42 protein-coding genes are annotated in these 53,170 nt (G+C 41.8%); all 42 read left to right on the top strand.

Going from position 1 to position 53,170, the window contains the following annotated elements; all coding sequences use genetic code 11:
- Positions 1-156 precede the first annotated feature (156 nt).
- The 42 genes from spoIID (at position 157) to KFT32_RS27735 (ending at position 52,960) form a co-directional block, all read left to right on the top strand.
- Positions 157-1,662, top strand: coding sequence for a stage II sporulation protein D (gene spoIID, locus KFT32_RS22000; protein ID WP_249436054.1), 1,506 nt, complete (start codon positions 157-159; stop codon positions 1,660-1,662).
- Positions 1,663-1,747: 85 nt separating this feature from the next.
- On the top strand, positions 1,748-2,482 hold the full coding sequence (locus KFT32_RS21995) for a M23 family metallopeptidase (protein ID WP_211749619.1): 735 nt from the start codon (positions 1,748-1,750) through the stop codon (positions 2,480-2,482).
- 206 nt (positions 2,483-2,688) lie between these two features.
- Entirely contained in the window at positions 2,689-2,976 is a 288-nt protein-coding gene (spoIIID, locus tag KFT32_RS21990; RefSeq protein WP_211749618.1) for a sporulation transcriptional regulator SpoIIID, read from the top strand.
- 219 nt (positions 2,977-3,195) lie between these two features.
- Positions 3,196-4,194 (top strand): rod shape-determining protein, encoded by a 999-nt coding sequence (gene mreB, locus KFT32_RS21985; protein ID WP_211749617.1) that lies wholly within the window; start codon positions 3,196-3,198, stop codon positions 4,192-4,194.
- 85 nt (positions 4,195-4,279) lie between these two features.
- Positions 4,280-5,164: a flagellar hook-basal body protein gene (locus tag KFT32_RS21980; RefSeq protein ID WP_211749616.1), complete on the top strand. Its 885-nt coding sequence runs from the start codon at positions 4,280-4,282 to the stop codon at positions 5,162-5,164.
- A gap of 35 nt (positions 5,165-5,199) precedes the next feature.
- On the top strand, positions 5,200-6,039 hold the full coding sequence (locus tag KFT32_RS21975) for a flagellar hook-basal body protein (protein ID WP_211749615.1): 840 nt from the start codon (positions 5,200-5,202) through the stop codon (positions 6,037-6,039).
- A gap of 9 nt (positions 6,040-6,048) precedes the next feature.
- Complete coding sequence (locus KFT32_RS21970) at positions 6,049-6,249, top strand: DNA-directed RNA polymerase subunit beta (protein ID WP_211749622.1); 201 nt, start codon at positions 6,049-6,051, stop codon at positions 6,247-6,249.
- Positions 6,250-6,573: 324 nt separating this feature from the next.
- A complete protein-coding gene (gene fabZ / locus KFT32_RS21965) occupies positions 6,574-7,005 on the top strand; it encodes a 3-hydroxyacyl-ACP dehydratase FabZ (RefSeq protein WP_211749614.1) in 432 nt (143 codons plus the stop codon).
- Between the two features lie 102 nt (positions 7,006-7,107).
- Entirely contained in the window at positions 7,108-8,817 is a 1,710-nt protein-coding gene (locus KFT32_RS21960) for a phospho-sugar mutase (protein WP_211749613.1), read from the top strand.
- A gap of 217 nt (positions 8,818-9,034) precedes the next feature.
- Positions 9,035-11,050: a DUF5693 family protein gene (locus tag KFT32_RS21955; RefSeq protein WP_211749612.1), complete on the top strand. Its 2,016-nt coding sequence runs from the start codon at positions 9,035-9,037 to the stop codon at positions 11,048-11,050.
- Positions 11,026-12,192, top strand: a complete 1,167-nt coding sequence (gene csaB, locus KFT32_RS21950) for a polysaccharide pyruvyl transferase CsaB (RefSeq protein WP_211749611.1) — start codon at positions 11,026-11,028, stop codon at positions 12,190-12,192. The genes KFT32_RS21955 and csaB overlap by 25 nt, the downstream gene beginning before the upstream one ends.
- A 7-nt stretch (positions 12,193-12,199) precedes the next feature.
- Positions 12,200-12,976, top strand: coding sequence for a WecB/TagA/CpsF family glycosyltransferase (locus KFT32_RS21945; RefSeq protein WP_481856362.1), 777 nt, complete (start codon positions 12,200-12,202; stop codon positions 12,974-12,976).
- Between the two features lie 149 nt (positions 12,977-13,125).
- Positions 13,126-14,250 (top strand): glycosyltransferase family 4 protein, encoded by a 1,125-nt coding sequence (locus KFT32_RS21940; protein ID WP_211749610.1) that lies wholly within the window; start codon positions 13,126-13,128, stop codon positions 14,248-14,250.
- A gap of 161 nt (positions 14,251-14,411) precedes the next feature.
- Positions 14,412-18,299: an S-layer homology domain-containing protein gene (locus tag KFT32_RS21935; RefSeq protein WP_211749609.1), complete on the top strand. Its 3,888-nt coding sequence runs from the start codon at positions 14,412-14,414 to the stop codon at positions 18,297-18,299.
- A gap of 145 nt (positions 18,300-18,444) precedes the next feature.
- Entirely contained in the window at positions 18,445-18,786 is a 342-nt protein-coding gene (locus tag KFT32_RS21930; protein ID WP_211749608.1) for a hypothetical protein, read from the top strand.
- A 516-nt stretch (positions 18,787-19,302) separates the two neighbouring features.
- Positions 19,303-22,308 carry an Ig-like domain-containing domain gene (locus KFT32_RS21925; protein WP_211749607.1) on the top strand — a complete coding sequence of 1,002 codons (3,006 nt, stop codon included), beginning with the start codon at positions 19,303-19,305 and terminating at the stop codon, positions 22,306-22,308.
- 126 nt (positions 22,309-22,434) lie between these two features.
- Positions 22,435-25,272, top strand: coding sequence for a DUF4352 domain-containing protein (locus tag KFT32_RS21920; protein WP_211749606.1), 2,838 nt, complete (start codon positions 22,435-22,437; stop codon positions 25,270-25,272).
- Positions 25,273-25,455: 183 nt separating this feature from the next.
- Positions 25,456-25,971, top strand: a complete 516-nt coding sequence (locus tag KFT32_RS21915; RefSeq protein WP_211749605.1) for a hypothetical protein — start codon at positions 25,456-25,458, stop codon at positions 25,969-25,971.
- Positions 25,972-26,281: 310 nt separating this feature from the next.
- Positions 26,282-26,560: an alpha/beta-type small acid-soluble spore protein gene (locus KFT32_RS21910; protein WP_211749604.1), complete on the top strand. Its 279-nt coding sequence runs from the start codon at positions 26,282-26,284 to the stop codon at positions 26,558-26,560.
- A gap of 237 nt (positions 26,561-26,797) precedes the next feature.
- Complete coding sequence (gene metK, locus KFT32_RS21905) at positions 26,798-28,000, top strand: methionine adenosyltransferase (protein ID WP_211749603.1); 1,203 nt, start codon at positions 26,798-26,800, stop codon at positions 27,998-28,000.
- Between the two features lie 272 nt (positions 28,001-28,272).
- Complete coding sequence (locus KFT32_RS21900; RefSeq protein ID WP_211749602.1) at positions 28,273-32,067, top strand: SwmB domain-containing protein; 3,795 nt, start codon at positions 28,273-28,275, stop codon at positions 32,065-32,067.
- A gap of 147 nt (positions 32,068-32,214) precedes the next feature.
- On the top strand, positions 32,215-34,923 hold the full coding sequence (locus KFT32_RS21895; protein WP_211749601.1) for a stalk domain-containing protein: 2,709 nt from the start codon (positions 32,215-32,217) through the stop codon (positions 34,921-34,923).
- A 47-nt stretch (positions 34,924-34,970) separates the two neighbouring features.
- Positions 34,971-36,131 (top strand): sensor histidine kinase, encoded by a 1,161-nt coding sequence (locus KFT32_RS21890; protein WP_211749600.1) that lies wholly within the window; start codon positions 34,971-34,973, stop codon positions 36,129-36,131.
- Between the two features lie 4 nt (positions 36,132-36,135).
- On the top strand, positions 36,136-36,858 hold the full coding sequence (locus tag KFT32_RS21885) for a response regulator transcription factor (protein WP_211749599.1): 723 nt from the start codon (positions 36,136-36,138) through the stop codon (positions 36,856-36,858).
- 308 nt (positions 36,859-37,166) lie between these two features.
- Complete coding sequence (locus tag KFT32_RS21880) at positions 37,167-37,583, top strand: hypothetical protein (RefSeq protein ID WP_211749598.1); 417 nt, start codon at positions 37,167-37,169, stop codon at positions 37,581-37,583.
- 327 nt (positions 37,584-37,910) lie between these two features.
- Complete coding sequence (locus KFT32_RS21875) at positions 37,911-39,692, top strand: ATP-dependent helicase ComFA (RefSeq protein WP_481856364.1); 1,782 nt, start codon at positions 37,911-37,913, stop codon at positions 39,690-39,692.
- Between the two features lie 2 nt (positions 39,693-39,694).
- Positions 39,695-40,588, top strand: a complete 894-nt coding sequence (locus KFT32_RS21870) for a ComF family protein (RefSeq protein ID WP_211749597.1) — start codon at positions 39,695-39,697, stop codon at positions 40,586-40,588.
- A gap of 289 nt (positions 40,589-40,877) precedes the next feature.
- On the top strand, positions 40,878-41,285 hold the full coding sequence (locus KFT32_RS21865; RefSeq protein ID WP_211749596.1) for a TIGR03826 family flagellar region protein: 408 nt from the start codon (positions 40,878-40,880) through the stop codon (positions 41,283-41,285).
- A 144-nt stretch (positions 41,286-41,429) separates the two neighbouring features.
- The gene (gene flgM, locus KFT32_RS21860; RefSeq protein ID WP_211749595.1) at positions 41,430-41,720 is read left to right on the top strand and encodes a flagellar biosynthesis anti-sigma factor FlgM; all 291 of its coding nucleotides are present in this window, start codon (positions 41,430-41,432) and stop codon (positions 41,718-41,720) included.
- Between the two features lie 9 nt (positions 41,721-41,729).
- Positions 41,730-42,230, top strand: a complete 501-nt coding sequence (locus KFT32_RS21855) for a flagellar protein FlgN (RefSeq protein WP_211749594.1) — start codon at positions 41,730-41,732, stop codon at positions 42,228-42,230.
- 16 nt (positions 42,231-42,246) lie between these two features.
- Positions 42,247-43,806, top strand: coding sequence for a flagellar hook-associated protein FlgK (gene flgK / locus KFT32_RS21850; RefSeq protein ID WP_211749593.1), 1,560 nt, complete (start codon positions 42,247-42,249; stop codon positions 43,804-43,806).
- Positions 43,807-43,831: 25 nt separating this feature from the next.
- Positions 43,832-44,740, top strand: coding sequence for a flagellar hook-associated protein FlgL (gene flgL / locus KFT32_RS21845; RefSeq protein WP_211749592.1), 909 nt, complete (start codon positions 43,832-43,834; stop codon positions 44,738-44,740).
- Positions 44,741-44,903: 163 nt separating this feature from the next.
- Entirely contained in the window at positions 44,904-45,320 is a 417-nt protein-coding gene (locus KFT32_RS21840; RefSeq protein WP_249436053.1) for a flagellar assembly protein FliW, read from the top strand.
- Complete coding sequence (gene csrA / locus KFT32_RS21835; RefSeq protein ID WP_211749590.1) at positions 45,320-45,550, top strand: carbon storage regulator CsrA; 231 nt, start codon at positions 45,320-45,322, stop codon at positions 45,548-45,550. The genes KFT32_RS21840 and csrA overlap by 1 nt, the downstream gene beginning before the upstream one ends.
- A gap of 141 nt (positions 45,551-45,691) precedes the next feature.
- Entirely contained in the window at positions 45,692-46,465 is a 774-nt protein-coding gene (locus KFT32_RS21830) for a flagellin N-terminal helical domain-containing protein (protein ID WP_211749589.1), read from the top strand.
- 150 nt (positions 46,466-46,615) lie between these two features.
- Positions 46,616-46,972, top strand: coding sequence for a flagellar protein FlaG (locus tag KFT32_RS21825; RefSeq protein WP_211749588.1), 357 nt, complete (start codon positions 46,616-46,618; stop codon positions 46,970-46,972).
- Positions 46,973-46,993: 21 nt separating this feature from the next.
- The gene (gene fliD, locus KFT32_RS21820) at positions 46,994-48,478 is read left to right on the top strand and encodes a flagellar filament capping protein FliD (protein WP_211749587.1); all 1,485 of its coding nucleotides are present in this window, start codon (positions 46,994-46,996) and stop codon (positions 48,476-48,478) included.
- Positions 48,479-48,495: 17 nt separating this feature from the next.
- Positions 48,496-48,882 (top strand): flagellar export chaperone FliS, encoded by a 387-nt coding sequence (gene fliS, locus KFT32_RS21815; protein WP_211749586.1) that lies wholly within the window; start codon positions 48,496-48,498, stop codon positions 48,880-48,882.
- A complete protein-coding gene (gene fliT / locus KFT32_RS21810) occupies positions 48,879-49,220 on the top strand; it encodes a flagellar protein FliT (protein WP_211749585.1) in 342 nt (113 codons plus the stop codon). Before fliS ends, fliT begins: the two co-directional genes overlap by 4 nt.
- A gap of 17 nt (positions 49,221-49,237) precedes the next feature.
- The gene (locus tag KFT32_RS21805) at positions 49,238-51,211 is read left to right on the top strand and encodes a glycosyltransferase family 2 protein (RefSeq protein ID WP_211749584.1); all 1,974 of its coding nucleotides are present in this window, start codon (positions 49,238-49,240) and stop codon (positions 51,209-51,211) included.
- A gap of 16 nt (positions 51,212-51,227) precedes the next feature.
- Positions 51,228-52,574: a bifunctional glycosyltransferase family 2 protein/class I SAM-dependent methyltransferase gene (locus KFT32_RS21800; protein WP_249436052.1), complete on the top strand. Its 1,347-nt coding sequence runs from the start codon at positions 51,228-51,230 to the stop codon at positions 52,572-52,574.
- Positions 52,559-52,960, top strand: coding sequence for a tetratricopeptide repeat protein (locus KFT32_RS27735; protein ID WP_481856363.1), 402 nt, complete (start codon positions 52,559-52,561; stop codon positions 52,958-52,960). The genes KFT32_RS21800 and KFT32_RS27735 overlap by 16 nt, the downstream gene beginning before the upstream one ends.
- The last annotated feature ends 210 nt before the right edge of the window (positions 52,961-53,170 follow it).

Below are 53,170 nucleotides of genomic sequence, written 5' to 3'. Positions count from 1 at the left end.
CTATTATAGTGTGGTCTTAAGACTAGCCTTCCTCTCATTTATATTCTCTTAATTTAGTTCTATCAGATGTTGGAACTCCATATGTATGACGTATAGTGTTTCTCTGTTATACCGAGCTAGAGTGAGGAAGAAATAAGATGTTGGGAGGAAATATAGATGAAAGCGACACGAGGTTCTTCAGAATTAAAGGAAGAGCTTAAGAATAGAAGATTCCGTATGAAGCGGGAAAAGGTTGTTACTGTCCCATGGCAGAAGTTAGCTCAGAAAGCATACAGTCAGGGCGATGTTTTAATAGAGCGAGATGAACAAGGAATCATAAGAGTAACGAACTCAAAACAAACAACTGCCGCCATAGTGGAAGGGAGTTCGATACCGAGTCAGGTGAGCAAGGAGAGAGAAAGACCTCTGTTGGAACACAGCCCAACAGTTCCAGCTGTAGGACCTGCTGTGCCTCCCGCAGGGCACAGCAAATCAGCGCATGCCTCTGAGATGCATGCGCCTACGGGCGGCGCTTATAAAGCCGCCCGCTCCTGGCGCCGCGGCACGGTAACGCGGCGCCCCCGGCGGCCTGGCCCAGCCGCCGCCCTCGCGGGACTAGCCATTGCGGCACTGCTGATCCCAGCAGTGCTTGCCTGGCCCCGCGAGGAAGCACCGCCCAGTAGTACGCCGGCGGTGCAAGGGCAGGTGCCCCCTATTGCGCAGAAACCTGGCGCAGAGGCACCTGCCCCTGTCCCTGACACCACACCAGCACCAAAGCCGGCAGTGGTGTATCCCGAGCCCGAGGTGCGCGTCTATCTGACGAAGACGGGCACCATCGATACGGTGACGATGGAACAATACGTCACCGGGGTTGTTGCGGCCGAGATGCCTTCCGACTTCGGCCTAGAAGCACTCAAGGCGCAAGCCATTGCAGCGCGCACTTTCGTGACCAAGCGGATGGACGCAGATGATCGCAGCGGTATACCGGTAGAGGGAGCAGACGTGAATGATACGGTTGAGCATCAGGTGTATCTTCCCTATAACAGTCTCGCTGAATCTTTTAAGGAAGCAGGGAAAGAAAAAGAATGGGCCAAGCTCGAACAAGCCGTTCGGGAAAGTAAGGATACGATTATGACGTATAAAGGAGAACCGATTACGGCATCCTTTTTTTCCACCAGTAATGGATATACGGAGAACTCGGAAGATGTATGGCAGCAAGCAGTACCTTACTTGCGTAGTGTAGAAAGTCCATGGGATGCTGAAATTGCTCCGGGATATCAAGAGAGCGTTACAATGTCCCGGGTAGATTTTCTAAATAAATTGAATGTAACGTCGGACGCGATCCCGGTATCTACGATAGGACAAACGGCGAAGCCCTTCATTCAAATCCTTTCCAAAACAGCCGGAAATCGGATTAAGGAGATTCAGGTTGGTAAGAAAGTTTTTACTGGAATAGAGATTAGACAAAAACTAGGTTTGCGATCTAGCGAATTTACCTGGACAACAAGCGGTGATAATATTACGATTACGACTCATGGATATGGGCATGGAGTAGGTATGAGTCAGTGGGGGGCGAATGGTATGGCCCAAGAGGGTTATACTGCGACTCAGATACTAAAACACTACTATAATGGAATCGCGTTTGGTCAAGCTTCCAAGCTACTATACAAAGATAAATCGTAATCTTCGAAAAAACTTTCAAAATATTTTAATAGTGCGAGTATAAAAGAGTTGCACCCGGTAACACTTGTTACTGAGGTGATAGAAAATGAATGAACAAAACAAAAATCAAAACGAAGAAAATGCTCCAAAAACAAGTAGTGGAGCACCTGTATCACAATCTTCTTCCTGGAAAAAGCTGTTGTCCAAACGGTGGGTATACCCGGCAGCTTACATTGCCGCAGCAGCTATTATACTAACTTTAGTGTGGGTCTACCAGGACGCTAGCATGCAATCTGCTGTGAAAGAATCTACTGAAAAAGTTTCTAATTCAGGAGAGGCTGTTCCTACCACTGGAGTTTTGGAAGAAGAACCAGTTACGAAAGAAGTAGAAGGTACGTCTGAAAATCTAGCATGGCCGGTAGCTACTGCAACCGATGTGAATGTGGTGAAACCATTTTATGACTCTGCCGCTACGACAGATGAAAAAGCACTTGCTTTACTAGAGTATGATCAAACTTTTATCGCAAATGCCGGAATTGATTTGGCAAGAGCTGATGATCAAACCTTTGAAGTCAAAGCAGCGCTGAGTGGTAAGGTTACACGTGTAGAGCAACATCCGCTGAATGGTATGGTTGTTGAGATTACTCATGACAATGACCTGAAAACGGTATATCAAAGTGTCGCTGATGTAAAAGTGAAACAGAACGATGAAGTAAAACAAGGTGACACCATTGCCATCTCAGGCAAGAGTGAACTTGGCAAGGATCTTGGAAACCACGTACACTTTGAAGTATACGAGGCAGGTAAACCTGTAAATCCAGAACAATTCCTTAAAAAATAAAAATAAATAAGCAAGAAGAAAAAACAGTGGGACATGCCTGCTGTTTTTTTTATTTCTATAGAAGGAATTTGTTTTGGGACAAACCTGTGGATAATAAAACTAAAAATAATTGATCACCTCAAAGCTTGTCACCCCGTGAAACCGTGAATATCTAGGCATGCCCCTCATATAATGTACCAAACTATCCACAGTAGGGAGGCGGGAGCGTGCACGATTACATTAAAGAACGGACCATAAAAATCGGACGCTGTATCGTTGAGACGAGGAATACGGTCCGTACCATCGCCAAGGAATTTGGCGTTTCTAAGAGCACGGTGCATAAGGATTTGACCGAACGACTGCCGGAAATTAACCCTGATCTTGCGGACCAGGTGAAACACATTCTTGAGTATCATAAATCCATTCGCCATTTAAGGGGAGGCGAGGCCACCAAAATCAAATATAAGAAAACAAGTGGCAAAAAACGAGAGGTGCTCGCTTCCGGTAAATCTTAATGTCCCTAAAGTTTATGTAGGCCAAAGAGCATACAAATACATTGAACACCTCCCCTGAAGTATGATATGTTAAAAGATGGTATAAGCGTAAGTACATGACTTCTTATCTACTTCATCGACAGAATATGTAGCTAATTGTGGGCAAATATATGAAATACATAGATAAGAAATAAGCGATAACATATATGACTAAAAATATCTCTTTGGGGGCTCTTTTATATGCTAAGCAAGGATATCGGTATTGATCTTGGTACGGCCAACGTGCTCATTCATGTGAAAGGGAGGGGCGTTGTTCTCGACGAGCCTTCGGTAGTTGCGATTGAAAGTGGATCTAAGAAAATTGTTGCTGTGGGAGAGGATGCGCGCCGAATGGTGGGCAGAACACCCGGCAATATTGTTGCTATCAGGCCATTGCGGGATGGCGTCATCGCTGATTTTGATATTACGGAAACAATGCTTAAATATTTTATTAACCGGGTTGGCGGCAAAAGTTGGTACAGCCGTCCCCGTATTTTAATTTGTGCTCCTACGAATATCACATCCGTTGAGCAGAAAGCGATTCGTGAAGCAGCAGAACGAAGTGGTGCTAAAGAGGTATTTCTTGAAGAAGAACCAAAGGCAGCTGCTATAGGAGCTGGAATGAACATTTATGAACCTAGCGGGAATATGGTCGTGGATATTGGCGGTGGAACAACAGATGTTGCCGTATTATCTATGGGTGAGATCGTTACGGCATCTTCTATTAAAATGGCAGGGGATAAGTTTGACGAAGCGATTTTGAAATATATCAAAAATAAGTACAAGCTGCTTATCGGAGAACGGACTTCAGAACATATTAAAGTATCGATCGGAACGGTGCGTCCAGGAGGAGAACAGGCAGAGCTGGATATTCGAGGACGTGATATGGTGAGCGGATTACCCAAGACGGTTACCGTTACTTCAAATGAAGTGCAGGAGGCTCTCTCAGATCCGATTTCTTCTATAGTAGCTTCTGCTAAGTTTGTTCTGGAGCAAACACCACCGGAATTGTCAGCAGATATTATTGACAGGGGTGTAATTTTAACTGGCGGAGGCGCACTACTGAAAGGATTGGACGAGTTGTTATCGGAAGAATTGCGGGTACCCGTGCTAGTAGCCGATGATCCTATGCATTGTGTTGTCAAGGGAACGGGACTGATGCTCAATCATTTAGATCGTTCCCTTAAGAAAAAGTTCTAAGGCACCGATAAAGATAATAAGTGCAATGACTAGGAGCTTTTTTTACATAGAGCCAAACAATTAGCAAGTGAGGGAGGGACCTGGGGTGATTCGAGGTCTTTATACGGCAGCAGCCGGAATGGTTGCCCAGCAGCGTAGACATGATACAGTAACACAAAACATTGCTAACTTGAATACAACGGGTTACAAGCAGGTGGAGAGTGTAGTTCGTTCCTTTCCCGAAATGCTGCTCAGCCGAAGTGGAGATGCATCTGCTTCAGGCAACACGATCATCGGTCGATTGAATACAGGAGTATTTGCCGAAGAGAGTATGTTCTCGAATGTTCAAGGAGACCTTACTGCTTCCGAAAAAGCAACGGATTTTGCTCTATATTCGGATTTAAATGTAGAAGACCCTAATACGGGCGAGTTCATTTCTTTTGATGCTTCAGGTAAATATATTAGCGATAATGGTGAAGTAATTTATAAGCCGCAAGCTTTTTTTACAGTACAAGATAACGAAGGAAATGTAAGATATACAAGGGACGGCAGCTTTCAGGTGGATGCACAGGGTAGGCTGCTTAGTTCAACTGGTTTTGAGGTATTGTCAGATAATGGAGAGCCAATTCGGTTGACAGGACCTTTGAATCAATTTAAAGTGGACGAGCAAGGACGACTTGTGGATCCTCTTACAGGAAATAACACAGGCGTAAATCTCGGGATTACCGTCGTAGATAACCCTTATCAGTTAGTTAGAGAGGGCAATGGAAATTATGTACTGGATGAGGCAAGTACCGGGTTAGCGCGAGCGCTTGGTGCAGAGGATCGAGTTCAGGTAAAGCAGGGTTTCCTGGAACGATCTACGGTAGATCCAGCTCAGTCTATGGTTGATTTGACTGCAGCACTTAGAGCATATGAAGCAAATCAGAAAGTAATTCAATTTTACGATAAAAGCTTGGAAAAGGCAGTTAACGAGATCGGACGTGTCTAGAGACATCACATATTTTTTGAAGTTTGGGGGATTGTATGAATAATTCAATGATCAGTGCTCTCGTATCCATGACGAGCATGCAGCAGCGCCTTGATGTCATTGCAAATAACGTTGCCAATGTAGATACAGTTGGATATAAGAGCAAACAAGCTTCGTTTGAAGATGTACTTACCGGTGTTCAGCAGCAAGGTTCAACATTGTCTCGGGAAGGCAGAGCAACACCGCTCGGGTATAATATGGGCTTTGGTGTGCAGATGACATCGGTAACTCAGAATATGGCACAAGGTGAACTCAACGAAACAGGGAGTCCTACAGATCTTGCTATTGAAGGTAATGCTTTATTTGCTGTAGAAGTGGATGGTCAGAAAGCTTGGACAAGAGCAGGTAATTTTCATTTTGTCCCTGATGAATCGGTTCAGGATCCGAATGCTGCACCTCGAATGAGACTTGTAACGACTGAAGGTTATTCTGTTCTTGGAAGGAATGGGCAGCCCATTACTACTCCGGCAAATGCGACAGCTGTTGCATTTGATGCGAATGGTAATGTGTTAGTGCGTCTTGGCGATTCTCCTGATGCAACGGTTGCTGGGCAGCTTCAACTGGTAGAACCTATTCGTCCTGAAGGGCTCGCAGCAAGCTCTAATAATTTGTTTAGTCTGGTGTCGGGAGCTACCGAGGATCTCGTTTTTGGACAAAATGCTGCGACTACGGTGCCTGAGGCAACGATACGAGCGGGATATCTGGAAACATCCAATGTGGATTTAACTAGTGAAATGACGAAAATGCTTGAGGTACAGCGCACTTACCAGCTGGCTGCTCGTGCACTGAGTTCAAGTGATACAATGATGAATCTTGCGAATAATATGAGGGCTTAGGTGAACGTTATGACTCAAGAAGAAAAAGTAGAGAAGAAGAAGGGATCTTCAGCAAAGATCCTCCGCCGGCTTCTGATTCCACTGCTTTTGTTGGTTGCTTTAATCGGAGGAATGCTAATAGGTTATGTTGTAGTGGGGGGACAGGATATTGGGTCTGCCCTCGATTATCGAACTTGGAAGCATATATTTGATCTTGTTTTTGCACCTTAATGCAAAGGCACGCAATTCATACTCCTGATGGATTTGGAAATGGAACTCCTGCGAAGCAGGAGTTTTCTTTTTGTTCCCGAAAAATGTATAATGATGGGGGACTTTGCGGCCAGATCAGTTTGTCATCATGGTTAACGCATTTTAGACTGCAGTATTATCGCAATTACAAAAGGGCTGATTCCCTTAGACCGTCAGTACGAACTGTGCGGCACAAAGGAACAAGCCCCTTATCTCAACCTTCACTACTGCAGATGATGAAGGATATAATTAGTTTTGACAAAGAATTGTATTATTATGCATCGTAAGGAAGGGGTTTTAAAGTATATGTTAGATATTAATCAAATTCAGGAAATTATTCCGCACAGGCCTCCTTTTTTGTTGGTCGATAAAATTGTAGAGATTGAGGAAGGTAAGCGGGCAGTAGGCATCAAGAATGTAACGATAAATGAGCCCTTTTTCACAGGCCATTTTCCTGGGTACCCGGTAATGCCGGGGGTATTGATCACCGAAGCATTGGCTCAGGTTGGTGCAGTTGCTATTCTCAAAGTAGAGAGTAACCGAGGTAAAATTGGTTTCCTCGCTGGTCTTGATAATTTCCGTTTTCGTGGACAAGTTGTACCAGGAGATACACTTCAATTGGAAGTTGAGATCACTCGTCTGAAAGGTTCCATTGGTAAAGGTAAAGCAACCGCTCGTGTAGGAGACAAGGTTGTAGCAGAAGGCGAAATTATGTTTGCCTTGTCTGATCCGCAATAGGAGAAAGTCTGCTGTTTTTTGTACTGATCTATTTACTTACAATCATGAAATAACCACATAGAGAACCATAATTACATATGGGCAAAGGAGAATGGTGAAGACATGTTAAGTGAAACTGCTGAACGCGCTTTGGCGCAGTGGCTAGGTGATCCCTCAATTGACGATGAAACCAAACGGGAGTTAGAGCAGCTATCTGGAGATTCGAAGGAAATAGAGGATCGGTTTTACCGGGAGCTTGAATTCGGTACTGGAGGTCTTCGAGGAGTTATCGGAGCAGGTAGCAATCGTATCAACCGTTATACTGTAGGGAAAGCAACACAAGGTTTTGCACGTTATATTAAGGAAGGGCATAGCGGAGAAGGCAGACCTTCTGTCGTTATTGCCCATGATTCTCGTCATTTTTCTCCGGAGTTTGCACTTGAAGCGGCTCTAGTACTTGCTGCTAATGGAATTGTTGCTAAACTGTTTACGGCACTGCGTCCGACACCTCAGTTGTCTTTTAGTGTTCGTCATTTACAGGCAACAGGCGGCATCGTAATTACGGCAAGTCATAACCCGCCAGAGTATAATGGATATAAGGTATACAATGCTTCTGGGGGCCAACTTGTACCGGATGAAGCAGAGCGAGTTATTCAGTACATTCAGGATGTTACTTCTCTTACAGAAGTAAAGAAACTGACACAGGCTGAGGCGGAAGCTGAGGGACTTTTGGTATGGCTTGGTGATGCGGAAGATGAAGCATTCATTGAAACGGTTGCTTCGGAAAGCATCAATCGGGATCGTATCGCGGCTGAGTATAGCAAAGATTTCAACATCGTCTTTACTCCTTTGCATGGAACAGGAAATTTTCCAGTGACAAAGGTGTTGGAACGAATCGGATTCAATCATCTTCATATCGTTCCTGAACAAGCTGAGCCAGATGCGAATTTTTCTACTGTAAAATCACCTAACCCGGAAGAACGTGAAGCCTTCACTCTTGCCATGAAGCTGGGAGAAGAAGTGAATGCAGATATTCTTATTGGAACAGATCCAGATGCAGACCGTATGGGTGCGGTTGTGAAAGATAAAGAAGGCAAATATTTTGTGCTCTCAGGGAACCAATCGGGTGCCATTATGACTCACTACCTTCTTGGGCAGCTAAAAGAGCGCGGTCAGCTCCCAAGTAATAGTGCAGTAGTAAAAACAATTGTAACAAGTGAGATGGGTGCCGTTATTGCGAAGCATTATGGAGCGGAAGTGTTTAATACACTGACTGGTTTTAAATATATCGGTGAGAAAATGGATGCTTTTGAATCGACAGGCAGTCATACCTATCTTTTTGGATATGAAGAAAGCTACGGTTATCTTGCAGGTAATTATGCAAGGGATAAAGATGCAGTCCTCGCTGCTATGTTAATATGTGAAGCGGCTGCTTACTATAAAAGTTTAGGTAAAACACTCTATGATGTACTTCAAGAACTGTATGAGCAGTTTGGTTATTTCCTAGAGAACTTACAATCTCGTACACTGAAGGGTAAAGACGGTGTAGCACAAATTCAAGCAATTATGACAGACTGGCGTACTTCTGTTCCACAGGAGATTGCAGGCATCAAGATTCAAGAAGTTCTGGATTATTCTACTGGAATTGATGATTTGCCTAAAGAGAATGTACTCAAATTCATTCTTGAAGACGGCTCTTGGTTCTGCTTACGTCCTTCAGGCACGGAACCGAAAATCAAAGTTTACTTTGCTGTTCAGGGTAAAGATAATGAAGATGCTCATGCACGCATCCAGCGTTTGGTAGATGTAGTCATGGCTCGTGTAGATGGCTAGGTAATTATTTATTGATTTCTTTTCATGTTTAATGATGGTGTAAGTTCAGAAGCTTTAATTTGATGTCAGGAGCCTTTCCGCACCGTTTCGGGTTGTTTGGCGGAAAGGCTTTTGTGTTGGAATGATGTAAAAGGTATAGATGGGTGCTAAGTTGCTAAATATTTGAGTGCTGGGCATGATATGGTTGGAAAGGTATTAACTTTAGGAGGTACACATTGTGCGTCAAAAATGGCAATATTGGAACACGGTTTCTCGTAAATGGCTATGGATTATTGTAATTATTGGACTTATCGCATCCATTCCCGTCATCTACGACCGTGTCAAAACAGAATCAACTTCCAAAACTGTAGAGTTGGTATTTGACTATCGCGATCTTGTGGATGTAGCTGCGTATCAGGTTCATCCGAAGGATTATATTAATGAAAAATTGACCGAACTAAAAAATGCAGGCGTCAGCACGATGGCGATGTTTGAAAGTACGCTCGATGAATTCCGTAAATCACGGCGAATTATGATTTATAACAGTCTTGACGTCGCTAATATGACAGGCAAGGTTTTACCGGAAAATGAGAACTTTACGTATCTTCTTTTTACAAGTGAAGAGAACGAAAAAGCGTTGTCTCCTCTTATTCAGGATACTTTCCGTAGACTTGACATTCCAGTTAAACCATGGACCTATGAGGATAAACAAGGATTGATCCTTGAAACGCCAGTTGAAAATGCCAATCTCAAGCCTATGGCTCCGGATCCAATCACGATGAGTGATCTTGTGGATCGTGGATTCAATATTATGCCTCGTTTAGGTGATGCACTTCCTTATGACGAGCAGTCGGTAGCCCAGCTTATGGAAACATTTGAGCAATTCGGTGTGAAGCGTATCCTTTTTGATGGAGATAAGGTAAAAGGATATAATGATAATGAAGAGCTTAGAAGCTTGTCTTCTTTTGCTGAGCTTATGAACCAGCATGGAATTGGACTTGCTGCCATAGAGAATCTAAAGAAACCTCAAAATGGTTTCAGTACTCTCTCGTACCTTACAGACTATAATGTGGTTCGTCTTTACTCACTCAGTGAGTCCGATGCCAATCTAGATATTGAGGTTATTTCAGATCGATTTACTCTCGCTACAAAAGATCGTAATATACGTATGCTTTATCTGAATGCTGCTCCTGCACGGAGTTCGTTAAAAGCAACCATCACTGATCCTTTGGAGAACCTGATCAATGCATTAGGAGAAGAAGGAAAAGCAGTTGAACGAATGGAGGCAAACGGCTTCCAGATTGGACAGGCTGAGCCGTTTAAAGTACATGAGACTCCTGGACAACGTTATTATAAAGCGGTCGCTGTTGCCGGAAGTGTGGCAATGATTGCCCTGATGATCTCTTACTTTATTCCAATCCTGACCTTGCCAGCTTTTGTGCTGGGTATGCTCGGAAGCGCCGGTTTATATGTGCTCAGACCATCTTTGATGGAGCAAGGACTTGCTTTATTGGTTGCAATCAGTGCTCCGACCATTGCTATGGTGCTCGCTGTACGTCGGATTAACGCGGTACAACTGAGAACGCCAGATCTTACTGTGAAGAATCGTGTGACACAGGCGCTGTTCTTATTTGTCCGCACTTCACTACTGTCACTACTGGCTGTTCCGTTTATGATCGCACTCTTGAATAACATTACGTATGCCCTCGTTATTGAACAATTTAGAGGAGTAGGGTTGCTGCATTTAGCTCCAATTGCTCTAGTTGCATTCTATGTGCTCTTCTATCGTAAGGCACTAAGTATGGCCTTTGTTCGCAAAATGTTGAAGGAGCCGATCACTCTTTTATGGGTAGTGGCAGCGGGTATCATAGGTGTGGTAGGCTATTACTATCTGAGTCGAACAGGTAACTCGGGTAGTGTTACTCCACTTGAAATGGCAATACGAACATTCCTGGAAGATACTTTTGGAGTGCGCCCTCGTAACAAAGAGTTTCTACTGGGACACCCATTGTTTATCGTAGGAGCGTTTATAGCTCTTAAATATCGAAATGCAATTTATATACTGATTATTGCAACGATTGCTCAGTTGTCCATGGTGGACACGTTCGCTCATATTCATACACCCGTGCATCTTTCCCTTATTCGTGGCTTGTTAGGCCTCGGGCTTGGTCTCATTGTTGGATTGATCGCAATTGTGGTGTGGCAAGTTTTGGAAGGATGTTGGAAAAAATGGTCACCACTACTAAGAAGATAGTCATCTCCGGATATTACGGATTTCATAACAGCGGAGATGAAGCTGTTTTGAAATCTATACTGACTGCACTGGAATCTGAAAGTCAGCGTACCAATGTGCAAATAGAACCTATCGTGCTCTCAAGCGATCCAGAATGGACGCAGCAAACGTACGGTGTTCGAGCCGTTCATCGTATGAAACTTGGTGAGGTACGCAGTGCCATTAAAGAAAGTGATGGCCTCATCAGTGGAGGAGGCAGCTTGTTACAAGATGCAACCGGCTGGAAATCGATTCCTTATTACCTCGGGATTTTAAAGTTGGCACAGAACATGAAAAAACCGACGTTTATTTATGCTCAGGGTATAGGCCCTGTTCAGCGTGGTATTTTTAAACCGATGATTCGAGGTATTTTTAAACATTGTGAATATATCTCCGTTCGTGATGAAGAGTCGGCAAAATTGATACAGGATTTTGGGGTTAGATGGAATGATGTTCGCATCGTTCCTGACCCTGTTATGGGGCTTCCTCTTCCTGAACCCTCCAAGGTACAAAAAGCAATCTATGGAGGCGGGAGTGCAAGAAGAACGACACCAAAGACAGAAGAAGTAGAATTGCCTGTCATTGGGGTATCGGTACGTTTCTGGGAGAAAGATCGAACAGAATTGGACCGTATTGCGGAAGGACTAAAACAGTTTGCTACGAAAAGAAAAGTGCATATTCGTTTTCTACCGTTCCACCTTCCTTCCGACGAAGAAGCTTCTTCGTATGTTAAGCAGAAAATAGGACATCTGAATGGGACAGGCAGTAAAGTAAGTATTTGTTCTAAGCAAACCGATCCACAAATGATGCTGCTTGAAGTCTCACGTTGTGAATTGGTTCTTGGCATGAGACTGCACAGTCTGATTTATGCAGCATCTCAGCGTGTACCACTGATTGGTATATCGTATGATCCGAAAATTGATGCTTTTCTCCATCGGCTGGAAAGCGAAGCAATTGGCAGTACTGATACTTTGCAAGCTGATAAGCTGACAGAAGAACTTGAAAAGGTATTTACAAACCGTAATGAATGGCTTGAGTCCAGAGAAGAAGCAATCGCTTCGCTTAAAGAACAAGCACAGGAGCCTGCGGTTCAAATTTTAAAATTTCTAAGCGGCAAAGGATGAATGAGTCATGAATGAGCATATGGAGCAAGTGCAGACACAGTCTGTGCCCACCGTGCCCATCTTTGGAATTCCGTTTTCACGCATGGATATGAAAGACACGGTAGCCTACCTTGAAGGAGCTGTTCGCTCTGGACAAGCCCATCAGGTCATCACCGCAAATCCAATTATGGTTATGACCGCACTGGATAATCCGGAGTATATGAAGGTCATGCAATCAGCTGAACTCATTGTTCCTGACGGTGCTGGAGTCGTATGGGCAGCTAACTACTGCGGTACTCCGGTTGCTGAACGGGTAGCAGGTTTTGACCTTTTACATGAATTGCTACGGGTTGGTGAAACCTATGGGTGGAGAGTGTTTCTTTTGGGATCTACACCTGAGGTGATTCAAGAGACGGCAAGCAGGTTACAAAAGCAGTATCCTGGTGTCGTGATTTGTGGATATCGCGATGGTTTTTTTGGAGCGGATCAAGACGAAGAAGTGATTGCACAGATACGGGAAGCTGCACCTGATTTACTATTCGTAGCGCGTGCTGCAGATAACCAAGAGCCTTGGATCGGTGCTCATAAGCAAACATTAGGCGTCTCTGTTATGATGGGAGTCGGCGGAAGTTTTGATATCATTTCAGGGAAGTCCAAAAGAGCTCCCGTTGCTTTTCAAAAAATGCGAGCGGAATGGCTCTATCGTTTACTGCGTGAACCGACCCGGGCAAAAAGAATGTTAGCTCTTCCTCAGTTTGCTATGAAAGTGATGCGCGAAAAAGAAAACGTGACAAAACAGGTGTAAATTAAGGAAGAATTGCTAAATTCATTGATTTTTGCTAGAAAACAAGGATAGTAATTCAGGAATCTAGGGAGTATAATGCATGGAGTTAGGTTGTTATGTAGGATACGTAAATGATTCTTTGTTTGAAAAATTGGGGGTCGAATGAGCAAATGTTAATGTTCTATATCTTGGGATTTATCGTAGCTCTCGGACTTGCGGTTGGACTTACTCCACTCGTTAAGAAGTTTGCGATAAAGGTGGGAGCCGTAGACGTGCCCGATGCACGTAAGGTCCATACCAAGATTATGCCTAGACTCGGCGGTCTCGGTATATTTCTTGCTTTTATGGTCACACTGCTTGCATTACTTCCGTTCGTTTCGGATATGTTCACCACTCGAGATAACCGTTTCATCTACGCTTTTCTAATTGGGGGAACGATGATCGCCCTGATTGGTGCGATGGATGATAAATTTCAGTTGTCGGCCAAATTAAAGTTTTTAGCACAAATTATTACGGCATGTGTAGTTGTATTTGCCTTTGAGATTCGTATAGATTTTGTTAATATTCCTTTTGTTGATGCATATTCATCACTGGAATTATGGATTTCCATTCCTCTAACGATCTTCTGGATTGTTGGAGTAACGAATGCGATTAACCTGATTGATGGACTTGATGGTCTTGCAGCAGGGGTTTCTGCTATTGCGATCGGAACGATTGCTGTCATGTCCTTTATTATGGGTAACGTAGTTACGGCTTTCATTTGCCTTGTGCTTCTGGGCAGTATCATTGGGTTCTTATTCTTTAACTTCCATCCTGCGAAAATCTTTATGGGAGATACAGGATCACTGTTCCTCGGGTTCAGTCTTGCAATGTTATCTCTACTAGGATTTAAGCAAATTGCAGTCGTAACATTGATTACACCTCTTATTATTATTGCGGTGCCACTCTCTGATACGATGTTCGCAATCATTCGTCGTTTTCTTAACAAGAAGCCGATCTTTGCACCTGATAAAGGTCATTTGCATCATAGATTAAGAGATCTTGGGTTTAGTCATCGACAAACCGTTCTGATTATTTATGGAATTGCTGCATTTTTCGGTGTGTTGGCGGTCATTCAGTCTGCTGCCGCAATGCATGAAGCAAACTGGGTAACCTTTGTAGTGATCTGTGTAATGATGTTCTTCCTGCAAATTGGCGCTGAGGTTATCGGTCTCATCGATAAGACAAAACGTCCAGTTCTTAACTTCTTCATGAAGCTTAGAATGAAAGCAGCAGAGGCAAGAACCAAATCATAATCCACGATGATGTAATACTATGAAACTGCTATTATCCTATTTTTCAACATTTCATAACCTTGTTCCCTTTATGGGAATAAGGTTTTTTATGTTTTTGGGTTCATATTTCTGCATACCTTTCCGATATAAAAGATAATTCACGCTTACAAAGGAGAGATCGTATGCAGCGCATCAAAAAGCCGATGGTTTGGCTGCTGTTAGTCACGTTAATTGTTACAATGTTTCCACCTGGTTTGGTAAAAACAGCACAAGCTGCTGATTTTGTATCAACCAGTTATTTTGCACCGGATATTACTACACTAAAAAACACGGTTCAACTGAAGCTTGAGGGTACAACGAACCTAATCACTAGAGAAAATGTATATCAGGTAACGGATACCAAACTTTCGGTTACGGGTACGTATACCAAAGTTACAGGATCCACATTGAATGCGAAAGTTCAGCAACTAACATGGGATCCACAAAACAAAAAATGGAATCGTGAAACTTCCAAAACAACACCAGGGACAATTCAGCTGGACCTGGAGAGTCCGGATAATCGCTTTACTTCAACGCTGACCTTATATCCTGGTATGAACGAAATTACTTTATCGGGTACTCAAGGTAGCATGACTCGTTCCGAAAGTTTTTATGTTCTTTTTGATCAAGTTCCCTATGTAGAGAGTTTAAAAGTACTAGGGCTGTCTCAACCGGTAACTCTTAATGAAGGAACGCAAGTTGTTATTCCTAAACAAGAGATTACTTTAGAAGGTAAGATTCAAAACGCGACAAAAGCAACGATTTCCCTAAATGGAGGATCAGCGCTCGCAACGACTCTTCTTTCGGATGGGACGTTCTTTTCACCGCAATTACAATTAAAACCAGGAATCAATTCACTTACACTAGTTATTGAAAATGGGTCGGATAAAATTACAGTAAAGCATTCTCTTTACTATTATGATTCAAGTAATCCTATTGTAAGCATGTATTTAGCAGATGCTAGTGGGAATGCAAATGATATGCTTTCCGGGAAACCGACCTGGACGGGCAACGAAAATGCAGCGTATCTCTATGTACAAGCCCTTGTACCAGATCAGGGGAATGCGGCAAACAAAACGATTGAATTAGATGGAGTAGATGTTAGCGGCAACCTTGAATATTTTGAATCATTGTCCGTTGATGCATCTGGTAAGCTTACTACCAAACCGGGCAGTGATGTTGTTATTCAAGGTATGGATGGAACAAGTTCTGCCTATAGACTGGTAACCTTTGCGGTTAAGAATTTTGCTTTTAATACGCAGAATGGTACTGCCACCAGTGAACAAGATCATAATCTTCGTTTTACTTATGGTTCAACAACAGTAAGTAAAGCAGCCAACTTTATTTATGCAAAAGATCAAGTCGTAATTAATCAGCTGTACCATTTGAAAGAATATAATACTTCCACAGGAAGTTACTCTAAAGAAAGTTTGAATGGTGCAAAAGTAGATTCAGGCGATTTTTATATTTCAGTGAAAACCAATTCTGTCTTAGCTAACCCATCCAGCTTAACTGCAAAGTATCTACCGGTAGGTAGTGCGATAACAATCAGTTATGTGAAGGAAATATCGGAAACCGAATATATCTATAAAGTATCCGGATTCCAGAATGGGAATCAGACGGTTCGTTTCCAATATAGTGGTTCTTCCCAGTATAAAGATGCCGTGATCTCGTTTATTTCAAAAACGTATATTTATATCGCGAATCTTTCAGATGGACAGACGGTAACGATCAATTCAAACCAAACGTCAACATTGCAAGTAGAAGGACAATATATCGGTTTTGATTTAAAAAGTGTTGCGTTTAATGGAGAAATGTTTGTTAACGGCTTAAAACCAGATGGTCTTTCAGCAAACTGGCTTGATAAGCAAACGGGTAAATTCAGCGTTGGTCTAAAGGTATCCGCAGAACAGGGACCTTTAGTTTATGGAGAGAACCGTATTATCTTTACAGGAACAGTAGCAGATAGCAATAACCAAGTCAGAGAAGTCCGTAAGGAAATCCGCATCTACATATTGGATGAGAATGTATCTAATGTAGATAAATTTCAACCGGCAGTAGGAAAGAATCGTGTAACATTCCCAATCGAATATACGGATGATGCGCAGTGGACCAAAATTTTCAACTTAACACCTGACTTTATTTATAACAATGGAAGATACACAACAAGTCTTCAAACTCATGATATTGTCATTCGGGGTAATGGGGCTTCGAAAGTGAATCTAAATTTGGGATCCCAGAACTTGCTGTCTCTGGACACCTCGAACAGTATTACGAAGTTTACAGGTGAATTCACTTACAATAATGCAAAGTATGCTTATGAGTATTTTGGAAGTGAGACCGATTTTGTTATTCGAGTTCAAGATTTGCCAGCAACAGCAGCAGGAACTTATGTATATAATCTTGAGCTTATTAATAGCACAGGTGCCAAAACAAGTCAGCAACTTGAACTTGTACGCGAAGTAAAACCATATCGTCTGCTTGCACCGCAGCCAACTGTGGATGGAGCTTATGTAGTTAACAAAAACTTTGTTCGTTTTGATATCGAGGCAGAAGGTGCAACTCAAGTTCTGATCGACAAAGTACCTGCTACCAAAAGAACAGATCTTGGAAATGACCGCTTCCTTTTGGATTATGTAGGTTTAAAACAGGATAAAGCCAATACGATTAAAATTGATATTGTACGTGGAAGCACAACAACATCAGATATGATTTCAGTGTTTTATACAGGCACTGTAGCTGTGGATACACAGTATATGGCTCCGAAAGTAGCTAATAAATACAGTGTATTTAACAAGGGACTTGAACTTGAGTTTCCTAAAGGCACTATAATGCAGTCAACCGATTCAAAAGGCATCAATAAGTATTATCCGACCACACAGCTGCTCTTTGGAATCGCTGATCCTAAGGATGGTGTGGTTGAACGCAGAAATGATTATGGGAATATTATTGGATTCCCTAATAACGGATTGCCATCAGAAGAGACAGGCATTCCTTCCTGGAGTATTCCAGATGAATATTTCTTGAGATTTAGCTCGTCTTCTTCTAAACAGAATTTCTCTACCGTTTCCAATGTGTATTGGATCAGTGGTGGACTTGGTGAAAAAGGAAATCAGGGATCGGCTGATTATCTTCCTCCGACCAATGGTCTTGCACCTTATTCCATTGAAGGATTGTATGGTAATCCAGCAATTCCAGCAGAAAGAAAGATTACGCCTTCCCAAAGGGGAGAATTAACACTTACTTTTAACAACAGTGTTGTAGATGAAGTAGGTTCAACAATTACGGTATTCAAATATACATCTAACCGAGAATGGGTCAACATTGGAGGCGTAGTAGATACCAAGAAGCACACCATTACGGTACCTTTTGATGAATTTGGATACTATGTAGTCATGAAACTCAGCCGTAGTTATACAGATATTACGAATCATAACTGGGGCCGTAATGTACTGAATGCGATGTATGCTAAAGGACTTATGAATAACGTACGATTTGATCAATTTGGTACAGATGACCAAACATCACGGGGTGAGTTTGCTACTCTCCTTGTTAAAGGACTTAATATTCCTCTGAATTATGACAACAAGCAAACTTTTGTAGATCTCGTGCCAGGTGCTCAGAGTACAACATGGGATTATGCTCATATTGAGACAGCTGCAAGAGCAGGGATTGTTACGGGACTGACGGAGGGTGTATTTGCTGCAAGTCAGCCGCTGACAAGAGAACAGGCTGCAGTGATGATTGCTCGTGCTATGAAACTGAAGCTGGTCGCTAACGATAACAAGCTAGTGGATAACCTCGCTAAGCTGTATGTGGATTCTGGTAGCATCAATATCTATGCAAGACCGGCAGTACTTGCTGTAAATAAGGCGAAGATCATGACAGGGAACGCAATTACGCTACCTGGGCAAACAAAGCCACAGTATAACTTTAATGCGACTGGCCTTCTGACGCGTGCAGAAGCAGCCAAAATTGCGGTGGAACTGTTCAAGAAAAGCACAAAGTTATTTCCAAATAATCTCAGTTAGTATCGCATAACAACTTTAAACTGCTCCTTTAAGGGAGCAGTTTCTTCTTTTTGGAAAGTACGAGTTTCACTAGATTTTGTAATTTGATAGTTTTTGAGATACAATAACGTAAAATACACATTTTTCTAAAGGGTGAAGGTATCTAATGAAACCGATCTATTCGAAAGCACAACTTGGTTACATGAAAACAAAAACACAATTCGAAAAACAAGCTGCTATTTTGGAACTGGAAATCGAGAAAACGAAAAAAACTCAAGAAATTACGCAAGAAGTTATGGAAGAACTTGTTATGAAGACAGGATTCCATGATGCATATAATAATTTGGTTGCTTCTGAGAACGAACTTATTGATTGGTCTCATGTTACGATTAAGCATGAAAAAACATACAAAGACAATAAGCAACCTATCGAACAAATGTATGCCAACCTAAAAACCGATCCTCAGATGCGTGCTCGAATTATCGAACTTGCAATGAAGATTAAGTAGTATGGAATGAGGAAGACGCCCCTTTAAGGGCGTCTTTTTTTATGGGGAATTTATGCTTGTGTATGGAATATATAAAACAAGTTTAAAATATTTTCCAAATTTAAGTGTTGTGTATGATATAAAAAAGAAAATTGTGGTTACATATTATTTAGGATTTACACGCGATAACAGGAACTTATATGCAGAGTAGATTCAAGAATGAAGGAATGTTTCCATCATTTTTAAAATAAAGGAAAATTTTTTTGTGAAAGTCGCAACTTTTTTGAAACTACTGCGTTTAAGATGTAGAGCCGAAAACAATGAGGAAGAAAATATGAGATTTATGGAGAAAATTGTCTATTTATTAGAAAAATTTTCTTTACGTCTCTAGGTCCACATTGTATAATACAAAAGGTAAGATTAGGAAACTACTCTTTTTTTTCTGGTCATGGCTTAATTTACTAGTTTCTGTGAAATTTCACAGACATCATTTTATATGGATTTATTGCTCTAACTCTGGGAAGGGGGTGTAACGAAATGAGTAACACGGGCAACCCATTTACTAGCAACAGCAATTATAAAAATACTAATCATGTGATGATTTCTCGAGGAGGAGAAAAAAAGGTTATGAAGAAAATTTTATCCGTGGCTTTGTCTACAGCAATGGCATTCTCCATGTTTGCATCTGTAGCATTCGGTCAAGCAGGACTTACTGATGTAAATGAGCAATACAGTTATTTGAAAGATAAAGGTATTTTCTCTGGATTCCCAGACGGTCAAGCACACCTTGACAGACAAATGACTCGCGCTGAGTTCGCGAAAGTAATCACTAAAACACTGGGTCTTAAAGAGATCACTGGCGTTTACTCTTTCAAAGACAAAAACTATGGTCCTAAACACTGGGCAGCTCCTTTCGTAGAAGCTGTATCTGCTGCGGGTATCATGGAAGGTAAAAACACAACTAAGAAAATCTTTGACCTTTCCGGTCCTGTAACAGTTCAAGAAATGGCTACTGTACTTGTACGTGCGCTTGATCTTGAAATCCCTACAGAAACTAACAACACTGCAACACAATGGGCTAAAGGTTATGTTCAAGCAGCAATCAACGCTGGTTTGGTAGATGCTAAAGCTAACTTCCAATCCAACGCAACTCGTGCTCTTCTTGTAGGCGCTGCTTACGAAGTTGACCAAGAGATCAGTCTTCAAGTTAAATCCTACACTGTATCCGAAGGTGGAAAAGTTGTAGAATTTAAAATGAGCGACGACGAAACAGTAAAAGTAACTTTGGACAAAGCTCTTGTAGCTAACAAAGAAACTGAAGTTAAATTTACTTACAAAGACAAAGAATTCACTGAAAAAGTTACTTATGTAGTAACTGCAGCTACTAAAATTGAAGCAGCTACAGCTTCTAACTACAAACAAATTCAAGTGAAATTTGATGGTGATGTTGATGCAACTACAGCAACTAACGTAGATAACTACAAAGTTTCTAACGTCAGCTTCGAATCTGCAACATTGTCTTCTGATAAAAAATCAGTAACTCTTCTGGTAAAAGCAGATGGAATCAATCTGCCACAACAAAGAGAAACTAATCTTACAATCAGCGGAGTTAAAAATGCTGACGGTTCCAAAACTTTCAGCGAGACTGTTAAATTCACAGCAGTTGATACTGAATTGCCACAAGTAACAGCAGTTACTGGTTTGGGTACAAAAGCTTTGAGAGTAGAGTTCTCCGAGCCTGTAACAGCAGCTACTGCTGGTAACCTAGCTAACTACAAAGTTAATGGTAACGTAATTAGCGGTAACGTTAAATTCACTTACCCTAACGTAGCATTCATTACAACTGATCTTCCAGTTGGCAAACATTCTTTGACTGTTTCTAACGTGAAAGATTATGCTGGATTTAATAGTAATTCTGCAGCTACTGAATTTACAATTGTAGAAGATACTGCTGCTCCAGAAGTTACTTCTATTACTACTTCTGATTTGAAGAAAGTAACTGTAACTTTCAACGAGCCAATTAAATCCGTGAAAAATGCTTATCACACATCTACTAACAAACCGGCTACTGTAAGTATTAGTGATAATGTTGTAACGTTGACTTTCACTGATGCTAACAAATTGAGCTTGGGAGAAAACACGGTTTACTTGAACGGTGTAACAGATTACAGCAACAATTCTGCTGATCGTAACGCTAAGGTAAATCCTGAGTTGGATACTGTTCGCCCTACAGTTCTTGGTGTAACAGCTGAATCCGAATCTGACAAAACTGAGATTACTGTAGATTTCTCTGAGAACATTAATCCAGATGACATCAAAGTAAAAGCTAACTATGTATTGAAAAAATCCGATGGTACAGTATTCACTGGTAAAGGTTTCACTACAAAAGGTAACCCTTCTACTACACCAGTATTCGCTAAAAACAGCAGCGGAAAAGAACTTCAAAACAAAGTAGTTCTTACTACAGTTGGTGGAGCTCTTCCTGCTGGAAACTATACTCTTGAAGTATCTGGAGTTCGTGACCAAGCAACAATCGGTAATGCAATTATTCCTCAATCTGTAGGATTCTCTACTACAGTTGTCGGTGCTTTGAAAGTTTCTGATGCTTGGTACAAAGAAGATACAGCTAACGGAGAATATAATGTTTATGTTCAATTCAACAGACCAGTAGCAACAACTGGCACTGGCTCTGCACTTGATGTAAACAAATATGATTATGTAACTGGATCTACTTACACTCCATTCCCAGCTGGATCTACTAACATTTCCCTTTACAACACAAACACAGTTGTGTTGACAGTTGCGAAAGACAAAGTAGCTGGCTTCGATAAAGCTAACGCTCTTCGTGTAGTTAACGTTGCTGATACTACTGGAAACTATGTAAGTGGTGCTCCAATTAAACTTAGCAATGAACAATCTTCTACTATCACAGCTGTTGCTTCATCTGTATATGCTACAGATCGCGATACTGTAAAAGTTAAATTGGATGGCAACCTTACTTATGTAAATGCATCTGATTTTGAAATCGTTGTTGGTGGAAAAACCTTTACATCCAGCTCTTTCGATATGAAACAAAGCACAGACGATGGAAACACTGTTCTTGAATTTGATCTGGACGGAGAAGACGTAATTCCTCACAACGTTTCTAATGTTACTTTACAAACAATTGAAAAACCAACATCCACTGATGCTCTAGGTCGTAAGCTTACTAAGTTCAGTTATGTTGCTAATGATGGTATTGCACCAGAATTGATTGAAACTTCAAATGTAGCAGCAGGTTCTACTGTTACATTGACTTTCACTGAAGCCCTTAATGTTAACTTTACTCCATCTGCGTTTAAAGTATCTGTTGAAGGTTCAGAAGTTAAAGTAACGAAAGCAGAAGCTGGGGCTAATAATGTATTAACTTTAACACTTGCAAAAGCACTTACTGCTGGACAATCGGTTGAAGTTGAACTTCTTAACAATTCAACGGGTCTCTTCTTAACTGATAAATCTGATAATGCTGCTGAAGATTTCTACACATCTGTAACAGCTAAGTAATACCTGACTTAAACTAAGAAGAGGTGGGTTTCCACCTCTTCTTTTTTATATTCAAAGAAACTTTTACCCCACTCCATGCGTCTATATAGTAACTTCAAAATAAGGTAATAAATGGAGGTTACTCACGTGGATCGAAAGCACAACCAAAAAGTGTTACTATGGATCGCTGCAGCAGCAATTGTTATTGGACAAGGTACTCTAGTAGGTGCTGAAGCAAATGAACAAGGACAAGCTACATACATTTCATCCAGTACTGCATCAACGTCTGTCGCGACTCATCAGGTTACGAGGATCGATACTAATGACGACACTTCAAGTATGGTCAACACCACAGATGAATATACAAAAAGTACAAACAACATCCACCCATCCACTCTGCTATATTACGGCTCTGGAGCTCGTCCACAGTCATTAAGTGGGAGTTCTTTGACTAATTCTACAAATTCCCTTATAAAGACAGCATCTACGGGAAGCAGCACATCTAAGAACAGCACTTCGAGTACATCTTCCACAACAAGCTCTAAATCGACAACGACAAAAAGTGACAAAAATCTACATACACTTAATAACCTAAAATCAGTGAAGCTAACCTCAAAAAGCGTAGTAAAACTTACAGACCTCAATGTACTTACACAAGAAGATGGCAAAACAATCTCGTATACCCTTACTTATCAGAACAATGACAGCAAAAATTTGATGCTGATTGACTATTGGACAAAAGTGAAAACAAAGGGAGGTACACTGTATTCTCCCAACCTTATTACAAGGGACAAGGAGAAAAAGAGCGTAGCTGCAGGCTCCTCTTTAGCCGTGACTTATATAGTAAAGGTAGGGAAAAACGTAAAGGTTAGCGATCTTTTATTTCATATCGTGAAGTGGGATTTTAGTAAGCCAAATTACGAGAGTAATCTGGGTCATTTCAATGTTCCCGCATCCTATACACTTTCGACACCTGTAAATAAGTCTAAATCAATTCGTTTAGGTGATACCCCTGTCAAAGTGAAAGTTTCCAAGCTAGAGGTTCATCCCGTGAACGATTACAACTATGCAGAAGTAACGGTGAGTCTACACAATATCGGTTATAAAATGCTAGAGAATCCAACGGCCAAATGGGTGTTACGAACAGCAGGAGGAAGTAATTATCCTCTAATACCGGAGACGGTCAGTACAGAGGCGGCGCCTTTTAACATTCAGCCACAGGAAAACAAAACAATGAAGCTCCTTGCAACCATTCCTAAATCCGTAAAGCTGACAGGAGCGGAGCTAGTATTAGTAGAGGAGGAAGGCGAAGCAAAGACGGTACTGCCTCTAGCGACATTGCAACTCCCGAGTGCTAGTACCACGAAGATTACGACTACTGCCCCTTTTAAGCCAAGAGAAGTGCTTGTAGAAGGTCAGAAACTGCAAACGACGCTAGAAGGAGCAACAGTAAACCAGAGTTACGACAAGAATGATTTATCCATTAGGCTTAAGCTCAAAAATACAGATAAACAAACGATAACCGTGCCGAAGTATGAATTCGTATTGCAAAGTGGGACAGGCAAATCCTATCCAATAACGACAAAAGCATTAGAGAACGTAACGCTGAAGCCAGATGAAGAAAAGACGATTAAACTGGATATCTCAGTCTCTTATGCTGTTGCCAAGGGTGCGCTCAAACTCACAATGAATGTCCCTAAAGATCCAGAGAAAAAGGAGATTTCTTTTAGTTATCCAGCAGGCATATATATTCTTCCGACCCCAACCTCATTACAGAACACACTAGGGTCTGAAACAACAGTGAAGAATGAAAATGGTACCTATGGAGTGACTTGGACTTCCATTCAACGGTTGCCATGGACTGATGGAGACCTTTTGTCTGCTAAATTGACCATTAAGAATACATCTGTGAAAACGTTACGTCTCCCTGAACTACAGGGTGCTTTTACTGTGGATTCAGCAAAAGATATAACAAGTACCAAGCTTATCAAGAGCCAAGCTGCTTCCTTGCTGGGTCCAGGTCAGTCCATCGATGTGTATCTCGTTACAAAAGTACCTACTTCTCTAGACATCGCTCAGTTACAAGTATCGCTAGAAGAGAAGGTAGGTGAAGAGTCTTTTGAATGGCTGAAGCTAACGAATATAGGGGCAATTCCTGAAGTTCCACAGATTGAGAAAAGTAAGGCGTTTACCCTGACTACGCTAGGCAAAAAGGCAGAGGTGAAAACTCGGAAAACCTTAGTCTATCCAGGTACAAGCACAGATCTCGTTTATACCGAGCTTGAAATAACTAACCTAGAAAGTCGCCAGACAGAACTGTCTCAATTAAGTGGATATTATAAGTCTTCGAGCGGTCTTTATTTTAAAACAAACGTAAAACAGATTGAATATCCAGCTGGACCGGAAGATAAAAGTATCGTGACCATGTGGGCAAAAATTCCGAAACGCGTAACGGTCTCTGATATGAGATTGATTGTAGGTGAAGGGGTTACGGAAGATAAACTCACACCAATTAAGGGAGAACCTACTGGGTACGTCAATGCCGCTTCATTAGAAATTGCTCCAGAGCAGCTCACACCGCTCACAAAGATAGATCAAATTGAGTTATATCCTTATCAGATAAAAACGCACACATTCGACGCTTATTTATCTGGTGGTGGCAATGTAGCAGTTGAATGGTACTATACTTTCACTCAGGACGAGACGTATGATATGCCTGAAAGTGAACACAAACTTGTAGTGGAAATTACGGACTCCACAGGTCGTATTTTCGCAAAAGAATTAGTCCCAGCTACAGACCTTAAGTTAGGAACGAATCAGTTACTCTCTTGGGCTATAGATGATCGAATTTTTGAAGATCGAAGAATAGGAACCTACCAAATTTCCATCTATGATCTGTTCCAAGGAGAGAAGTTTAAAATAGCTGGGGAGTCCATGTACTATAATCCAAACCGTATTCCTCTGGAATTACCGAAAGACAGGTAGAAATAGTTATACACGGAGATGAGAGAATATTTAATGATTAAAGAAACCATCAAGAGTGAAAATTGAGCTATATTTAGAAAAGTACTCTATTCTATTTGGCAAGTTTTTCTTGTCTCTAAGCTAGATACACTCTATCATTAGAAGCATAGAAAGATGGGATGAAAGTTTTAGAGGAGGAACATCATGAAACGCATTTGGAAATTAGGAATGGCGACTATCGCAGTAGGCGGTGGCATTTGGATTGGTTCCGTAATGAATATCTCGGCTGACGGTGCTTCTGTTACGTCCCAACCGGGAACAGCAGACGATCCTGTCGTTACCAAGAGTTATGTAGATCAAGCAATTAAAAATGCAGTACAAGGCGGAGGAGGGAACACAAAACCAACTGAGCCAGCTGAACCTTCTACACCTGAATCAAGCGCAGGTGATGAGCTTAAGATCGTTGTGGTGAAACCAGGACAACGCCTGATTGCAGGTGCAGGTACGGAATTTATTGTACGTAGTGGTAAAGCTGTAATCTATTCTGAAGACGCCAATGGTGTCGCTGATTTGACCGAAGGTGCAGACCTTGGTAATGGAAAATCCATAACGAATAACCATTTACTATCCTTCCCACGTGAAGGAAGAGGCATAGAAGTACAGGAAGGTAATAAGTACAATCTTACGGTTATGGTCCGTGGAACTTATAAGATCCAATAATAATGGTATAGATTTTATAAAAAGGAATCATCATAATTTCGATTAGTATGTGATGTTTCGCTTCATATTATATATGAAGCGAAACATTTTTTTGTTTTATCACAAAGTTTCGTTCGCCCTATCTTGAGCGCTGCGTTTTTCCTCTTCCATATATATCGTATTTAACGTAAGCATAAATTTCGTTTAGAGCTGCTTAGAAAATTTCAATTCGCTTCATTTTCCAGAAGTAACAATCATTCACCAGTCTATAATGAACTCAAATGCAAACACTATACCTGCAAGATCATAACGCTTGGAGGTGTTTCAGATTATGGCTAGAAATAATCGTAAGCTTGTTCCCGAGAGTCGTCAGATGCTGGACCAGATGAAATATGAGATTGCAGCAGAGTTTGGAATCCACATAGGAGGATCCGCGGGAGTAGGGTCAATGGACGCCGAATTTGGAGATGAGCTGGGTTCAATAAGTGGACAAGGAGCATACTCTGGATGGGGTCATGTGACTTCCCGTGAGAATGGTTCCATCGGTGGAGAGATGACAAAACGATTGGTTCGTTCTGCAGAATCATCCGCAGCCGGACTAAAACTGTGAGGTGGATGAAACCATGAGCAAAGTTAATAAAATAACGAAAAAAGTTCAAAAATTTATAAAAAAATTGTGGAAATGATCCTATTTCATCATTGATTGACACCGTTTGACAAATACGTTAATATGTCGTATGAGGATGTATTGCAACCTTTTCCGTATCGGGAAAGGTTCATTTTTTGTATTGGATAAAAGTTATGGCTTACACCATACAATCCATATACGTGGGAGGTTGAAACTACTATGTCTGTTAAAGGGCGCCACTTATTCACTTCTGAGTCCGTAACTGAAGGACATCCAGATAAAATCTGTGACCAAATTTCCGACGCCGTTCTTGATGCGTTTCTTGCTGCTGATCCAAATGCGCGTGTTGCGTGTGAAGTATCTGTAGCTACTGGACTCGTACTCGTCATCGGAGAAATCAGCTCCTCTGCTGATTATATCGATATTCCGTCGATTGTACGTAATACCGTAAAAGAAATCGGTTATACTCGTGCAAAATATGGTTTCGACTTTCAAACGTCTGCAGTACTTACATCCTTGAATGAGCAATCGAAAGATATCGCTCAAGGCGTAAATGCAGCGCTTGAAAACCGTGATCCAGAACAAATGGATAAAGAGACTGAAAACATTGGTGCAGGCGATCAAGGACTTATGTTTGGTTTTGCAACGAACGAGACTCCTGAACTTATGCCGCTTCCTATTGCTTTGTCTCACCGTATTGCTCGTCGTTTGTCTGAAGTACGTAAAGACGGTACGCTTGAATATCTTCGTCCAGATGGTAAAACACAAGTTACCATCGAGTATGATGGAGATAAACCTGTTCGTGTAGATACCATTGTTGTATCCACGCAGCATGCGGAAGAAATCACACTTGAGCAAATTCAAGCGGACATCAAAGAAAAAGTAATTCTTCCGGTTGTTCCAGCTAATCTGCTTGACGATGAAACGAAGTACTTCATTAACCCGACAGGCCGTTTCGTAATTGGTGGCCCTCAAGGGGATGCAGGTCTTACTGGCCGTAAAATCATCGTTGATACGTATGGTGGTTATGCTCGTCATGGCGGCGGTGCTTTCTCTGGTAAGGATCCTACAAAAGTGGACCGTTCCGCAGCTTATGCAGCACGTTATGTGGCTAAAAACCTCGTAGCTGCAGGACTTGCAGACAAAGTAGAAATTCAGCTTGCTTACGCAATTGGTGTAGCAAACCCAGTATCGATCAATGTCGATACATACGGCACTGGTAAAGTTAGCGAAGAAAAGCTAGTCGAGCTAGTTCGTAACAACTTCGATCTGCGCCCAGCGGGAATTATTCGTATGCTGGACTTGCGTCGTCCGATTTACAAACAAACTGCTGCATATGGTCACTTTGGCCGTACAGATCTGGATGTTCCTTGGGAACGTGTCGACAAAGTTGAAGCTTTGCAAACCCAGGCAGGTATCTAATATAATAAAGTTTCATTCAATGAAATTTCTTATATCCAACCTTCGATGGTACTCATCGGAGGTTTTTTGTTTTGTTAATAACGGATGAAACGGTTGTTCCCGGAGTACATGACATTATTTTTTCCAAGACGATACAGAATATCCATGCTCCATTCAATGAATTGTTCTTATGATCCTATTAGCTAAAACTAACATCTCATTCCTAATGTACCGATGAAAAATAAAGGTGAGTTTATTCATGGAAATTAAATGGAAGGAGTGAGTTGAATCTAATGAAGAAAAGACTATCTGCTGCTCTCGCAGCTGTCATGCTTGCACAAGTCTTTCTAGGATCAGGGTATAGCATAGCGGACGCAGCAACAGATTCAAATGGAACGAAAGCAGTGACAGCGACTGCTGCAATATCACCAACTACAGTAACAAGTAACGGTGCAAAAACCGATACATCTCCTACTGTAAATACTTTTACGCTGCAAGGGAATGAGGAACTAACACCTCCGAATGGGAAACTTGAAGTCGCTAAGACACCTGAATTAGCAATCAAAATGAGCCAACCTGTAAAAAGAGGCGCAGGTTATATCCGCCTTCAACGGATGTCAGATAACTCGGAGATCAAATCGTTTCATGTAGCAACCGACATAAAGATTTACGATGTGCCTTCAGGTCGCGAGGTTGGGCCAGAGGAGTACGGTACATACATTACATTTTCTAACTTTGCTGAAGAGCTCCCTAGTGGAGGGTACTATCTTTTAATGGACCAAGGCGTATTTTGGAATGAACGCGGAGAAGCTTTCGCAGGAATACAAGATGCTAGCACATGGCGCTTTTGGACCAAAGGAATGGGAGATGTAGCGGTAACGGAAAAAGTTCCTGCGCAAGGTGCATCCAAAGTGTTGCCTACATCTACACTGTCGCTAACTTTTGCTAAAGAAATGTATCCTGCGGCTGGCGACATTCAGATTGTAAATCGAAATACGGGTCAAGTGGTAGACACCATACCTGTCACCTCTTCCAAAGTTAGTGGTGGAGGGAGCAACTCGATTCGGATCAAACCAACGAACAACTTTGAAAATAACACTTCCTATGATGTGTTGATCCCTTCCGGTGCTTTTTGGGATGCTCAGCAAAACAAGAGTGCTGCAATAAATAAGGGGGAGTGGGGCTTTACGGTATCAACGGATACAACGGCACTTACCGTTGCCTCTTTATCACCAAGCGATGGCAGTATGAGCGCGGCTGTAGATCGGCCGTTAGTGCTTACGTTTAACAAACCTTTAGACACGAGTCGTACAGGGACAGGGAACGTGACACTTCGGAAGGCCGGCGGAGGAACAGTGAATGTTTCTACTGTCATTAATGGATCGGATAAGCGTCAACTACTGATTACCCCCCTCAGTAATCTTGAAAATGGGGTCACGTATCAGGTCGATGTACCCGGAGGAACTTATTATGATGCGGCTGGGAATACATTTGCCGGTCTAAGCGGAAGTTCATCTTGGAGCTTCAAAACCTATACGAAAGATACAAAGTCACCTGTACTACAATCATCGAAAATGTATACCAATACGCTAATTAAACTTACTTATGACGAGGTACTGAATTCGAGTATCAGACCGCTTGTATCTAGCTACTCAGTGACGGTTAACGGAGAGGTGCGGAATATCAGCGATGTGAGCATATCTGGTGACAGTGTGTATGTCATGCTAGATACGGGAGTAGCCGTAGGACAAGTTGTAAGACTGAGCTATACGCCAGGGGTTCGTCCTGTTCAAGATGATGCAGGAAATGCAGTATCCTCTTTTTCCAGCCTAGAAATTGCGAATGGTCTGAACTCCGTTCTTTCCAAACCACGGGAAGGGTCTGTATATGGAAACACATTATATCTCTATTTTACCGAAAGTGTAAAAGTGAGCTCATCGTCTGCGGTCGATCAATTCTATGTAACAGCGAATGGCAGTGGCATTGGGGTGAATAGTATTTCCTTGAGTAACGGTAATGTAGTTACTCTCATCTTGAACAGATCAGTGGCAGATGGAGAAGTAATCAGAGTCACTTATACGCCAGGGTCCTACCCTTTGAAAGATTATAGAGATCAGGCACTCGCCGGGTTCACTGATTTTTTTGTGCGAAATAGCTATGATTCCAAAGCACCTGAATTTGTGGAAGCGACGGCAATGGGCAATAAAATGTACTTGAAGTACAATGAGGCTCTACGTAGCGACAATTTACCTTTGAAGAGCCAGTATTCTGTTCTTGTGGGGGGAAGCCCGCTATATGTGAATGCTGTCGAAGTTAATGAGGATGAAGTGGAACTGACTCTGGCTAACACCCTTCAACTTAATCAGGAGGTTTCCATATCTTACGTGCCTGGTGTACGTAGACTTACGGACCTGAACGGGAACCCAGCGGGTTATCTGAATCTCGTGCCTGTAACCATCTACGGCAGCGGTAGCGTAAGGCAAGGCATTGTACAAGGGCAGAACATGAACGTAACCATGTCAGAAGCGATGAAAAGTCAAACCTCGTTAACTACATCTCAGTTTGCGGTGACTGCTGGCGGACAAAGCGTACAGGTGGCTTCAGCGAGCGTTCAGAATCAGACTTTATCCTTAACGCTAGCTTCAGCAGTTTTGCCTGATCAGATTGTGACGCTTTCTTATCTTCCTGGCGCGACACCTTTACGTACAGCTAAAGGAGAAAGTGTAGCCGGATTTGGTCCTTTCACCTTGCAAAATAAAACAAGTGGTAGTAGCACTGGCGGAAGTGGTGGTACATCAGGAATGCCGAGCGGACTTACTGCGCTGGATGCCTCTTTGTTTGGTCAAAGTGGTTATGCTTTAAGTAGCAGCGCAGCTACTCGAACCACCGCTTTGTCCAAATACAGTCGTACTGTCGGTTCTTATACAATCAGTAGTCAGACTTTGCAACAGGCATTCACGTATGCGAGTTCTGCTGCAGGACGATCGAATACAATTGTGATCGATATTCCGGAGACAGAACAAGCTGCTCTAGCTGGTTTTTCGCTGCAGGCACTTACAGAGGTCTACAGCAAGAATAAACAAGCAGTTATTGGAGTGAGATATGGGGATGCACTTTACACCTTGCCGCTCGCTGATATTGATATGTCTGCTATGGCGACAAGTGTAAATAGTGATGCAGCCCGCACTGTATTATTTCTACAACTAGAGTCTGTTCCATCTACCTCTTCTGTTAGCATCGATACTTTGCTTGCTGGTGGAAAAGCAACGAAAAAAACAGCTATTATAGATGCTACTGCTTATGCAGTCAATCACTTGTCCCAAAAGGCGGAGCAGAAGGTAAAAGGACAGCTTAACCTGCGTGTAAGCCTGGCTGGAAATGCAACCACAAGTACGCTCAGTCTTATTCGGCTAGATGGTACGGTGCAGCGACTGAGTCACGTACCTCATCAGGTACAGAAGACATCAAGTGGCTACGTATTTATTGCTAAATTGACCGGGAGTCAATCCATCGTAGTTGCCGAGCATCCGGTGCAGTACATGGGACTCTATGGTCACTGGGCCAAAGATGCCATTGAAAGATTGGCGGTAAAATGGATCATTGACACCGAATCAGGATCATATTATGAGCCAAATACGAATATTACAAGATCGGAATTTGCAGGTATGATTGCTAGAGGTTTGGGACTTGAGGGAAGCTGGGATACAGCAGCAAAATTCAGTGATGTTCCATATAGTACGGCTGGAGCTTACATTGGTGCAGCAGCGAAAGCAGGCATTATTACTGGACATGCGGATGGATCTTTCAAACCAAACCAGTTAATCACTCGCGAGCAAATGTCTATTATGATGGTTCGTGCCTTGCATTATGGTGGACATCAGGTTTCCTTGAACGGGACTCCACAAAGCATTCTTAGTAAATTCAAGGATCGAACCTACATTCAAGCACCAGAATTGGTAGCCGAGGCAGTGCAGCAAAACCTCATTCAAGGGATAACGATTAACACATTTAAGCCAGCTGGCAACGCGACAAAAGCACAGGCTGCCGTTATGCTGACTAGGATGCTAGCAATCTATGATACGAAATAAGGAAACTTTAAAAAGAGCGTAACTTTTTCCAGTTTTAGCAGTCTATTAATTAGAGGATATTTATGTCTTCAGCTCCGAACTCTTTTAAGAGTTTCGGGGCTGAATTCATTAGAGACTGTATAAAAAGATGGGAGAGTCGCTTTTTCTATGGGAGCAAACAGGAAGCAAACAGGGAAACAATGGAAGGATAGCAGAAAGAAGTGGTTTATTTTTACGATAGCAGGCGTTCTCTGGGTCACTCCGGTTCTTGGATCAAGTGGAGCATGGAATATAGTTCTTCCAACAGCGAGTATAGCGGAGGCTGCGGCGAGCACAACAAAGCTCTCTGAAGAGATGATTACGTCCGGAGCCAAAATGATAGAATATCAATTTACCACAACACGTTCGGGTACCAAAACGAACATACTAGCCAATGTCATAGAGATAGATTTGAATAACCCTTATGTGAAGTTGGATGTTATGACAGGTAAGGGCGGCAAATTCAACAGTAAGCAAAGCACCGGTGCCATGGTGAAAGAAACAGGTGCGGTTGCTGGTGTGAATGGTGATTATTTTAATGTAAGTGGTGAGCTTGCACCGATTGGCGGTCAGATTGCGAGCGGAGTACTCATGTCGACACCTTCAGAACTGTCGGGAATGTATGCCATGACTATCAGTAAAGACGGAAAGCCAATGATTGATGAATATAGCTTTGAAGGTTCTGTACAGGCTTCGAATGGATCGACGTTTGCCCTCCGGGGTATGAACAAAGAAGACTATTATTTGGAATCGGGAAGTGTAAAATACAGCCATGCGAATTCCATGTACATTTACACTTCGGCATGGACCTCACCGAAACGACCTAACGATCCTTCAACAACGCCAACAGAAGTGCTCGTGCAAAATGATGTGGTCAAAGAGATATCTTATAAAAAAGCGCTCAGTTCATCCATTCCAGAAGATGGTTATATTTTGCGTGCCCACGGTACGGCAGCTGAATGGATTGTTGCAAACCTCTCTGTTGGCCAAGCGGTAAATGCAGATTACAAGCTGAAAGCCAAGACTTCAGGCCAGACAGTAAATCCAGATACGCTGCAAATGATGATTGGTGGACATACGATACTGGTGAGCAGCGGGCAGGCGACTTCGTTTTCCCGAGATACATCTAGCATTGGAGGTTACCGAGCGCGTACAGCGGTTGGTTATTCAAAAGATAATCGGTATGCCTATCTGATTGGTGTACAAGATAATAGTGTAAGTAGCGGTATGTCACTGAAAGAAATGCAATCCTTCATGACCAGTATCGGGGTATGGAAAGGGATGAATCTGGACGGTGGGGGTTCTACCACCATGATTACGAGACCGCTTGGAACATCTGCAACGGGTCTTGCTTTTTCAACGGAATACGGGACAGAACAGCGTGCCATTGTTAATGGGCTTGGTGTATATTCCCTTGCTCCTGCCGGGCAATTGAAAGGTCTTACGATTAGCGGGCCCAATTCTCTTCTTGTCGGTCAGGAGGCAACGTACAGCCTGAAAGGGTACGACACGTACTTCAACCCTTATGATGTAGGATCGTCATCCGTTACCTGGAAATCAAGCAATGGCAATGTAATTAGCACAAGTGGCGGGAAAATTAAAGCAGTAGGCGGCGGAACGGCTACACTGACTGCGGTAAGTGGATCAGCGAGTAGCAAGATGCAAGTTACCGTGGTAGGGGGTAACAATCTGACTGCACTCAAAGCCGGCTCAGGAGCAGGTTCTTTACAAGCAGGTACGAGTGTAGATATTCCTGTTACCGCGACTACTAAAGATGGACAAAGCGTTTCTCTAAGTGCTGATGCACTCAAGTGGGAATTTGTTGGTTTTAAAGGTAATGTGAAAGGTGACAAGTTAACGATCTCTTCTATTAATACAGGGACAACAGTCGGTTATGCTATTGGTCGTTATGATGGGTTCAGTACGGTAGTAGTCCTCTCCGCAGCAGGCGAAAGTATGTGGGAGGATTTCGAAAAAGTGAATTATGGAGTTCAGTTTACGACGAACGCTGCGGGCGTAACCGGAACGGCAGGAATTGTGAATGGAACCGGGGAAAAGGCAGGATCCAAAGTACTCGAGCTTAGCTATGATATGACTGGTGGAAGTGGTAAAATGTATGCTTATGCCCAGTTGAATGGAACATCAGGTAAAATAATCGATGCGCCTGCTACGGCACTTTCTGTAGATGTGCTGGGAGATCAGAGCTTGAACTGGATGCGTGCAGAACTCACGGATGCCAAAGGCAAAACCGTTTATCTTGATTTAGCCAGAAATATTAATTGGACTGGTTGGAAGAAGCTGAATGTGGACTTAAGTAGTTCAGATATCTCATATCCGGCCAAATTAAAACGGGTATATGTAGTAAATCTTGATGAAGGACAGGACGAGCGTGCCATGACAGGAACGGTTGCTTTTGATAATATAGCTTTTACGATGCCTTCTTTATCAAGTGAAGCTGGATTACCTACTGGAGTCGCAAAACTTGTTATTGGACAAAAATCGATGGTGTTTAACGGTCAAAAGAGAACGATTGATGCAGCGCCAGTGCTGAAAAATAACGCTACCTATGTTCCAATCAAGCATGTGCTTGATGTGTTTGGAGGAAAGGCAACCTGGGATAGTAAAAATCAGCGAGTGACAATACTCCGAGGTGGAAAATTAATCGACCTGACTGTTGGTCAGAAAGAATTTATATTAAATGGACAACGTCAAAATGCGAGTGTCGCACCGTATATTTCCGGTGGTAGGACTTTAGTCCCTCTAAGGCTCGTTTCTGAACAACTTGGACTGACTGTAAAATGGGAACAGAAAACGAAGACCGTCACCATCGACTCGTGATATGGTATGATATATCCTGGAAACGTTAGGAATGGAGTCGAAAATTTGTGGACTTTCAAGCGGATGCTCTCGATCGCGTCATAAAAAACGCCATGCAGGTCATGGAAAGCAGTAAATATCAAATTTTTGAAATCATGGACTCATCTCGTACTGAGCTGAAGGCGCTCAATCAGGAAGTTCAATCTATCCTGAAAGAGACGGCGGAAACAATTGAGAAGGTAGATCAACTGGAACTCAATTTCCGTCGTTCCCGGATCCGGCTGACCGAAGTCAGCCGTGATTTTGTCCGTTTTTCTGAACATGATATCAAGCAAGCCTATGAAAGGGCTACGCAGCTGCAGCTGGATTTGATGATTTACAGAGAAAAAGAAATGTACCTCAAAGCTCGCCGTGATGATTTGCAGAAACGTGCGCGCAGTATCGAGGCATCTGTAGAAAGAGCCGAGACAATTGGTTCTCAGATGAATGTTGTGATGGAATATCTGTCTGGTGAACTGGGTCAGGTTACACGGATTATTGAGTCCGCCAAGAATCGACAAATGATTGGTCTCAAGATCATATTGGCCCAGGAGGAAGAGCGGAAAAGAATCGCTCGTGAAATTCATGATGGCCCCGCACAAATGCTTGCCAACCTAGTGCTTAGGACGGAAATTGTAGAAAGAATGCTAGCTAAGCAGGATTTTAAGATGGTGCAGGCCGAAATAGTAGATTTGAAAAAACAAGTTCGTTCTAGCCTTGGGGAAATGCGAAAAGTTATTTTCAATTTGCGCCCAATGGCCCTGGATGACCTGGGCTTAATTCCCACACTTCGTAAATACGTGCAGGATTTTGAAGAAAAAACGAAAATTCGCGCGCTGTTTGAAACTAGAGGGAAAGAACACCGTTTGTCTTCTGCGATGGAGGCAGCGATTTATCGTTTAGTGCAGGAAGGTTTGTCGAATGCAGCCAAGCATGCGTATCCAACCTATGTGGTCGTAGAAATTACGTTCCAGGCTCAGCTTGTTAAGATCGTCGTACAGGATAACGGTCTTGGATTTAAGCCGGAGAAGTTGGAAGAGAAAAGTAAGGATCACTCTCATTTTGGGTTAATAGGTATGCGGGAAAGGGTAGAACTGCTCGAAGGCCGAATGGAAATTGAATCAGGTGAAAATCAAGGCACTAAGATCGTGATTCATATCCCGACAAACGTGGAGAAGGGAAAGGAGTAATAGGATGGAAAACCAGAACATGATTAAGGCTGATATTAAAGTATTACTTGCTGACGACCATCAGCTATTTCGTGAAGGACTGAAGCGAATTCTAAACATGGAGGACGATATTGAAGTCATAGGCGAATGCGGTGACGGAATTCAGGTTCTTGAGTTCTGCAATCAGATCAAACCTGATATCGTCCTTATGGATATTAACATGCCTGTTGAAAATGGTGTGGAAGCAACGGAAAAGCTGAGAGAGCTGTTCCCGGATGTGAAAGTTATTATTTTATCTATTCATGATGATGAAAGCTATGTGTTTGAAACGCTTCGTAAAGGAGCGAATGGATATTTGCTGAAGGACATGGAGGCTGAGTCTCTGATCAATGCGATCCGTTCCGTTCACGAAGGGTATGCATTTATTCATCCAAAAGTGACGGGCAAGCTGATTATGCAGCTTCGTCGTATGACTTACTTGAATGAAACAGGTGCAATGAATGAAGGCGGCGTGAAAGAAGCAGGCGTGAAGTTTGTTGCGGGAGATAACAATCCGCTGACACGTCGGGAAGCAGAAGTGCTTCGTCTAATGGCTGAAGGTAAGAGCAACAAAATGATTGGTGAATTTTTGTTCATCAGTGAGAAGACGGTTAAGAACCATGTCAGCAGTATTCTGCAGAAGATGGAAGTGGATGACCGGACACAAGCCGTTATTAATTCCATTAAATATGGTTGGGTCACTCTATAATTTCGGACAAACTTTGGCATGAGAAGGCAAATGTGGGTGCAACTTTTCGGGGGAAATGCTGAAGCAAGAACGTACAAGTGATCGTTAGAAGCCTTTTTGCCGCCCCATAGGCATACATATGGCGTAAGTACGATGCATAATTGCTATCATCAGGTTCATTGTAAATGTTCATGTGAAAAGCAATCGGTGCTCACCAAAGGCTTTTAGATATGGGATAAGCAGCTGAAAAAATATAACGTTTGTAACTGTTCATTGTGTCACCGTCCCAGTTAGCGGCATATATTGTCGTAAAGGGAGGTGCAGTCGCCATGATCGAACATTTGTTATGGATTGCGCTTGTTTATGGTCTATCTGCTGCAACCGTACGTTTTGTTTATCGAAGGCTGCAATCGGATCAGAAGCAATCGGAGCAAACTCGTTATATTTTAGTCACATGTAACCATGGATTTAAGCTAGAGTGGATTATCCGAGCACTGTCTCTAGACGCATCTTTACGAGGAAAAACCCACCATGTTACTGTAATGGATCATGGATCAAGCGATGAAACCTTGCCTTTGTTACATCGGCTGTGTGGTGTTTCAGGGATTGAACTTAACATCGTTACTGGCGAGGAATCCTTGTCTGGTGTTAGTGTAAGTGGTGTGCTGGAGCATGAAGATATTAAATACTTTGATCTTCGTCAAGAAGGTGCACTTCAAGGGATTCCATTCGTAAGCAAATTGTAGATATATTATAGAACGATTGAGCTTTGAAAAAGTTGCGGTATTGTCATTAATATTGTATATATAGAACTTATATGGAATATTTTTCATTTATTTTAAGTATGAAGCACATACTTCGGTAGTTAACCGAGGGATGTGCTTTTTTGCGTTATACGTTGCTAAGGAGATTTCGTAGTTGGGGGGATAAGGGGCTTGAAAGTTGCTGTTTATTTAGTGAAACGAGAGGATAACATGACGCCCGGTGAATGGAAATTATACATGTCCATTTGTCCAGAAGTAGATCAGTTGTGGTGGGAAGTACAGCAAGAGAAATGCAAGGGCTCTTGGTTTATGATTTGGTTATCTAGATCAATGCCTTTCGCTTGGGCCTGCTTGTTGAAGGAAAGATTCAGTAAGGGGAAAGCATCGTTTAGTGAAGAGAATTCGGTTCAGTATTGGCGAGAATGGATTGGGAATCTGCTGCAGGAGGCAGTAAAGAACGAACCAGGAAATTATGGTCAGGTATTATTAGAGGGATGTTTGGACATTAGGATGGTTTTGCTGGATGGGACGAGGCAAGCAGGGGAGGTACTGCATTTGCTTTATGAGGATGCAGTAGAGGCAGCCGAGCAGCTAGAAGGTAGACAGCTGCTTTTACCGGAGGTGGGAGCACTGTTTGCCGAGAACGCTCCTGCTATGCAGAGCGATTATATAGCTGCAGTGCAACTAGCTTATTTGGCTGGACGGCTGACTTATGAAGCTGCTGTCGCAGAGCGCCCACATAAAAAAGTGCGTGGTTTAGGGTGGCGGCTCTTTCAGGGCCACCGGGTACCACTGCATTGCCGCCGCTGCGGCAGTATCGCTACTGAGCATAGCCGGTGCGCGGCTTGTGGCAGTGCGGCGTGCGCTTATTGCGAGGCGTGCCTCGCGCTTGGGCGCAGCCGGGCTTGTACGCTGCTGCTGCGAGGAGCAGCGCCCCCGGCCGTAAAGAGCACGGCCGGGGCACTCCCCACCGAGGCGGACCGCCGGTGGGGGCTTAGCCCAGCGCAAAGCGCAGCCACGGGCGCGGCGCTTGCGTATTTGGCGGAGCAGCGCCATGCCAGCTCCGCTGCGGCCAAGGGCCGGTTCTTGCTATGGGCCGTGACCGGCGCCGGCAAGACCGAAATGACCTTCCCGCTGCTGGATGCCATCCTCAGCAGCGGGGGGAGCGTGCTCGTGGCCACACCGCGGCGCGATGTGGTGCTTGAGCTCGCTCCCCGGGTGGCCCGCGCGTTTCCAGAGGTGACGCGCACCACCCTTTATGGCGGAAGTGCTGATCGCTGGCAGCGAGGGCAGCTTACCCTCGCCACAACTCACCAGCTGCTTCGCTTCCGCCATGTGTTTGATCTTGTCATCATCGACGAACTCGATGCTTTCCCATACCACAACGATCCGATGCTCGCTTATGCAGCGGAAGCATGCTGTAAACCAGGTGGCAGCTTTGTTTATTTGTCTGCTACGCCGCCACGAGAGCTGCAAAAGCAAGCAGCCCGTGGCAAGCTTGCCCATGCGAGAGTACCGGTTCGTTTTCATAGACATCCCTTGCCAGTACCAATCTTACTCCGAGTACCTCCAGTTCTTCAGTTGTTAAAGCAGAATAAATTACCTGCTGAGCTCTTAGAAAGACTCACGTATTCTATTAACCGAGAAGCACAAGTATTTATGTTTGTTACACGGATTGCCCAGATCGATGGATTATTAAGGCTGCTACGGCGTATGTTACCTGGGATCCGAATCGAAGGGACTTCTTCCGAAGACCCCATGCGTGCCGAAAAGGTAGTTGCGTTTAGAGAAAGAACCATTCGTTTGCTTGTCACGACCACAATTCTTGAACGCGGCGTAACGGTACCCAAAAGTGATGTGTATATTCTTGATGCAAACAATCGATTATTTGATGCTGCCTCCCTAGTACAGATGGCAGGAAGAGCAGGAAGATCCAAGGATGACCCTGCAGGCAGCGTTGTTTTTGCTGCTCCAGAGCGCAGTCGTGGCCAGAAAGAAGCTATACAGCAGATTAAACGAATGAATGCGATCGCGGGACGTCAGGGGTATTTGGTGGATTATGACTCCAAGCGGAAAGGGAAAGGTATCTAACCATGAATACATTTGAGCGGGTACGATCCTTTTTAGAGCAGCTGGCTGCTCCGCCTGGACAGATCTGCGTGGCGTGTGGTAACCGAGCGGTTCTATCCAGCGAGCTCCCGGGAATATGTAGACACTGTGTTTCATTAGTCCCGTGGGTGAAAAGGATACGTTGTTATCGCTGTGGTAGAGCTGTTGGTTGTCCGGACTGTGTCAGAGCTGAAAACCTGAGTCGCTCTTTTGAGCTCAATCGAAGTGCTGTACTCTATGATTCCTTGATGCGAGAGTGGCTCGCCGTATATAAATATCGGGGGAAGGAGCGGATAGCTCCTTTACTAGGTGCGATACTGAATGTTGCTTATGTTGCTTTACAGCGTGAGATGACGTTATTAGGTAACAGCAGTCAGAAAGTGAGATCGTTAGTACCCAATCGTAGAATAGAGTTGAATAGATCCAATGCTTGGTTGACCTCTCGATCCTACTCACGGGGGATATGGCACGCGCAGGCAGTCACTTTTGTTCCGGTCAGTCAGGAGCGTTATATGGAACGGGGGTTCAATCAAGCTGAAAGATTGGCTGAAGTACTAAGTAGTCATCAACGTCTTCCGCTTATCCCTATGCTGAAGCGTACGCAACACACAGAGAAACAAAGTTATAAGTCTCGTAAAGAGCGGGTAGAGACAATGCGAAATGTATTTGCCATTCATCCATTTGCCTCTGAATATTTCAATGAAGTAATGGCCGATCCATCTTATATCAGTAACAGAAACCCCATCCATCTGATCTTGGTAGATGATGTTTACACCACAGGCAGTACGCTGGAGGCTTGCAGCCGGGTAATTAAGGAATGGGGAAGGGCGCATGGAATTCATTTCATGATTTATTCTCTTACATGGGCAAGATCTTAGTAAGATTTTTATATGGATTTACCGATATAAAAATATAGATTTTTTTATATCAATTGTGTGAGAATTCAGGAATTCTGTTTTAGGTAACAAATCCAGATCGGACCATAATCAAGTCACAGAATGTATAAATCATTAGTTCTAAACTGCAGGCGCGCGCTAATTTTTTTTCGCAATCATGCAAGGTGATCATCCCATTGTTTCTCATAAGTTCCAAAGATGACAAGGTGAAATAACGTAGGTATAATGGGAGAAAGTATTCGGTTTGATCTATTGAAGGGGGCTAAAGAGGATGAATTTAGGTAACTGTCCTCGCTGCGGAAAGCTATACGTGCTTAACGTAATGGAGTGTTGTCCGTCTTGTGTCAAAGATATTGAACAGCAGTATGTAGACTGTGTAGAATATTTGCGTAAAGAGAGAGGCGCCAACATTCAGGAGCTATCGGAAGAGACAGGTGTGTCCATTAAGCAGATTACACGTTTTATCAAGGAAGGTCGAATTTCTGTAGTGGATTCGCCTAATTTGACTTACCCGTGCGAAGTGTGTGGTACGTTTATTCGTGAAGGGCACATGTGTGATGGCTGTCGTGCGCGTTTGACCAAGGATTTGAACGGTGCAGCCCGGGAAGTTGGTCAGGGGGATGGACGTTCTCTAGGCGAAGGTGCCTATCGAGCTATCGACAAATCGGGACGTTCCTAGGAGACACGGCTCAATTAGATGTAAGACTATAAACAATGTTTCAACCTCTACCGATAACTTTAGTAAAGATTATCGGTTTTTTTATTTAGATGACAAATAGGGACGATTAATTATCCTGATATGAAGGAAAGGCAGGTGTTCGTTATGAAAATTAATGAATCCGGGCGGATTGGAGCAATCAACTCTTATTCGAGAAATATAGAATCCGGTCAGCAGACCGAAAGTAAAAAAGCAAGCCGTAAGGATGAGGTAACGATTTCTCCGGAGGCTATGGAAATGCTCCAGAAACAGGAGCAGGTAAATAACAGTGAGCGCGCACAGCGCATTCAAGAACTGAAACAACAAGTTGCTTCAGGCACATATAAAGTGGACACCGAACAGCTTGCAGAGAAGATGATGCCATATTTCAAACCAAGTTCAAGTTCAGAGAAGTAGGAGAAATTTATGTCCCTAAATCAATTAATCGATGCCATTCATGAACTGAACGAATATCACGTGCAGCTGATCAAACTAGGTGAGCTGAAGAAACAGCTTATTATTCAGAATCAAGTGAATGAAATGATATCAATAACAAATGCCGAGTCCAAGTTGGTAAAACAGATTGAAGATTGTGAAAAGAAGCGTCTCGAAGCAGTCTACGGATTTCTGCAGGAACGCGGTATTAAATCCAGACTTAATTTGAATATGCAGGAGCTGATTCGTCTTATCTTTGATCAGGAAGACAAACAGCGGATTGTAACCGCGCTGAATACATTATCCGGCACGCTCGGGACCCTCAAAGAGCTTACGATAATTAACCAGCAACTGATAGAGCAATCCTTATCCTATATCGATTTTTATGTAGATACGCTGTCATACGCCCCTGAAAATGAAGCGACGTATCAGCATCCCTCAGACAAGCAATACAATGCTCAGCGCTCCGGTCTTTTCGACACGAGAGCATAGATTAAGGAGGTAAGTAATGGCTTCTACCTTTCATGGTATAGAGACGGCAAAGCGAAGCTTGTTTACTCAATCGGCAGCTTTGAATACTACGGGTCATAATATATCGAATGCAAATACGGCAGGATATTCCAGACAAGTTGTAAACATGACGGCTTCCCGGCCAATGGATGCAGTAGGAATGTATCGTAATACAGCTCCTGGTCAGCTCGGAACGGGTGTAGAGTTTAACGCGATTACGCGTGTGAGACAGACTTTTCTCGATGACCAATACCGTAGTGAAAACTCCGGTTTAGGCGGATGGAACGTGCGTTACGATACGCTCGACAAACTCGAGACGATCATGAATGAACCTTCTGACACAGGGATTCGTACGGTCATGGATAACTTTTGGAATGCCTGGTCTGATCTCAGCAAAGATCCGCAGGATATTACTAATCGTAAGATTGTAAAAGAAACGACGCTTGCACTGACGGATGCACTCAATCAAACGAGCCGCCAGTTAGATGCTTTGACCAGTGATTTAACAAGCAACGTGGAACTAAAAGCGCAAGAGATGAGCTCTCTTTTGCAGACGGTTGCGAGTCTTAATCAAAATATTTCCCGTGTTGAAAAACTTGGTGATAATGCAAATGACCTGAGAGATCAGCGTGACTATGCAATCGATCAGTTATCCAAAATAGCCAATGTACAAGTTACCGAACTGGATACGGGATATGAAGTTACCGTTGGAGGACAGCTACTGGTCACTGGAGATCAGGCAACGCCAGTCACTGCAGATATGCTGGAAACCGCATATGATGCGGGTACTTTAACAGGCGGAGAAGTCTTTGGTATGATTACCTCCCGTGATACGTACGTTGAAGACTATAGACAACAGCTTAACCAACTCGCCAATACACTTGCTAACGGCAACATTGAAGTATCTTTGCCAGCAGGTACTGTACTTCCAGAAGGAACCGTACTGAATGGTGTTACCTATTCCAATGCGAACAATAACCGTACTTTAGGTTCCGATTTGAAAGTAACTGTTCAAGGAATTAATGGACTTCATCAGCTGGGGTACACGGTAAGTGGTACGACACCACAAGCGGGAGAAGCCTTCTTTACCGCAACAGATGGCGGTACGATTACCGCAGGGAATATTACTTTGAATCCTGAGATTCAGGCAGATCCGAATAAGATTGCGACTTCTATGCGTACTGATGGACAAGGAACAGGAGAATCCGTTGTAAAAGGAAATAATACACTTGCGCTCCTTATGTCAGGTCTAAAAGATGTTAAATTTGATTTTGGTACGGCGCTCTCGGCTCCAGGAACCGTTGATGATTACTTCGGTTCGATTGTGGGTCAACTTGGTATCGAGACAAAAGAAGCAAAACGTCAGGTTGATAACGGAAGCTTGTTAACACAGCAAGTGGATGTGAATCGTCAGTCCGTTAGCGGAGTATCACTCGATGAAGAAATGTCCAATATGATTAAGTTCCAGCATGCTTATAGCGCTGCATCTCGTTTTATGACGACTTTCGATCAGTTACTTGATAAATTAATTAACAGTACCGGCGTTGTCGGACGTTAAACTTAAGAAGTAGGAGGCAACGCAAATGTCGATCCGCGTAACATCTAGCATGATGAATACCCAGATGCTTAGTAACATTAACCGTAATCTTAATAAAATGAGTAATTTGGAGAATCAGATCTCGACAGGCAGAAAACTGAACAAGCCATCGGATGATCCAGTAGGCGTGACGTATGCCCTTCGCTATCGTGCGGAGTTAGCTTCTAATGAGCAATATCAATCGAATGTAGATTCAGGGTTAAGCTGGCTCGACATGACAGATTCTGCAATGCAACAGACGAACGAGATTGTAACTAGAATGAAGGAATTGGCGATTCAAGGCACAACTGGGGTTGTACCACAGTCTGGACTTGATGCCATTCGTGAAGAAGTAGAAGAACTTCAGAGTCAATTAGTTAGTATTGGTAACACAGAAATTCGAGGCAAATACATATTTAATGGACAAAAATATGATCAAGCGCCTTACGAGCTTTCCGCTGGTATGAATAGTTACGCAGATCTAAATCCAGATAAATCGGCTGTGATCTACGGTATTAGTCAAAATACTGAAATGCAGATAAATACCTCTGGATCAGATTTTTTTGGTAATAGTACGGAGGAAGACAATATATTCAAAATAGCTGATAACCTCGTCTCTGCATTGAAAAATGGTGATTATGATGGAGTAAGAAATCAACTTACAAACATCGAAACAAGAACTACCAAAATGTTAGGTTCTTTGTCAGAAGTTGGTGCACGTACAAATAGAGTGGAACTTATGCAGAATCGATTGGATCAGCAAGATCTTAATTTGACGACACTACAGTCGAAAACGGAAGATGCAGATATAGCAAGTCTAATGATTCAAGCAACATCAGCACAGACAATTTATCAAGCGTCACTTCAAACTTCTGCAAAGATTTTGACGCCTACACTGATGGATTTCATGAGATAATTTGAAACATAGTACTGGAAACTTGAGGAACTAGGAGGTCAATGAACCTTCAGTTCCTTTTGTTGTTCTTGTACAAGCTATACATTATAGTATCAGATAAGATATGGCGGTAAATTTGTATACATTACTTTATAAGTCTTACAAAATGAGGAGATATCACAATATGGGTATGACAGAAAATATAACGTTCCCGAAGGGATTACCGGGTTTTGAGGATTTGAAATGTTTTGTGATGGAGGAGCACAACGAGGTATTCAGTTATCTTACTTCTGTAGATCGCAAGGAGATTTCATTTGTTATTGTCGATCCCTTCTCCTTTTTCGATAGTTATGAGTTCAAGGCTTCAGAAGAAGCACTGGACGAAATAAAATATATGGAAGATGAGTTGCTTAAAGTAAGGTGTATTGTTACCCTGCATAGCGATCCTCATCGTACAACGGCAAACCTGATCGCTCCACTTCTTATTAATGAAACGAAGAAGCTGGCCAAACAAATTGTACTTCATGACACGGCCTACCATGCGAAACATCAACTATGGATTACGGATGAGGGTGGAAGTAAGAAGGGAGCTGGACTTTAATGTTGGTATTGTCACGCAAAAAAGGCGAGTCGATTATGATTGGCGAAGACATTGAGATTACCATTCTTGGAGTCGATTCAGAAACCGTGCGGATTGGTGTGAAGGCTCCGAGACATGTAGACATCTATCGTAAAGAAATCTATGAAGAAATTGAGCGTACGAACCAAGAAGCGGTGATTGATATCCATCAGCTTCAGAACCTTCTTACTTCTCTGTCAAAAAAAGAATAAAAAAGTTCAAATTGCTATTCACAATCCCTGAAAGCTGGACGATATATATAGTACAGCGGTAATTCTTCAGGGCGGCCGACCTGTGAAGATACGCTACCACAAGGATGTGGGCATAAACCAATTTCAGGGAGGAAATTATCAATGATTATCAATCACAATATTCCGGCAGTAAACACTCACCGTAACATGGGTCTGAATAACACAGCAGCAAGCAAAAACATGGAGAAACTGTCTTCCGGTCTTCGCATTAACCGTGCGGCTGACGATGCAGCAGGTCTATCCATTTCCGAGAATATGCGCGGTCAAATCCGTGGTCTTGAGCAAGCACAACGTAACACTCAAGATGGTATCTCTTACGTACAAACAGCTGAGGGTGCTCTGAACGAAGTATCTTCAATGCTAAGTCGTATGAAAGAACTGAAAGTACAAGAAACAAACGGTACTTACACTGATACAGATAAAGCAAACATTGGCCAAGAACTTAAAGAACTTACAAGCCAAATCGATAACATCATGTCTAACACTACATTTAACGGAATTAACATCAATAATACTGCTGGTGTTGGAATTGCAACTGACGATAAAGGAACTTTGATTACTATCGCAGCAATTAATACTACTAGTTTTGTAGGTCTAGACAGCGCTGTAACCTTGGATAAGGTAAATGACGCTATCAAAGGTGTTGCAACAGAACGAGGTAAACTGGGTGCGGTACAAAATCGTTTGGAATACACTTCTAACAACCTTGGTACAACTACAGAGAATTTGACTGCATCTGAGTCCCGTATTCGTGACACAGACATGGCGAAGGAAATGGTTGCTTTGTCTAAAAACAATATCCTTCTTCAAGCTTCCCAATCCATGTTGGCACAAGCAAACTCTAATCCGCAAGGCGTTCTTTCCTTGCTTCGTTAATCTATATTTTTCACTTAGAAGAGGCCTTGAATTTTCAAGGTCTCTTTTTTGTTTTTTCTTCACATATCCGGAGGTTATACCGATATATAAGATAATTAATCTAATATCAGAAAGTGTATGTAAGTCGATATTTATAAAGGGGGAAGTTTCTTGGATCATCGAATTTCGGGAAATATGAATGTCGGGAATACATCATCCAGAATAGATCAAAGGGCTCAAATGGATTACGCATCTTCACGAGGTGCTGTATCTCCTGATCTTAGTATTGCTCGGCTTTCGCAAGAAGAAAAGGCAGCCATTCAGGAATTAGAACAAACCATTAAGAAAGTGCAAGGAGCAGAAAGATCTTTTGAGTTCGCGGTACACGAACAAACCCATGCGGTCATGATCAAAGTGTACGATAAGCAATCAGGTGAACTTATTAGGGAGGTACCTAGAGAGAAGCTGTTAGATATGGTAGCTAGTTTTATGGAGATTAACGGACTGGTTATCGATAAAAAGGCTTAATTACAGCAAGGAGGAATTGTTATGAGAATAAGTGGATTTGCCTCAGGTCTGGATATTGATTCAATGGTTAAGCAGTTAATGACTGCTCAAAAGGCTCCTTTAGATAAGCTTAATCAGCAAAAGCAGCTGACAGAGTGGAAGCGAAATGATTATCGGACTGTTAGTTCGAAAATTGTAAGCTTTCAGGAAAAGCTTAATTCCTTATCCTTAAGCAGCTCAATTGATGCAAAGAAAACAAATGTATCGGGAGCCCCTAACGTACTTACTGCAACAGCATCGGGAGCTGCAAGCAATGCAGTGCTAAGTGTTGAAGTGAAGAGTCTTGCAACAGCTTCTACCTTTCTACAACAAGATGATCGTTTTAAAGGCGTAGCGGGTAACACAACAATAAAAGACTTCTATCAGAACAATGGAGTGTCCAATTACAATGATAATATTGTTATTGGATCCACCAGCATTAAACTTGAAGATAATGAAACCATTGACTCTCTTATTAATAAGATTAATACAAATAAAGAAGCCAATGTAACAGCTATTTACGATAGTGCATCGGGTAGTCTATCACTCACAAACAGAGAAACAGGAGAAAAAAGTTTAGCTGTAGGCGGCACATTTTTTGATATGTTTGCAGGAAAAAAAGAAAATAAAAATGGTTCTAACGCTATTGTCACGATCAATGGGATTGAGACGACTCAATCCTCTAATCGTTTTACTATTAATGGTGTCGAACTTAATCTGACAGGAATTAGTCCAACTGGCCAAACTACTCGAATTGAAGTAGTACAAGATACAGACAAGATGTTTGATACAATTAAATCGTTTGTCGATTCCTATAATGATGTTCTATCTCTACTTAACAATAAAACAGGTGAAGAACGATATAGAACTTACTTGCCGCTTACAAAAGAGCAAAAAGCAGATATGTCAGAAGATGAAATCAAACTTTGGGAAGAAAAAGCAAAAAGCGGTATGCTCAAGAACGACTCAATTCTCTCTACCGCACTAGCTGATATGAGGACTTCTCTATTTGCAGACATGACCGATGCGAATGGAAACCTTCTGAATCTTGCTCAGTTTGGAATTACAACAGGTGGATATACAGAAAAAGGTAAGCTTATTATTGATGAGACAAAACTACGCGATGCGATAGCTAATAAATCAGATGAGCTGATGTCTATGTTCTCAACAACTAATTTAACTGCAAAAAATGATGCGTATAACGAAACAAACGGGATTTTTAGCCGCTTAAAGAAGATTAGTAAAGATACACTACAGACCTTGTCAGATCGTGCAGGTACATCTCGTTACAGTAGTGACCCTTCGGCTGCATTTCTCCCACAGAGTCAGATCGGTGATCAGTTAAAGGATTTTGATAAACGAATTGCTGATGTTAACCGTAGATTGGCACTAATGGAAAATAGATACTACAAACAATTTACTGCAATGGAAACAGCAATGAATAAATACAATAGCATCTCTTCCAGTTTGACAAGTATGTCATCTTAATACAAGGAGTGAATGAATTGTTAATCTCCGCACAACAAAAATACCAGCAAGCAAAAATGCAAACAGCGAGTCGTTCTCAATTATTACTTATGTTATACGATGGAGCCATTCGTTTCGTTAAAGCAGGTATTGAAGGAATAGAAGAACATAATATTGAAAAGGCAAACACCTTTTTTAATAAAACGCAAGCAATCATACATGAGCTGATTGCCTCACTTGATTTCAAATATGAAATATCAACCCGATTGCACCAGATCTATGAGTATATGCTTCATCAACTCATCCAAGCGAATGTTCATAAAGATCAGAAGGCGGCATCAGAAGTCCTCGCTCACCTACTTGAAATGAGAGACGCATGGGAACAAGCGGGACGCACTCAATCGACAAGGGCAGAATACGCATGAGTATGGTAACTAAGAGTGATATCGATCAACTCGAACACCTAATTAATCAAATGATAAATCACTTGCACCAAGCCACGTATGAAGAGATAGTAGATTACGTTGATCGGGCAGGGCACTTAGTGCAAAAAATTGAAATATACAAAAATGAGTTATCTTCAACAGAAAAACTGAGACTAAGAGCCTTAATAGTTCATGATGGTGTTATTTTGTCTCGAATGCAAGCTCTAAAAAATGAAGCCAGAGAGTGGCTGTTGAAACAAGGATCTATACGAGAACAGCGGACTGCTTATAGCAGCAGCTATACACCGGACAGTATGTTTTTTGATCGTAAGAATTGAATAATGGGCGGTTAAAGATGATGAAACTACTTAGTGTATGTTTAATTGTGAAGAATGAAGAAGACACGCTGGAACGCTGTCTTGAAAGTGTGAAAGAAATTGCTGATGAGATTATAGTCGTTGATACCGGTTCTACTGATAGAACAAAAGAAATTGCACTCCGCTATACTGAACTTATTTATGACTTTGAGTGGTGCCATGACTTTTCAAAAGCACGAAATGAATCAATCCGACGAGCGTCCTGTAAGTGGGTACTTGTTATTGATGCAGATGAGTACTTGTCTAAAGATCAACTAACTAAGTGGAAAGAGTTTCTTATGAACGAGAAACCCAAAAAAAGAACTGTATATACAGTTACTATAGTAAACCAATATAAAAATGAAAATTTGAACCTAAGTATAACAACAGCACCTGTCTCTCGTTTATTTCTAAATCATCAAGGCGTAAAATATTTCAGGCCAATACATGAGCAACTATGCGATGAGCAAGGTGAATTAAGACATAAGCCTGTGAATTTACAAATGTATCATACAGGCTATCAAGCGGAAATAATTGAGAAACAAAATAAAAATAAGCGAAATATGACTATATTTGAGGGCATGTTAAAAAGCGGGAAATTCATAGCCTATGATTATTTCACTCTCGGAAATCAGTATGTTTCTGAAGGAGACGAGAGCAAAGCAATTGCTTCTTATTTGAAAGCCATAGAAATGAGTAATGGAGCAACAAGCTGGTATCCTTTTTGTGTTATGCATCTGATCAATTTGTACACAAAAAGTAATAGAATAGATGATTCCTGGAAACTCATCACGGATGAATTATCTAAATATCATGATTACCCTGAGTATCATACTACTTGTGGAATTCATTATGAAGTATTCGGATTTTTTGCTGAAGCAGAAAGATTTTATTTACGAGCTATTCAATTAAGTGAGGAAAGATCGGCTAGAAATGAAGCTGCTTGGCTGACGAGTCCTGAGTATGGTTTCAATATTCCGGTGACTCAGCTTATTCATTTATACTTTAGATTAAACCGTAATGAGGAAGCAATATATTGGATGTCAAAATTGCTGCAGCACAATAAATTGAATGCTGAGATTTTATTTAGATTGATTGAATGGTTAATTCAGCATGATCATAAAGAGAACATTATTAGTATGTTAGATCGTACCTACAATCTGGATGATACTTACGAGGCAACTTTTTTATACAGGGTAATACTTAATACTTGTGATTTGGAACTTGTTAATTACTACAAAAAAATACGAATTGAGTCAGATCAATTACGACAAAATGATGTCGTTGAGCTTGCGCTGATAAATAATGATATGACTCTTATATCTAAAATGTCTGATCAGATAGATAAATTCAGTCTATCTCAAAATTCGTGGGTTTATACGACAGCTGGTGCACTTATTTGGAAAAACAAAAACCTTTTAAATCTAACTAAGGCTATCTCTTCCTATGATGATAAAGAAGGCTTTTTTGATCTCATAGATAGATTATTTCATGAAGAAAAGATAGAAAGCCAATTGTGGGAACCATGGAGTAAGGAACTGTTCTTAATAGCACAAGCCCTCTTTAGAACCCAACAATTTGAGACATATGATAATCTCATTCAATTAGCAGGCCATCCAGAGCTCATTAATATGTTAGCGAATTATTTCTATAAGCTCGGCTTATATGAGATGGCATTCAATTATTACTCTAGTCTTCATGCTAGTGGTGGACTAAATGGCCTTAGCTTAGAAAATCTGGGAATATACAGCATGAATCACGGGAATACAGAGGACGGTATAGAATTCCTTGCGACGGCTTTAGATCACAACCCTAGAGTACTACATCTCTACTATCCTTTAATAAAGCATGCTGATTCTGAAATGAAGCAAAAGTATGCTCAGCAATTTGAAGATCACTTTGAAAGTTATACTTCTATTTCTTTTCTGAGTGAGGCATTTCAGTTCGGGTCAAAAACAAGCTTAATGAAATAGAGGAGCAAACATAACTTTGAAAACATCAATTATCATACTGACACACAATAAAATCGAATATACGATACAGTGTATTGAAAGTATTAGACTCTACACTGAGCCGGGAAGCTATGAAATTATAGTAGTTGATAATGCTTCTACGGATGAGACAAAAAATTGGCTGAAGCAACAAGAAGATCTCATTTGTATAATGAATTCCGAAAATACAGGTTTCCCTGCAGGTTGTAATCAAGGTATTCAAATAGCGACAGGCACTGAAGTTTTATTGTTAAATAATGATACGGTTGTTACACGTAATTGGCTGGAAAACTTAAAAGAGGCTTTATATAGCGATTCAACTATTGGTGCAGTTAGTTGTGTGACAAATAACTCTTCTTATGGACAAGCAATAGAAACATCATATGATTCCATGAGTAGTATGCATGACTTTGCTGAATCTATTAATTGTTCAAGCCCAGTGGAATTAGAAGAAAGACTTAAACTTGTTGGCTTCTGTATGTTGATCAAATCGGAAGTAATTGATAAGGTTGGTCTCTTGGATGAACAGTTTTCTCCTGGAAACTATGAAGACGATGATTACAGCTTAAGAATTAGATTAGCAGGTTACAAATTATTGTTATCCAGAAATACTTTTATCCATCACTATGGTAGTGTTTCTTTTGGAGAGAAACTACGGAAGTATGCTGAACTATTAAACACTAATTCTTTAAAGTTCGAAAAAAAGTGGGGATTTAATCCTAATTATTCTCAACACATTCGTAGTGAAATTGTTGATTTGATAAGAGAGGACTCCAGTTCAAACCTAAGGATTTTAGAGGTGGGATGTGCATGCGGAGGAACTTTACTTAATATAAAACACCATTACAAAAACGCTGAGATTTTTGGGTTGGAACTTAATCCCGAATCGGCAAAGATTGCTTCACTGATTGCAGATGTGAGGGCTGCTGACATTCAAACTGGTGAGCTACCATATGAACTAGAATATTTCGACTTTATTATTTTTGCGGACGTATTAGAACATTTATCTGATCCATGGAGCACTATTAAAAATATCAAAAAATATTTACGCCCAACAGGTCGAGTTCTAGCTAGTATACCTAATATTATGCATCATAGTGTTATGTTCGGTTTGCTGAAAAATGGGTCTTGGACATATGAGGATTCAGGGATATTAGATCGTACTCATTTACGTTTCTTTACTTATGAATCTATACAGCGATTATTTAAAGATAGTGGTTTTAGTAAAGTATCTATCGGTGGAAAGACATTACGAGAATCCCCAGAAAGCCGTGCATTGATTGAAACTCTTTCTAGTTTTTCCAATGGACAGCTAAGCAACAGTTTGATATTTACCAATATATAATTGATGCTGAAAACAGTGATATTTTTGATGTCATATGTTTTATTAGAGATCATCAGGATGAGAATAGCAAGAAAGTCATTTTTGAAAAAACTAGAAATTATAGTGTAGAAGATTTAATTTATCAATCAAGTCTGCTTTCAAAAGGAGACCGGACTAAAGTTCTAACTGCACTAGGTGTAATTAATTTTGAGAATGAGAAACTCGATCAAGTAATTCCATTTTTTGAAGAAGCGATATCAATAAATCCTGAAGATGCAGAAACACTCTATAACCTCAGTTACTTCTTAAGATATGTTGGAGAAGACGAACTTGCGGAAGATTATATGAAACAACTTAAGAATTGTAATCTGTTCCTTTATGAGCAGTTACTAGCGGTCACACAATAAAGTTAATATAATTAGCCAAACCATCTTCTTTGAAGATGGTTTTTCTATATCTATTCACAACTCAATAGCATAACCTCCAAATAAAACACTTTACTGGCAAGATATACCTCTGTATACTAGTTCTATAGTAATAGTTCTTAAGATACTAATGATAGACTTTATTTCAATATAATAGTCCTATAAAATCATGATTTTATAGGACTATTATAT

The sequence above is a fragment of the Paenibacillus sp. Marseille-Q4541 genome (assembly GCF_018310695.1).
GTDB lineage: Bacteria > Bacillota > Bacilli > Paenibacillales > Paenibacillaceae > Paenibacillus.
Note: the sequence above shows the minus strand (reverse complement) of the source record. Positions and strands in the feature narration are given on the sequence as shown.

Coding starts and splice junctions, on each gene's coding strand:
- spoIID (WP_249436054.1), top strand. CDS start 157: ATGAAAGCGACACGAGGTTCTTCAGAATTAAAGGAAGAGCTTAAGAAT.
- KFT32_RS21995 (WP_211749619.1), top strand. CDS start 1,748: ATGAATGAACAAAACAAAAATCAAAACGAAGAAAATGCTCCAAAAACA.
- mreB (WP_211749617.1), top strand. CDS start 3,196: ATGCTAAGCAAGGATATCGGTATTGATCTTGGTACGGCCAACGTGCTC.
- KFT32_RS21975 (WP_211749615.1), top strand. CDS start 5,200: ATGAATAATTCAATGATCAGTGCTCTCGTATCCATGACGAGCATGCAG.
- KFT32_RS21970 (WP_211749622.1), top strand. CDS start 6,049: ATGACTCAAGAAGAAAAAGTAGAGAAGAAGAAGGGATCTTCAGCAAAG.
- fabZ (WP_211749614.1), top strand. CDS start 6,574: ATGTTAGATATTAATCAAATTCAGGAAATTATTCCGCACAGGCCTCCT.
- KFT32_RS21960 (WP_211749613.1), top strand. CDS start 7,108: ATGTTAAGTGAAACTGCTGAACGCGCTTTGGCGCAGTGGCTAGGTGAT.
- csaB (WP_211749611.1), top strand. CDS start 11,026: ATGGTCACCACTACTAAGAAGATAGTCATCTCCGGATATTACGGATTT.
- KFT32_RS21945 (WP_481856362.1), top strand. CDS start 12,200: ATGAATGAGCATATGGAGCAAGTGCAGACACAGTCTGTGCCCACCGTG.
- KFT32_RS21940 (WP_211749610.1), top strand. CDS start 13,126: ATGTTAATGTTCTATATCTTGGGATTTATCGTAGCTCTCGGACTTGCG.
- KFT32_RS21935 (WP_211749609.1), top strand. CDS start 14,412: ATGCAGCGCATCAAAAAGCCGATGGTTTGGCTGCTGTTAGTCACGTTA.
- KFT32_RS21930 (WP_211749608.1), top strand. CDS start 18,445: ATGAAACCGATCTATTCGAAAGCACAACTTGGTTACATGAAAACAAAA.
- KFT32_RS21925 (WP_211749607.1), top strand. CDS start 19,303: ATGAGTAACACGGGCAACCCATTTACTAGCAACAGCAATTATAAAAAT.
- KFT32_RS21915 (WP_211749605.1), top strand. CDS start 25,456: ATGAAACGCATTTGGAAATTAGGAATGGCGACTATCGCAGTAGGCGGT.
- KFT32_RS21910 (WP_211749604.1), top strand. CDS start 26,282: ATGGCTAGAAATAATCGTAAGCTTGTTCCCGAGAGTCGTCAGATGCTG.
- metK (WP_211749603.1), top strand. CDS start 26,798: ATGTCTGTTAAAGGGCGCCACTTATTCACTTCTGAGTCCGTAACTGAA.
- KFT32_RS21900 (WP_211749602.1), top strand. CDS start 28,273: ATGAAGAAAAGACTATCTGCTGCTCTCGCAGCTGTCATGCTTGCACAA.
- KFT32_RS21895 (WP_211749601.1), top strand. CDS start 32,215: ATGGGAGCAAACAGGAAGCAAACAGGGAAACAATGGAAGGATAGCAGA.
- KFT32_RS21885 (WP_211749599.1), top strand. CDS start 36,136: ATGGAAAACCAGAACATGATTAAGGCTGATATTAAAGTATTACTTGCT.
- KFT32_RS21880 (WP_211749598.1), top strand. CDS start 37,167: ATGATCGAACATTTGTTATGGATTGCGCTTGTTTATGGTCTATCTGCT.
- KFT32_RS21875 (WP_481856364.1), top strand. CDS start 37,911: ATGATTTGGTTATCTAGATCAATGCCTTTCGCTTGGGCCTGCTTGTTG.
- KFT32_RS21870 (WP_211749597.1), top strand. CDS start 39,695: ATGAATACATTTGAGCGGGTACGATCCTTTTTAGAGCAGCTGGCTGCT.
- KFT32_RS21865 (WP_211749596.1), top strand. CDS start 40,878: ATGAATTTAGGTAACTGTCCTCGCTGCGGAAAGCTATACGTGCTTAAC.
- flgM (WP_211749595.1), top strand. CDS start 41,430: ATGAAAATTAATGAATCCGGGCGGATTGGAGCAATCAACTCTTATTCG.
- KFT32_RS21855 (WP_211749594.1), top strand. CDS start 41,730: ATGTCCCTAAATCAATTAATCGATGCCATTCATGAACTGAACGAATAT.
- flgK (WP_211749593.1), top strand. CDS start 42,247: ATGGCTTCTACCTTTCATGGTATAGAGACGGCAAAGCGAAGCTTGTTT.
- flgL (WP_211749592.1), top strand. CDS start 43,832: ATGTCGATCCGCGTAACATCTAGCATGATGAATACCCAGATGCTTAGT.
- KFT32_RS21840 (WP_249436053.1), top strand. CDS start 44,904: ATGGGTATGACAGAAAATATAACGTTCCCGAAGGGATTACCGGGTTTT.
- csrA (WP_211749590.1), top strand. CDS start 45,320: ATGTTGGTATTGTCACGCAAAAAAGGCGAGTCGATTATGATTGGCGAA.
- KFT32_RS21830 (WP_211749589.1), top strand. CDS start 45,692: ATGATTATCAATCACAATATTCCGGCAGTAAACACTCACCGTAACATG.
- fliD (WP_211749587.1), top strand. CDS start 46,994: ATGAGAATAAGTGGATTTGCCTCAGGTCTGGATATTGATTCAATGGTT.
- fliT (WP_211749585.1), top strand. CDS start 48,879: ATGAGTATGGTAACTAAGAGTGATATCGATCAACTCGAACACCTAATT.
- KFT32_RS21805 (WP_211749584.1), top strand. CDS start 49,238: ATGATGAAACTACTTAGTGTATGTTTAATTGTGAAGAATGAAGAAGAC.